We start from the raw sequence: 56328 nt of genomic DNA, 5'->3' as shown, positions 1-56328 counted from the left end.
CCAGGGGAGCGGGAGATCGTGATCGACGGCCTGCTGGTCGCCGACTGCTACCGCCAGCTGGGCATCGGCCGCCGGCTGGTGGAGGCGCTCGTCGAAGAGGTGCGGGGCACCGGCATCGCGGTTGTCCGGGCCCTGACCCAGGAGCCCGGCATCCACTTCCTGCTCGCGTGCGGGTTCGAGCTGGAGGCGAGCCGGCCTGCCGCGCTGCGGTTGGACCTCGCGGCCAGCGCCTCCCGCCGCCGCTGAAGCGCTAGGTCAGCGGCAGTGTGGCCGCGGCGGCGCTAGGTCAGCGCAGGGCGGCGGCCGCCGCGGTGAGGGCTGCGAACGCCTCCCGCATCCGCCAGGATCCCCGGTCCCGGGGCCCGATCGGGTTGGACACCGTGCGCAGCTCGGCGAAGGGCAGGCCGGCCTGCGCGGCGGCCACGGCCACGCCGTACCCCTCCATGGCCTCGGCCACCGCGTCCGGGTGCCGTTCGGCGAGGGCCGCGGTGCTCGCGGCGGTGCCGGTCACCGTGTTGACCGTGAGCACCGTGCCGACGGTGGCCTCCGGCAGAGCCGTACGCAGGGCGTGCAGCAGCCCCGGGTCGGCGGCTACGACGCTGCCGAGCCCCAGCAGCTCCGCCGGCATGCCCAGTTCCTCCACCGGAAGGAAGCCCTCCGGTGACTCGGCACCCAGGTCTGCCGCGACGCTGCGGGTCGCCAGCACCGTGCCGCCGACCTCCACCCGGCCGACGAAGCCGCCGGCGATGCCCGCGCTGACCACCCCCCGGTACGGCCGCCCGGCCGCCTCGGCGAGCGCCAGCAGCCGGGCGGTGGCGGCCCCGGCGACGGCGGGACCCACCCCGACCGGGGCGACGGCGACCGTGGGGTCGGCCAGACCGGCCCGGACCGCCTCCGCCTCGGCCGGTACGGCGGTCACCACGAGCAGTCCACTCACGCCGCCGGCCCTCGCCGGTTCTCCTCGTCGACCCCGCCCGGCCCGCCGACGGTTGAGGAGGAGGGGCGGTAGATGTGGTAGCCCGGCGGCGGGAACGTGTCGTCGTCGGGCTCGGCGGTGGGCGTACCGCCCGACGACGGCGCCGGCGAGGTGGGGGTCGGCTCGGCGAACTCCTCCGTCTGGTCGCCGGCCAGCTCGTCGTCGCCGAGGGGGCGGCCGATCAGGCGTTCGCCGCGCAGCCGGCTGGCCACCAGCAGGCCGCGTACGGCGACCAGCACCGTGACGCCGGCGGCGACAGCGACCCCGATCCGGCCGGTGAAGGGGACGAGCCCGAGCGCGCCGCCGGCCACGAAGGCGAGCATGAGCGCGGTCTCCGAGTGGGCGAAGGAGCTGGCTCGGAGCCGCTCCGGGATCCGCTCCTGAATCGACGCGTCGACCGCGAGCTTGGCGATCCCGCTGAACAGGGCCGCGACCAGGCAGAACAACGCCGCCATGGGCAGCGAGAACTTCCACGCGGCCAGCACCGCCACCCCAGCCAGGACGATCATGCCGCTGGACTGGATCGCGGCCGGCCGGTGGATACGCAGCCGGGTGCCGACCGCGGTGGCCAGGAAGCTGCCCACCGCCAGCGCGCCGCCGACCAGGCCCAGCGCGCCCTGGGCGCCCAGGTCCCGGCCGAAGACGTCGGTGGTCAGGCCGCCGGCCTTGATCGCGAAGGCCAGGAAGAGCAGCAGGAAGCCGTACACCCCGCGCAGCGCCGCCGCGCCGATCAGCGTGGCGATCACCAGCCGGCCGGCGGGACGGCCCCGGCCCAGCGGTCGTTCCCCCGCCCGGCGCCAGAGCGCCTGCAGCGGGCGTGGTACCCGCTCCGGCGGCTCGGAATCCGCCTTCGGCGGCAGACGCAGCGAGATCACCATGCCGATCAGGAAGATCAGCGATGCCACCCGGAGCGGCCACTGCGGCCCGAACCAGAACGCGGCCAGCCCGAGCGGGGCGACCAGCCCGCCGGCGACCGTGCCGTAGACGCTCGCCCGGGCGCCCACCTGCGACAGCCCCAGGCCCTCCGGCAGCAGCCGGGGCACCGCCGCCGAGCGGGCCACCCCGTAGGCGCGGGAGAGGGCGAGCACGCCGAACGCCGCCGGGTAGAGCCCGAAGCTGCCGATGTAGTCGGAGATCAGCCAGGCGAGGAAGGCCCGGCCGAGCATGGTGGTCGCCAGCGCGTACCGGCGGCCGTGCCGGAAGTGGTCCAGCAGCGGCCCGACCACCGGGGCGAGCATGGCGAACGGCACCATGGTCACCAGCAGGTAGAGCGCGACCTTGTTCCGGGCCTCGCCGAGCGGCACGTCGAAGAAGATCGTCCCGGCCAGGCCGATGGCGATGAGGGTGTCCCCGGCGCAGGAGAGGGCGTGCAGGTCGAAGAGGCGGACCATGCCCACCTCGTTGCCGGCGCTCTGCGCCCGGGCCGACCCGGCCCGTCGGGTCATCCATCGACCGCTGCGCAGCGTGCCGCGCAGCAGCAGGCGGGTGGCGCGGATGCCCGTGCCGACTGCCCGCCCGAGGGCGGACCGGCCGGAGCGGGTGGACGGCGGCATGGGGTCTATCCTCGCCCATCTGATCCAGAAGTGCCGCACCACTCGGGAGAACGACTCCGGGGAGTGCCTGACAGCCGAGGGTGGGCATGGGGAACAATGGGTATGTGACCAGGCCCGCCTCCGCCCGCGCTCCCCGGCTCGACCAGGTGTGTGCCGCCGCCGTCGAGGTGGCCCGCGCCGCCATCACCGAGGTGGACCCCGCCGATGTCGGCGAGCACCTCCAGGCTGTCGTCGAGGGTGATCGCCTCGTCACCCACTACTTCGAGTGCCAGTTGGCCGGCTACCGGGGCTGGCGCTGGGCCGTAACGGTGACCCGGGTGCCGCGCAGCCGGAAGGTCACGGTCTGCGAGACCGTCCTGCTGCCCGGCGCCGACGCGCTGCTCGCCCCCGGCTGGCTGCCCTGGCAGGAGCGGCTCAAGCCGGGTGACCTGGGCCCGGGTGATCTGCTGCCCACCCCGCCGGACGATGAGCGGCTCGCCCCGGGCTACCTGCTCTCCGACGACCCGGCGGTCGAGGAGACCGCGTGGGAGCTCGGCCTGGGTCGGCCCCGGGTGTTGTCCCGGGAGGGCCGCACGGAGGCCGCTCAGCGTTGGTACGACGGTGACCACGGCCCGGACGCCCCGATCTCGGTGGCCGCGCCGGCCGCTGCCCGCTGTGGCACCTGCGGCTTCTATCTGCCCCTCGCCGGAGCGATGCGGCAGGCCTTCGGCGCCTGCGGCAACTTCTACGCGCCCGACGACGGCCGGGTGGTGAGTGCCGACCACGGCTGCGGCGCGCACTCGGAGACCCTCGCCGAGACGGCCGAGACCCCGACCGACGAGATGCCCACGGTCTACGACGACAGCGCGGTCGAGACGGTGTCGGTCAGCCGTGCCCCGGGCTCCGTCGAGGCGGCGGAGCCGGCAGAGCCGTACGGCCACCCCTGACGGCTCAGCCCCGGCGGGCGGTTGCCTCTCGGCGGCGCCGCCGGTTGGCGTCGTGCCGCATCATCACCGCGAGACCGGGAAAGCCCCACAGGAAACCGGCCAGGCAGGTCCAGAGCCAGTCCTGGTGCCCGTGCTCGGTGAGCCAACCGCGGAAGAAGATCAGCAGCACCAGCCCGGCCGCCGCCCAGATGATCAGCCCGGCGACGGCGAACGGCACCATCGGCGGGTCGAGCGGCTCGGGCCGCGGCGGTTGTTCCTGATGCACGGGCACAGCGTACGTGATCGCTAGCGCCCGGCTTGCCGGTGATCGAGGACGGCATTCATCCTGTACTCCCGCGCGGACCCGTCGAGTCCGTGGTGTTCCGACGCGGGGAAGACGATCTTCTGGTGAGTCCGGTCATATCGCATGTCGTTAGCCAGGCTCATTAGTTAAGCTAACTAGTGTGACGGAGCGGACGGTGACGGCGAAACGCGTGCCACCGGCGCAGCTGGCTCCCCAGTTGCGTGATGCGATCACCCGGCTCAGCCGGCGAGTCCGGCAGGCCCGCCCGGTGGGCGACCTGACGGTCACCCAGGTCTCGGCGCTGACCAGCCTCAACCTGGCCGGGGCACTGACGCCCCGGGAGCTGGCCGACGCCGAACGGGTGCAGCCGCCGACGATGACCAAGATCGTCGCGAAGTTGGAGGAGCGTGGCCTCGTGCAGCGCACCCCCCATCCGACCGACGGTCGCCAGATCATCCTGGCGGCGACCGAGGGTGGGCGGGCCGTGCTCGAGCAGTTCGAGCGGGCCCGCAACGAGTGGCTGGCCAACCGGCTGGCCGCGCTCACCGAGGAGGAACGCGACACGCTGCAGCGGGCCGCCGACATCCTCCAGGGGATCGCCCGCGCCTGAGCCGCGACCACGTCGTGCGGTCCGCTTCGTCCGCTGTGGGTGAGGCGTACCGACACGAGGAGGCGCATAAAGAGTGCAGGCAAAGCTGAGCACGATGTTCCAGTCCCTACGAGTCCGTAACTACCGGCTCTTCGCCACCGGACAGTTGATCAAGTTGGTCGGCGTCTGGATGATGTTCATCGCCCAGGACTGGCTCGTCCTCCAGCTCAGCGGCAACTCCGCCACCGCGCTCGGCGTGGTCACCGCGTTGCAGTTCACCCCGGTGCTGCTGCTGACCCTGCTGTCGGGCCGCCTCGCCGACCGGTACGACAAGCGCATGCTGCTCTTCGTCGCCAACGCGTTCTGGACCGCGTTGGCGCTGGTGATGAGCATGCTGGTGATCACCGGGCTGGTGCAGCTCTGGCACGTCTTCGCGTTCGCCGCCCTGCTCGGCGTCGCCAACGCGGTGGAGACCCCGGTCCGGCAGGCGTTCGTCTCCGAACTGGTCGGCGTGCCGCTGCTGCCGAACGCGCTCTCGCTCAACGCGGCCACCTTCAACTCGGCCCGGATAGTCGGCCCCGCCGTCGCCGGCCTGGCCATCGCCGCCTTCGACGTCGGGCCGGTCTTCCTGTTCAGTGCGCTCAGCTCGATCGCCCCGCTGGTCAACGTGGTCCGCATGCGTACCTCGGAGCTGCACCGCAAGGACCTGCCGCCGGCCGGCGAGCGCGACCAGGCCCGGGTGGTGGACGGTCTGCGGTACGTCGCGCGCCGGCCCGACATCCTGCTGCCGATGGCGCTGATGTCGGTGATCGGGATGAGCCTTTTCAACTTCCAGCTCACCCTCGCCGCGCTGGCCAAGACCGTGTTCAACACCGGGGCCGCCTCGTTCGGCCTGTTCAGCACCGCCCTCGCGGTCGGCGCGCTGGTCGGCGCCCTGGCCGGCACCGGGCGGCGTAGCCGCCCGTCGGTCTGGCTGGTGCTCGGCGCGGCGGTCGGCTGCGCCAGCTTCGGCACCCTGGTCGGGCTCGCCCCGGCGTACTGGCTGGTGGTGACGTTGCTGATGCCGACCGGATTCTTCATGGTCTTCTTCGCCCAGGCCGCCAACCAGCGGGTCCAGCTCAGCGTGGACGCCGCGTTCCGGGGCCGGGTGATGGCGCTCTGGGTGCTCGTCTTCCTCGGCACCAACCCGGTCGGCGCGCCGATCATCGGCTGGGTGGCCGAAACCTTCGGTGCCGGGGCGAGCATCTGGATCGGCGGTTTGATCTCGCTGGCCGCCGCGATCCTCGCGCTCACCTGGCAGCTGCGCCGCTCGGGCGCCCGGCTGCGGATGCGGATGCTGCCCATGCCCCGCTTCTACGTGGTGTCGCCCCACGCCGAGTAGCTGCAAGGAAGGGCCTCCTGTTTACGCCTGGTGCATAGCAGGGGGCCCTTTTGACGCGTATTCATTCAAGCCGGATATCGGCATTCCGGTGGCGGGCCGTGACGGTGGGGCTTAGCGTCGATGCGTGGAGGTGGGGCGGGGGCTACTACTGGTGCTGGCGATTCTCGCTGTCTGCTGCCTGCCGGCCCTCTTCGCGCTGCTTTTCTGTGCCGACGAGATCCTCGACCGGGTGGTCTGCGGGTGGTCTGAGTGGCGCGAGCAACGCCGGGAACGCCGGACCATCGCCCGGCTGGACCGGGTCATCGAGGCCGACGCGCTCACCCGCGACATCGACCTCACCGAGCTGGACCGGGCCGATCGGCGCCCACTCGAACAGCTCGCCCTCGATCTGCGGCGGCTCGGCGGCCACCGGCTCGCCGCCGTCGACCGTTCAGTGGTGTGGCACGGCGCGGTCATCGACGCGTACGACGAGCGGCTGCGCGCCGCCTGCCGGGCGCTGGGGATCACCGAGCACCTGACCGAGCTGGACGGCGTGGACCGGGAGATCGAGCGGGTACGGGTCGAGGGGCTGGTGCACGCGGCCGGGCTCGCCCTGCCCGCGGCCCGCCCCGGTTACCACCAGCGGCACCGCTGACCGGGGGCACCGGTGCGGCTCTTCGTCGCGGTCTACCCACCCCGGCCGGCGGTCGACGACCTCACCGCCCAGGTGGCCCGGCTGCGGGTCGGCGCCGCCTCCGCCGCCGGCACCAACGTCCGGCTGGCCGACCCGGCCAACGCCCACCTCACCCTGGCCTTCCTCGGCGACGTGGAGGAGGCTCGGCTGGTCGACGTGGACAGCGCGCTCGGCCTGGCCGCCGAGACGTTCCGGGGCGGCCGGGACAGCTCGCTCCGCCTCCGGCTCGGGGGTGGGGGCAGCTTCGGACGCGGCCGGTTCACCGTGCTCTGGGTGGACGTCCAGGGCGACCTCCACGGGCTGGCCACGCTGGCCCGACTGATCCGGTTCGGGCTGCGTCGGGCCCGGCTGCCGCACGACGAGAAGCCGTTCCGGGCGCACCTGACCATCGCTCGCCCCGGCGACCGGGTCGACCGCACCGACGTGCTCGCCGACCGGGAGACGCTGCACGCCTACCTCGGCCCCGAGTGGCCGGCCGAGGAGTTGGTGCTGGTCCGCAGCCACCCCGGGCCCCGCCCCACGTACGACCGCCTCGCCGCCTGGCCGATCTGACCAGATCAGTACCAGTCTTCGATCAGCATCATCACCGGGAACCAGCCACAAGCGGCGAGCACCCAGCAGCCGAACAGCGTGGCCAGCCCGAGCGCCGGACCGAGTCGGTCCAGGCTCTGCCCGCCCCACCTGGCGAGCACCCCAAGCGACACGACGGTGCTGATGACCAGGATCGGCAGGACCAACCTCAGGCCGACCCCTACCGCGAGCATCAGGCACTTGAATGCTTCACAGGCGAGGTCCTCCCCCGCCTGGCTCGCGATGAACAGCAGGAACGCCATGGTGACGAAAAGCTGCGCGGCGACGACCGCGATCATGGCCGGCCTGGCGATCTGCCACCGGCTCGGCGCGGGACTGTTCACGTGGATCAGTCTCGGAGCCCGGAAGGTCTCTCGGCAATCGCCCGTCCGGTGCCCCGGGCTGGCGCCGAAGCGTCGCCGCCGTCCGGCCGGAGCACCGGCCGGACGGCGCCACCAGGGATGACCTGCCGGTCAGGCCACCAGGCCCAGGCTCGGGGCAGGGCACGCCATCACCATCGGGGGAAAGAGTTCATCGAGGCGTTACTCGACGGTGGATCAGGACGACTCGCGGACCGCCGGACCGCTGCCGAAGAGGACATCATCCCAGCTCGGCAGCCGCTTACGTGGCTTGCCGCCGGCCTCCGTGGACTCCGTGCCGGCTGCGGCCGCCGCCGCGCCGGTGCGGCGCGGCCGGAGCACGGCCAGCGAGGGTACGGCCGGGACCTCCTTCGGCGCGTCCGAGTCGTCGTCGAACGCCGAACCCGGGCCGCCACCGAGCAGCGCCGCCGCACCACCGGCGACCGGGCGCTGGCGGGGTGCCTCCGGCCCGGCCAGGGCGGCCGGGGAGCGCGTATCGAGCCCGCGGCCCGAGCCCGTCGAGCCGAGCGGCCGGTCCAGCGAGGCGAGCAGCGCGTCGCGGCCGGCGCGAATCGGGTCCCGCCCCGGGCGGGAGTGCTCGGCGGGCGTCGGCAGGCCGTGCCCGCCCCGGGCCGGCTCGCCGCGCGACGGGCCGGGCAGCGCGTGCCCGCCCCGCTCCGGCGCGGGCTCCTGGCCGAGGATGGGCGTGGGCCGCTCGGCGCAGAGATATTGCGCCATGTCGTCGTGCGGGGCGACGTGCTGCCGGGTCTTGTCGAGGTCCCACACCGCCTGCGCGGTGGCCTTGCCCGACGGCCAGGTGGCGATGATCCGCCAGGTGCCGTCATCCCGCCGGTAGGCGTCCCAGGAGATCTTTTCAGTGTCGATCCCGTGCTGGGCCAGCCGACCGTTGACCACCTCGGCCAGCGGTGTCGGCTTCTCCGCGCCCTTGAGCCGGGTCCGTCGGGCGTGCTGGGCGAGCATGGCCCGCTCCTGGAGCACCGGGCCCGCGTAGCGCAGGACGCGGTCGACCGGGACGCCGGCGATCCGGGCGACGTCCTCAGCGGACTCACCGGCCCGGATCCGGGCCTGGATGTCTCGGGGCGACAGGGACGGCACCATGTCGGCGGTGGTCGGCACCACCGTGAGGGGGGTCGCGCCGGGCTCGGGGTGCAGCGCCGTGGCGACGCGTTCGTCGAGCGGCAGCGCGAGCAGACGCCCGACCTCGTCGGCGAGCACCAGAGCCTGGCCGTCCTCGGAGAGGGCGACGAAGCGTACTGGGCGCATGGGCTTGCCTCCGTCCCGCTTCGCTGGCCGTCACGCCACGAGCCGGCCACCCGGGCGTCTCGCACCACCGTACGCCCATCTACCCGAAGGTGGGGGATGTGACACCCGGCATGTCGCGACTGAGCTGCGACGATGATCACGGTGGGTGGTTGCCGGGGCCCCGACGACCACCCACCGTAACCGACTGATCAGAGTCGTTCGACCACGTAGTCGATGGACGCGGTGAGCGCCTCCACATCGGCCGGCTCGACCGCCGGGAACAGCGCGATACGCAGCTGGTTGCGGCCCAGCTTCCGGTAGGGCTCGGTGTCCACGATGCCGTTGGCGCGCAGCGCCTTGGCGATCGCCGAGGCGTCCACCCCGTCGACGAAGTCGATCGTGGCGACCACGTTGGAGCGCAGCGCCGGGTCGGTCACGAACGGGGTGGCGAACTCGGCCCGCTCGGCCCAGCCGTACACGATGCCGGCGCTCTCGGCGGTGCGCTTGCCCGCCCAGGCCAGGCCGCCCTGGGCGTTCATCCAGTCGGTCTGCTCCGCGGCCAGGAAGATGGTGGCCAGCGACGGGGTGTTGTACGTCTGTTCCAGCCGGGAGTTGTCGATCGCGGTGACCAGGTCGAGGAAGGCCGGGATGTAGCGACCGGACTCCTTGATCTCGGTGGCCCGGGCGAGCGCGGCCGGCGACATCAGGGCCAGCCAGAGGCCGCCGTCGGAGCCGAAGCACTTCTGCGGGGCGAAGTAGTAGACGTCGGTCTCGCCGACGTTCACGTCCAGGCCGCCGGCGCCCGAGGTGGCGTCGACCAGCAGCAACGAGCCCTCGTCGGCGCCCGGCACCCGGCCGACCGGCACGGCCACGCCGGTGGAGGTCTCGTTGTGCGGGGTGGCGTAGACGTCCACGCCCGCCTCGGCGACCAGGGTCGGCGCGCTGCCCGGCTCGGACTTGCGGATGGTCGGCTCGCCGAGGAACGGCGCGTCCTTGACCGACTTGGCGAACTTCGCGCCGAACTCGCCGAAGCTGGCGAACTGGGCCCGGTCGCGGATCAGGCCGAAGGTGGCGACCTCCCAGAAGGCGGTGGTGCCGCCGTTGCCGAGGACCACCTCGTAGCCCTCGGGGAGGGAGTAGAACTCGGCGATGCCGCGGCGCAGCCGGGCCACCTGGTCGCGGACGGTCTTCTGCCGGTGCGAGGTGCCCAGGTAGCTGGTGGCGACGTCGGCGAGGGCGGAAACCGCCGCCGGACGGACCTTGGACGGCCCGCAGCCGAAGCGCCCGTCGGCGGGCCTGATGTCGTCGGGAATCCGGATTGTCGGTGCGTCAGCCACGGTTGTCTCGATCCTTCCGCATTTGCGAGGACGGGCCCTCTTGGCGGGCACGGACCGACGGCGGCCGCGCACGGGCGCGGAGAGGCCGGGATCCGGGCCCGGTCCGGCGGCACTGCCGGCCCTCATCCTCGCACCTACGAGGCCTCTCGGACGGGCGGGCTGCTGAGTTGTGGACCACAGTCGGCGCTGTCCCGGAAGGGGCGAGCCCCGCCCGGAACGGACCGGACGGGGCTCGGTGGGTGGTTCGGCGGATCAGACGCCGTGCGGGATGGCGTCCCAGCCGGCGACCTCCTGCGGCTTGCGCGGGCCATGGCCCAGGTAGAGAGCCGACGGGCGGACCAGGCGGTTCAGCTTCTTCTGCTCCAGGATGTGCGCGGACCAACCGCCCATCCGGGCGCAGGTGAACATCGAGGTGAACATGTGCGCCGGCACCTCGGCGAAGTCCAGCACCACGGCCGACCAGAACTCGACATTGGTGGCGAGCACCCGGTCCGGGCGGCGGGCCTGCAACTCGGCCAGGGCGGCCTTCTCCAGCGCCTCGGCGACCTCGAAGCGCGGCGCGCCCAACTCCTTGGCGGTGCGCCGGAGCACTCGGGCGCGCGGGTCCTCGGCCCGGTAGACCCGGTGGCCGAAGCCCATCAGCCGTTCGCCCCGGTCGAGCACGCCCTTGACGTACCCCTCGGCGTCGCCGCTGCGCTCGACGGCCTCAAGCATGGTGAGCACCCGCGACGGCGCGCCGCCGTGCAGCGGGCCGGAGAGCGCGCCGATGCCGGAGGAGATGCAGGCGGCGGCGTCGGCGCCGGTGGAGGCGACGATCCGGGCGGTGAAGGTGGAGGCGTTCAGACCGTGCTCGGCGGCCGAGATGAAGTAGGCGTCGACGGCCTTGACGTGCCGGGGGTCGGGCTCGCCCCGCCAGCGCTTCATGAACCGCTCGACGATCGTCTCCGCCTTGTCGATCTCCTTCTGCGGTACGGCCGGCAGGCCCAGGCCGCGGGCCGACTGGGCGACGAAGGAGAGCGCGGTGACCGACACCCGGGCGAGGTCCTCACGGGCCTGCTCGTCGGAGATGTCGAGGAGCTGGTTGAGCCCCCAGTACGGGGCGAGCATGGCGACCGCGGACTGCACGTCGACACGGATGTCGCCGGAGTGCACCGGCACCGGGAACGGCTCGGCCGGCGGCAGGCCGGGGCCGAAGCGGCCGTCGACCAGCAGCGCCCAGACGTTGCCGAAGGAGACCTGGCCGATCAGATCCTCGATGTCCACGCCGCGATAGCGCAGCGAGCCACCCTCGCGGTCCGGTTCGGCGATCTCGGTCTCGAAGGCTACGACGCCTTCCAGGCCCGGTTTGAAGTCGGCCATTTCGTCTCCTGGCTTCCGGCTCGGTGCGCCCGCGCGGGCTCATCCGGCCCCGCCTCCCAGGCGACCCTCAGGGATGTGTTCGTGCCATCTTGCCTGTTGAGTAACGGAGTGCGCGACCCACTGCGACTGTGCTACGCGCCTCATCCCCGCCGATGGACAAGTGCGCGGCCTCGGCCAGACTGGGGTGGTAGGGCCTGGCCAGCATCGGGGGGATGCGGTCGCGCGAGGAAAGGGACATGAAGAGTGACGGGCGACACACCAGCGCCGGCGGCGATGCGTAACGAGTACGCGGCCGACCAGGGTCTTTCCGAGTCGGAGTTCGCGCCGGACTGGCACACCCAGTTTGCCCGCTGGTTCGCCGACGCGGTGGCGTACCCGCTTCCGGAGCCGAACGCGATGGTGGTGGGCACGGCCGACGCCGAGGGCCGCCCGAGCGGCCGGACCGTGCTGCTCAAGGGGTACGACCCGGAGGGCTTCGTCTTCTATACCAACCACGACTCGCGCAAGGGCACCGAGCTGACCGCCAACCCGTGGGCCAGCCTGGTCTTCCCCTGGTTCCCGATGCAACGCCAGGTGGTGATCACCGGCCGGGTGGCGCAGGTCGGCCGGGCCGAGACCGAGGCGTACTTCGCCAGTCGGCCGCGGGGCTCCCAGCTCGGCGCCTGGGCCAGCACCCAGTCCCGGGTCGTCCCGGACCGGGCCGCGCTGGACGCGGCGTACCGGGCGGCGGCCGAGCGCTTCGCCACCGTCGAGCCGATCCCCGCGCCTCCGCACTGGGGCGGGTTCCGGGTGCTTCCCGAGACGGTGGAGTTCTGGCAGGGTCGGGCCAGCCGGCTGCACGACCGGCTGCGGTTCCGGCGCACCGACGGCGGCGTCTGGGTCACCGAGCGGCTGGCCCCGTGACCGGGGTACAGGAGGCCCGGCCGCGCGGATCGCGCCGCTGGGCGATCGACCTGCGCCCGCTGGCCGTGCCCGCCTATCGGCGGGTGTGGCTCGGCAACGGCGTGGCGATGTTCGGTTTCCAGTTCACCGCGGTCGCCGTACCGGTGGAGATGTTCGCCCTCACCGGCGGCTCGTTCTGGGTCGGGCTGCTCGGCGTGGCCGGGTTCCTGCCGCTGCTGCTCTTCGGGCTCTGGGGCGGCGCGGTGGCCGACGCCCGGGACCGCCGCCTGGTGCTGCTCGCCGGGGGTGGCCTGCTCTGGGCGTCGACCCTGGCGCTGCTGGTCCAGGCGTTGCTCAAGGTGGGCAGCCCGGTGCTGCTGCTCGTCCTGGTGGCGGTGCAGTCGACCGCGTTCGCGATCACCTCGCCGGCCCGCAGCGCGATCCTGCCGCGGCTGGTGCCGGACGAGCTGGTGCCGGCGGCCACCACGCTGAACTTCACCACGTTCACCGCGACCGCGGTCTTCGGACCCCTCACGGCCGGTCTGATCCTCGCCGGCTGGCGGCCCGAGGTCGGGCTGCCGGTCGCGTACGCCGTGGACGCGCTGCTGTTCACCGTTTCGCTCTGGGCCACACTGCGCCTGCCGGCGATGCCGCCCGAGCCGGATCCGGACAGCGACGGCACCGCGCCCAAGGCGGGGCTGGCCAGCATCGTGGACGGCTTCCGCTACCTGGCCACCACGCCGGTGCTGCTGCTGTCGTTCGCCATCGACCTGATCGCGATGATCCTGGCCATGCCCCGGGCGCTCTTCCCCGAGATGGCCCAGGGCCGGCTCGGCGGTGGCTCGGCGGTCGGCTGGCTCTACAGCGCCATCGCCATCGGCGCGATGGTGGGTGGCCTGACCTCCGGCTGGATCGGTCGCCTGCGGCGGCAGGGGTTGGCGCTGGTGCTGGCCGTGGTGGGCTGGGGTGTCGCGATCGCCCTGGCCGGGCTGGCGCGCCAGCTCTGGCTGGTGGTGCTGCTGCTCGGCCTGGCCGGCGCGGCCGACCTGGTCAGCTCGGTGCTGCGGCAGTCGATGCTGCTGGTCTACGCGCCGGATCGGATGCGTGGCCGGCTCCAGGGGGTCAACACGGTGGTGGTCGCCGGTGGCCCGCGCCTGGGTGACCTGCGGGCCGGCACGATGGCCGCCGGCTTCGGCGCCAGCTTCGCCTGGGTGACCGGTGGCCTCGTCTCGGCCGTCCTCGCCGTGCTGCTGGTGGTGGCCTTCCCGGCGCTGCTGCGCTATCGGGCTGCCACGCCGCCCGCCGACTCCGCCGGTTAACAGGCGGCCCCTCCGCTACCGAAGCCGCAGGCGTTGACAGGGTGCCCTTCCTTGCATCGACTAGGGTTCTTGGGCATGGGGAACGGGGTGGGGTCGGCGCCGTCGGGGGCACAGTGGAGCATCGCCGCCGACGGACACGAGGCGGTCGTCGTCGAGGTGGGCGGCGGGCTGCGGGCGTACCGGCACGACGAGGTGGACTACCTCGACGGGTACGAGGCGGACGAGCTCTGCCCCGGCTCGGCCGGGCAGGTGCTGGCCCCGTGGCCGAACCGGATTCGGGACGGCGCGTACGCCTTCGGCGACCGGTCGCTGCAGCTCGACCTGAGCGAGCCGGCGCGGCACAACGCCATCCATGGCCTGGTCGCCTGGGTGTCCTGGCACCTGATCGAGCGCTCGGCCGAGAGCGTCACGATCGGGTACGACCTGCCGCCGAGCCCGGGCTATCCGTGGGGGCTGCGGCTGCGTACCCGGTGGAGCGTGGGAGCGGACGGGCTGCGCGCCGAGCACGAGGTGACGAACCTGGCCGGTGAGGCGGCGCCGTTCGGCTTCTCGGTCCACCCCTATCTGCGGCTGCCGAAGGCCGGCGTGGACGAGCTGACGCTGCGCGTGCCGGGGCGGACCCGGATGCTGTTGGACGGCCGGCTGCTCCCGGTGGGCGTGACCGGGATCGCCGGCACCGAGTACGACTACACCGAGCCCCGCCCGATCGGGGACGCGGTGCTCGACCTGGCCTTCGGTGACGTCGAACGGGATGCCGACGGCCGGTCGACGGTGACCCTCGCCGCGCCGGACGGTTCGGCCGCAGTGCACGTCTGGGCGGACGGCGAGTTCGGCTGGTGGCAGGTCTTCACCGGGGACACCCTCACCGGCGAGCGGCACCGCCGCTCGGTCGCGGTGGAGCCGATGACCTGCCCGGCGGACGCGTTCCGCTCCCGCAAGGACCTGATCGTGCTGGCCCCCGGCGAGACCTGGCGGGGCGCCTGGGGCATCCGACCCGGAGGGTGAGCATGGAGTTCGCCGAGGTTGTCCGGCGCCGCCGGATGGTACGCAACTACGACCCGGACCGGCCGGTGCCGCCGGAGGTGGTGGACCGGCTGTTGGAGCACGCGATCCGGGCGCCATCGGCGGGTTTCGCCCAGGGTTGGGGTTTCCTGGTGTTGGAGGAGCCGGCGGACCGGGAGCGGTTCTGGGCCGCGGCCACCCCGGGTGAGGGCGGTCGGGACCGCTGGTTGGCCGGGATGCGCCAGGCCCCGCTGATCGTCGTGCCGCACGCCAACCGCTCCGCCTATCTCGACCGGTACGCGGAGCCGGACAAGGGCTGGGCGGACCGTTCCGAGGACCGCTGGCCGGTGCCCTACTGGTATGTGGACACCGGCTTCGCCGCGCTGCTGATGCTGCTCACCGCCGTGGACGAGGGGCTGGGCGCCTGCTTCTTCGGCATCCCGCCGCAGCGGATCGGGGCGTACCGGGAGGCGTTCAACGTGCCCGAGGAATACCACCCGATCGGCGCGGTGACCGTCGGCTACCGGGTGCCCGATCATCGGTCCCCGTCCCTGCGCCGTGGGCGGCGGCCGATCGACGAGGTGGTCCGGCGCGGTAGCTGGAGTTGAGGGCGGATTTGTCCGGGCGAGTGGAGCTATCGCCAGTGGCGAAAGCGACATGTGGGAGTAAAACGCAGTGTGCCACGTGCGGCTAGGCTGGCACGGTCACCATCAGCCGTTCCACATGGCGTCCCGCCGAGACCTGGCCGGGCGTCGAGGAGGACCGGGTCAGGGGGAGGGGAGCGTGCCGTGATCTTCAGAGCGGTCCGGGACGGGCGTCCCTACCCGGAGCACAACTTCACGCTCAAGCAGTGGGCCGAGATCCCGCCGCGCCCGCTGCGGCTGGACCAGCTCATCACCACCAAACGGGAGCTGGCGCTGGACAAGCTCCTCGCCGAGGACTCGACGTTCTACGGCGACCTGTTCCCGCACGTCGTGCAGTGGAACGGCGGTCTCTACCTGGAGGACGGCCTGCACCGGGCGCTGCGGGCGGCGCTCCAGCAGCGCAACCAGATCCATGCCCGGGTGCTGGTGCTCAGCGGCTCGGCCGAGTGACGTCCGGCCTGAGGCATCACTAAGGTTGGCCGCATGACCCCTCTCGACCTGCTGGACATCGACGCGTCGCTGAGCGATGAGGAGCGGCAGATCCGCGCCGTCGTGCGCCAGCTCGTCAACGACCGGGTACGCCCGCACGTCGCCGGCTGGTACGAGGACGGCCAGGTGCCGGCCCGCGAGCTGGCCCGCGAGTTCGGCAAGCTCGGCCTGCTCGGCATGCACCTGACCGGATACGGCTGCCCCGGCGCGTCGGCGGTCGCGTACGGGCTGGCCTGCCTGGAGCTGGAGGCCGGCGACTCCGGCATCCGCTCGCTGGTGTCGGTGCAGGGTTCGCTGGCCATGTACGCCATCTGGCGCTACGGCAGCGAGGAGCAGAAGCAGCGCTGGCTGCCCGCGATGGCGGCCGGCGAGGCGATCGGCTGCTTCGGGCTGACCGAGCCGGACCATGGCTCCGACCCGGCCTCGATGGCCACCCGGGCCCGCCGAGACGGCGACGACTGGGTGCTCAGCGGCGGCAAGATGTGGATCACCAACGCGCCGATCGCCGACGTCGGGGTGATCTGGGCCCGCACCGACGAGGGGGTACGGGGTTTCGCCGTACCCATGGACACGCCCGGGGTGACGGCGCGCGAGATCCGGCACAAGATGTCGCTGCGCGCGTCCGTCACCGGGGAGATCACCCTCGACGACGTCCGGTTGCCGGCGGACGCCCGGCTGCCCGAGGCGATCGGGCTGAAGGCGCCGCTGAGCTGCCTCACCGAGGCCCGCCACGGCATCGTCTGGGGTGCGCTCGGCGCCGCCCGGGACTGCCTCGAGACCGCCCTGTCCTACGCGACCACCCGGACCCAGTTCGGCCGGCCCCTCGCGGGCTTCCAGCTCACCCAGGCCAAGCTCGCCGACATGGCCGTCGAGTGGAACAAGGGCCTGCTGCTGGCGCTGCACCTGGGCCGGCTCGCCGACGCCGGAAAGCTGCGGCCCGAGCAGGTCAGCGTGGGCAAGCTGAACAACGTACGCGAGGCGCTGGCGATCGCCCGGCAGTGCCGGACGATCCTCGGCGCCAACGGCGTCTCCGGCGAATATCCGATCATGCGGCACGCCAACAACCTGGAGAGCGTGCTGACCTACGAGGGCACCTCGGAGATCCACCAGCTGGTCATCGGGCAGCGCCTCACCGGGCTCTCCGCCTTCGCCTGACCTGCGGCGTTCCACCCCCGCAGCCGCTCGCCGAGCGGCTGTCGTACGGGGGCCTTACCGTCATTTCCAGGCGCACATGTCTGACGAGGACGGTGAGGGCGATGGTCGACGACGGTCACATCAACGAGCCCACCGGGGAGCCGGCGGCCCCGGCGTCGGCGAACGGCCCGGTCCGCGGCCTGCTCTGGGTGCTCGGCGCGGCCGCGCTGGCCGTGGTGGTGCTGCTCGGGGTGCAGGCGACCGGGCTCCTGCCGAGCTTCAGCAACCCGTTCGCCAAGGAGCAGACCGACCGCAGCCAGCCGCCGCTGCTCAAGTCGATCCGTGACCTCAACCGCTACGTCGGGGCCGAGGGCGACTTCCAGGTGGTGGTCGACCTGCAGAACGACCGGCGGAACGTGCCGGACTTCCTGCTCAACGAGCGGACGCTCTTCGTCGGAGCCGGCCGGGTCGAGGCGTACGTCGACTTCTCGAAGATCGCCGACGGGGCGGTGGTGGCGTCGGCCGACAAGAAGTCGGCGGAGATCAAGCTGCCCGCCCCGCAGCTCGGCGAGACCGACCTCGACCTGGACAAGAGCTACGTCTTCGCCCAGCAGCGCGGCCTGCTCAACCGGATCAACGACCTGGTGGCCGGCGACCCCAACCGCCAGCAGCAGGTCTACCGGCTGGCCGAGGACCGGATCACCGCCGCCGCCCGGGACAGCGGGATCACCGCCCGGGCCGAGGAGAACACCCGCAAGATGCTGGAGGGTCTGCTGCGCTCCCTCGGCTACGAGAAGGTGACCGTCACCTACACCGCCCCCTGACCAGCGAGCGGGCGCGGGTCAGTAGGGGCGGTCCTCGTTGGGGATCAGGATCCAGAGGATCAGGTAGAAGATCACCTGGGTGCCGGGCAGCAGCAGGGACAGCAGGAACAGCAGCCGGACCAGATTGGCCGACATGCCGAACCGCTGTCCCAGGCCGGCGCAGACACCGGCGACCATGCGCCCATGGCGGGGCCGGACCAGCTTGCGATTCATCGTCGTACTCCCACTCTGCGGCGATCCGCCGCGCTGACTCCACGATAGGAACGGCTGCCTGCCCCGCCCTCAACCCAAAGGCGGAAAGGCACCCCCGCCTCTCCCGTAGGTGCATACCCCCGCCGGGCCCTGTGCGTGGGGCGTGGGGCGGGCTTGTGACGGTGAGGTGACGGGTGGGGTGGAGCGTGGGTGGTGGGGGGTGTGCGGGGTCGCATGCCGGCGCTGACCTGGGCGGGTAGGCTCGCCGGTCGGGCGTCGCACCCCGGGTGCCGCCCGCCGCCCCGGACCGGAGGCGGGACGTCCCGGGCGGGACCGCACGACGGGACCGACGGTGAGGAAAGTACAGCCATGATCAGTGTTTTCGACCTTTTCAGCGTCGGCATCGGGCCGTCCAGCTCGCACACGGTGGGGCCGATGCGGGCCGCCCGTACCTTCGTGACCGGGCTCAAGGCGGACGGGCTGCTCGCCGACACCGTTCGAGTGCAGGCCGAGCTGTTCGGCTCGCTCGGCGCGACCGGGCACGGCCACGGCAGCGACCGTGCGGTGCTGCTCGGGCTGGAGGGCGACGCACCGGAGACGGTCGACGCGGACTCGGTCGAGCCTCGGGTGGCGCGGATCCGGGCCGAGCGGCGGCTCAACCTGCTCGGCACCCAGGAGATCGACTTCGACCCGGACCGGGATCTGGTGCTGCACCGGCGCCGCTCGCTGCCGTACCACCCGAACGGCATGACCTTCGCGGCGCACGACGCCGCCGGGAACCAGGTCCGGGCCCGTACGTACTACTCCGTCGGTGGCGGGTTCGTGGTCGACGAGGCGGCGGCCGGGGCCGACCGGATCAAGCCGGACAGCACCCAGGTCCGGTACCCGTTCCTGACCGGGGCGGAGCTGCTGGCGGTCACCACCGGCAACGGCCTGTCGATCAGCGAGGTGATGCTCGCCAACGAGCGGTCCTGGCGCAGCGAGGCGGACATCCGAGCCGGGCTGCTGGAGATCTGGCGGGTGATGCGGGAGTGCGTCGAGCGCGGCTGCGAGCGCGACGGCGTCCTCCCCGGCGGGCTGAAGGTGCGCCGCCGGGCGGCCGAGCTGCGCCGCAGCCTGGAGGCGGAGGCCGACAGCACCGACCCGCTGCGCGCCATGGACTGGGTCACCCTGTTCGCCCTCGCGGTCAACGAGGAGAACGCGGCCGGTGGGCGGGTGGTCACCGCGCCGACCAACGGCGCCGCCGGGATCATCCCGGCCGTGCTGCACTACTACACCCGGTTCGTGCCGGGCGCGTCGGACGAGGGCGTGGTCCGTTTCCTGCTCGCGGCCGGCGCGATCGGGGTGCTGTTCAAGGAGAACGCCTCGATCTCCGGGGCCGAGGTCGGCTGCCAGGGCGAGGTCGGCTCGGCCTGCTCGATGGCCGCCGCCGGGCTCGCCGAGGCGCTGGGCGGCACTCCGGCCCAGGTGGAGAACGCGGCCGAGATCGGCATGGAGCACAACCTCGGCCTCACCTGCGACCCGGTGGGCGGCCTGGTGCAGATTCCGTGCATCGAGCGCAACGCGGTGGCCAGCATCAAGGCGATCACGGCCACCCGGCTGGCGCTGCGCGGTGACGGGGTGCACGCCGTGTCGCTGGACAAGGTCATCAAGACCATGCGGGAGACCGGCGCCGACATGAAGGTCAAGTACAAGGAGACGGCGCGGGGCGGCCTCGCGGTGAACGTGATCGAGTGCTGATCCCGATGGGGTGACCTGAGGCGTACCGGCGTCGAAGGTGGGGTGGCCCGGGCGAGGATGGGATGGTGACGACAGGCGTCGCCGCGCTCTGGTCGGCCCGCAACTCCCTGCGCATCCTGGTCAAGCGGGACCTCGCGGTGAAGTACCAGCAGTCAGTCCTGGGCTACCTCTGGTCGCTCATCGAGCCGCTCGGCATGGGCCTGATCTACTGGTTCGTCTTCGGGGTGCTCTATTCCGGGGCCACCCGCCGGCACCTGGGCGAGGCGGCCGGGTCGTACCCGCTGTTCCTGATCACCGGGATCTTCGCCTGGATGTGGGTCAGCTCCGCGCTCAACGAGGCGACGAACGCGCTGACCGGGCAGGCCCGGCTGATCACCACGATGAACGTGCCCCGGCAGGTCTTCCCGATCGGCCGGGTCACCGGCCGCTTCGCCGAGTACGCCGCAGGCCTGCCCGTCCTGGCCGGCGTCGCGGCGATCTACGCGGCGCACGGCAAGATCCACCTCGGCTGGACGTTGCTCGCCCTGCCGCTGGCCGTGGCGGTGCAGTTCGTCCTGCTGACCGGGGTCGCGCTGCTGCTGTCGGCGTGCAACGTGCTGATGCGGGACATCGAGCGCTTCATGCGGCTGATCATCCGAGTGCTCTTCTACGCCACCCCGATCATCTATCCGCTCAGTCTGGTGCGGGACTCCGGAATGCCGGCCTGGGTCAAGTTCGGCTACGAGTTCAATCCCCTGGTCGGCATCCTCCAGCTGCAACATTCGATCTGGTATCCGGACGAGTTCCCCGACGCCCGGCTGCTCACCATCACCGTCCTGGGCAGCCTGCTGGTGCTGGCGGTCGGCTGGTGGTCGTTCCGCCGGCTCGAACCGGCCGTGCTCAAGGAACTCTGAATGGCGATCGTCGAGGCGGATCGGCTTGGCATCCGGTTCGTCCGCAACCGGCGCCGCCAGCTCCGGCTGCGGGAGCTGCTGATCCACCGGGGCGGGCGGAACAACACCGCCGGGCAGTTTTGGCCACTGCGGGACGTGTCCTTCCGGATCGAGTCGGGGGAGACGGTCGGGGTGGTCGGGCGTAACGGCACCGGCAAGAGCACCCTGCTCCGGCTGATCGCCGGCGTGTTGATCCCCGACGAGGGCCGGATCCGGGTACGCGGTGCGGTGGCGCCGCTGCTGGAACTGTCCGCCGGCTTCTCCAACGAGCTGACCGGCCGGGAGAACCTCTACCTGGTGGGCGGGCTGCACGGGCTGTCGACGGCGTACCTGCGGCGGCACTTCGACGAGATTGTCTCCTTCGCCGGGGAGCAGGTCGAGCGCTCCATCGACACCTCGGTCCGGCACTACTCCTCTGGCATGAAGGTGCGGCTCGGCTTCGCGGTCATCGCCCACCTGCCGCACCCCATCCTCCTGATGGACGAGGTGACCGCCGTCGGGGACGCGGAGTTCCGCGCGAAGTGCTATGCGACCATCGAGCGACTTCTCGCGGAAGGGCGCACGCTCGTGCTGGTGTCACACAACGAAAAGGACCTCACCCGGTTCTGCCGTCGAGGGCTCTACCTCGACGCGGGGCGGCTCACCGTCGACGGGACGATCGACGAGGCGTTGCACGCGTACGACAGCGCCGCGCAGCGGTGACGCTCGCGATCGTGCTCGCCGCCGACGCGGCCGCGGGCCTGACCACCGGTGCCGGGGAGCGCCTGGCCGACCGGCTCGTCGGGCAGTGGCGGCGGGCCGGGGCGAGCGACGTGCTGGTGGCCGCCGACCTGACCGAACTGGCCGCGCTGGTGGCCGGCGCCACCGGCCCGGTGCTGGTCAGCGGGGCCGATCTGGTGGCGCACACCGCCGTACTCCGGCATCTGGCGACCAGCCCGGTGGGGCCGACGGTGGCCCTGGTGCTCACCGACCCGCCGGCGGCCGGCCAGGTGCCGGTCCGCGAGGAGCGCGGCCAGGTGGTGGCGGTCGGCGATCCCGAAGGCGCGACGGGGGTGTTCGGCGGCGCGTTGCGGGTCGGCGCGGCCGACCTGCCGACCCTCGCCGCCGCAGCCGAGGCGGCGGCGGCCGGGCAGGCCTCGGCGGCGGGCGCGGTGGACCGGCTCTTCGCCGAACTCGCGGCGTGCGGCACGCTGAGCTTCGCCCACCGGGTACGCCTGCTCGTGGCGCACCGGGTCAACACCCCCGCCGAGGCGGACCGGGCCGAGGCGGCCGTGGCCGCGGTCGACGAGGACCGGGCCGAGCTGCGGTTGTCGGTGAAGGAGCGGGACGACTTCTTCACCACGTTCTTCGTCAGCACCTGGTCGGTGTACGTGACGAAGGCCGCCGCCCGGCTGCGGCTCAGCCCGACCGCGGTCACCATGATCTCGGTGGCCTTCGCGGTGGCCGCCGCGCTGCTGTTCGGGGCCGGCGGGCGGCCCGCGCTGGTCGCCGGGGCGGTCCTGCTCTACCTGGGCTTCGTCCTCGACTGCGTGGACGGCCAGTTGGCTCGCTACACCCGGCAGTTCAGCGCCTGGGGCGGCTGGCTGGACACCATGGCCGACCGGGCCAAGGAATATCTCGTCTACGCCGGCCTCGGCTACGGCGCCACGCACGCCGGCTTCCGCTACGGCTGGGCCCTGGCCATCGCCGCGATGACCCTGCAGACCGTGCGGCACATGACCGACACCTGGTACGGCGTGCTGCACGACGAGGCGGCCCGCCGGCCCCGTCCGGCGACCGAACCGGCCGGGGGCATCGGCGGGAAGCTGAACGCCGCCTCGACGAAGGTGCAGGCGGACACCGGTTCGGTGTCGTACTGGCTGAAGCGGACGGTGGTCTTCCCGATCGGCGAGCGGTGGGCGCTGATCGCGGTGGCCGCCGCGTTCTTCGGCCCGCTGGTCGCGCTCTGCGCGGTGCTGGCCTGGGGCACGCTGGCGTTCGCGTACACCGGGGCGTTGCGGACCCTGCGGGCGCGCTGGATGCGGGTGCCGGTGATGGCCACCGTCGACGTGGCGGTGCACCGCGACGAGTGGTCGGTGATGCCGCGGATTGGCGGGCCGCGCCGACCGGGGCCGCTGGCGCTGGCGCTGCTCGGGGCAGTCGGTCCGGTTGTGCTGCTGGTGGCGGCGCTCTGGTCGGGGAGCGCGGGCCGGTTCGACGGGAGCTGGGCGCTGCTCGCGGTGCTGGTGCTGCTCGTTGCCACAGGCGGGGCGCGGGCCTCGCACACCGGGCCGCTGGACTGGCTGGTCCCGGCCGCGCTGCGGGCCGGCGAGTATCTTTTCGCGATCGCCGCCGGGGTGGCGGGCCGTGCACCCGCCTGGCTGATCTTCGGGTACGTCTTCGTGCTCACCCTGCACCACTACGACCTGACCGCCCGGCTGGAGAAGCGGCAAGCGGCCCCGCCGCTGCACAACTGGTCGCTGGGCTGGGACGGCCGCTCGGCGATCCTGGCCTTGGCAGCGATCGCGGGGATAACGAGTATTGCTCTGGTTACACTCGGTGCGTACCTTCTCGTGGTTTTTGTCGCGAGCGTGGTCCTCGCCTGGGTGGTCCTGCCGGCCCGCGCCCGACGGGCGCCGGTCCCGGTGGGTGGGGGTGGCCGCTCGCCGGGCTGACGGAGGGCCGGCCGGGATGACCCTGATCAGCTTCGTCGTACCGGCCTTTGGGGTGCAGGGCTACCTGCGGGAATGTCTCGACTCGATCCTCGGCCAGCCGTACGGCGACCTGGAGGTGATCGGGGTCGACGACGCCTCCCCGGACGGCAGCGGCGAGATCCTGGCCGAGTACGCCGACCGCGACCCCCGGGTCCGCCCGGTTCGGCTCGCCGAGAACGTCGGGCTCGGTCCGGCCCGCAACGTCGGGCTGGACCGGGCCGCCGGCGAGTACGTCTGGTTCGTCGACGGGGACGACTGGCTGGTCCCCGGCTGCCTGCCGCACGTGGCGGACCGGCTCCGGGCCACCCGGCCGGACGCGCTGATCGTCGACCACATCCGGGCGTACTGGGACAACGTGGGTGTGCGCAGCGCCATGGCCGAGGTGTTTCCGGAGCCGCCCGGTGCGGCGACGTTCCGGCTGCGGGACCGGCCACAGACCCTGCGACTGCTGCACACCGCCTGGAACCGGGTGGTCCGGCGGGAGTTCCTGGCCGAGCGGGGGCTGCGCTTCGCGCCCGGCTGGTACGAGGACGTCTCGTTCAGCTACCCGGTGCTGCTGGCCGCCGAGCGGATCGGCGTGCTGGACCGGATCTGCCTGAACTACCGGCAGCGCCGGACCGGAGCGATCACCCGTACCCGGGGGGATCGGCACTTCGAGGTGTTCGCCCAGTGGCACCGGGTGTTCCGGCTGATGGACCGGTGGGGGCCGGAGGTGGCCGGGCTGCGCCCCGCGATCTTCGAGCGGATGATCTGGCACTACCTGACCGTGCTCGGCAACGGCGCGCGGATCGTCCCCGGGCTGCGGCCCGCGTTCTTCGCCCAGATGCACGACGACTACGTCCGCTTCCTGCCGCCCGACGGCTACCCGGTGCCACCCGGGCTGGCCGGGGTGAAGCACCAACTGGTGGCCGCCGGGCGCTGGCGGACGTTCAGCGTGCTCCGCGCGGCTCACCGGGCCGAGGAGCACGCGCGGCGTTCGGTCCGCCGGGTCCGGCGGCGGGTGCTGCCGGTGGCCCGCCGGGCCGCGCGGGGGGCGCGCGACGGCGTGCTGAGCGAGTACTACCGGGCCGAGCTGCATCGGCCGCTCGACCCGAACCTCGCCGTCTACGCCGCGTACTGGTATCGGGGGTACGCCTGCAACCCGGCCGCGATCTACGCCGCCGCCCGGCGGCTGGCGCCTCAGGTACGCGGCGTGTGGATCGTCCGGCCGGACCGGGTCGCCAGCCTGCCGCCCGGCGTCGAGTACGTGATCGCCGGCACCCGGGACTACTACCGGGTGCTGGCCCGGGCCCGCTGGCTGATCAACAACGTCAACTTCCCGGACCACGTCCGCAAGCGCGCGGGCTCGGTGCACGTCCAGACCCACCACGGCACCCCGGTCAAGGTGATGGGGCTGGACCAGCAGCGATACCCGCTCGGCGCGGTGGGGATGGACTTCGCCGGGCTGCTGCGCCGGATGGACCGGTGGGACTACAGCGTCACCTCGAACAGCTTCTCGACCCAGATGTGGGACCGGGCGTACCCGGCCGGGTTCACCCATCTGGAGGTCGGCTACCCGCGCAACGACCGGCTGGCGCTGGCCACCCCGGCGCAGTGCCGCCAGGCGCGGGCGGAGCTGGGCATCGGCCCCGATGAGACGGTGGTGCTGTACGCGCCGACACACCGGGAGCATCTGCCCGGCTGGCGGCCGCCGTTCGACCCGGACCGGATGCGCGAGGTGCTCGGCCCGTCCGGGCGGGTGCTGGTACGCAGCCACTACTTCCACGACCGGGACCGGCGACCGCGCGGCCCGACCGGCGACGGGGTGCTGGACGTGAGCGCCCAGGAGCCGGTGGAGGAGCTCTACCTCGCCGCGGACGTGCTGGTCACCGACTATTCCTCGACCATGTTCGACTATGCCGTCCTGGACCGGCCGATCGTCGTCTACGCCCCGGACTGGGACGCTTACCGGGTCACTCGGGGTGTCTACTTCGACCTGTTGGCGGAGCCGCCGGGCGCGGTGGCCCTCGATTTCCCCGCCCTGCTCGACGTGTTCCGGTCCGGCGCGTTCCGGGCCGAGCCGGCCGATCGGGCCCGGCGGCGGTTCCGGGCCCGGTTCTGCGCGCTCGACGACGGCCACGCCGCCGAGCGGGTCGTTCGCCGGATCTTCCTCGATGAGCCGGCCTGACCGGCTCCGGCCGGGTGGCGGGCCGTCAAGTCCGCGTTAACAGGTCCGTCACGAGGCGAAGATGGCACGTTTACCCGATGTGCTAATTCGATGACACTCGTCACAGTCATCTGCGGGTTTCGGCCAAGCAGGGGAGGAGACGGTGACCACCGTCGCGCTCAAGGATGTCACCAAGGTGTTCCAGGACGGGACCATCGCGGTCGACACCATAAATCTGGACGTCAACGACGGCGAGTTCATGGTGCTGCTCGGCCCCTCCGGCTGTGGCAAGTCCACTGTGCTGCGGATGGTCGCCGGGCTGGAGGACCCGACCTCGGGAGCGGTCATGCTCGACGGCGAGGTCGCCAACGACCTGCCACCCCGGGATCGACGGATCGCCATGGTCTTCCAGGACTTCGCCCTCTACCCGCACATGACCGTCGGCGACAACATCGGTTTTCCGCTGCGGCTGGCCGGGATCGAGCCGGACGCGCGCGGGGAGCGGATCCAGGACGTGGCGGGCGCGCTCGGCATCGGCGACGTGCTCGGCCGTAAGCCCAGCCAGCTCTCCGGCGGCCAGCGGCAGCGGGTGGCGATGGGCCGGGCGATCGTACGCCGACCCGGGCTGTTCCTGATGGACGAGCCCCTCTCCAACCTGGACAGCGGCCTCCGCGCCGAGCTGCGGGCCGAGATCTCCGGGCTGACCCGCGAGCTGGGCGTCACCACCATCTACGTCACGCACGACCAGGCCGAGGCCCTGACCATGGCGGACCGGGTCGCCATCATGCGCAAGGGCGTCCTGCAGGACGTCGGCACCCCCACCCAGGTCTACGGTCGGCCGGCCACCCTCTACGTCGCCGCGTTCCTCGGCAGTCCCCGGATGAACCTGCTGGAGGCGTCGGTCTACGTCCACCTCGACCGGTACGTCGCGCTCAACCTCGGCGAGCAGACGCTCTACCTGCCCTGGAACGACATTCGCGCCCGAGCCGTCTCGCACTACCACGGCGAGCGGATCGTGGTCGGGATGCGGGCCGAGGCGCTCACCCCGGTCGCCCCGGAAAGCCCCGGTCACCTGCTCCACGGGCGGATCCGCTACCTGGAGCACCACGGCCACGAGTCGCTGGCCTTCCTCGACATCGGCGCCACCGCGATCGTGGTCGACGAGATGAGCGGCCCGGTGGAGAACGCCATGCCCGGCCAGCGCGGGCTGCGCCGGTTCGGCCAGGTCATGCAGCGGCTCGCCGGGCGGGCCGGGGAGGCCCCGGCGGCTGTGCCCAGCGGTAGCGGGAACCGGACCAGCGTGCTTCCCGACCCCGGCCGGCACCACCGCCGCCCGGCGGAGTTGGCCGTCCGGCTCGCCCCGTACCCGGCGGTCACGGCGGGGCACCCGCTGGCCGTCCAGGTACGCATGGAGGCCCTGCACTTCTTCGACGAGCGCGGTGACCGCATCGACGTCGGCTGGCGCTGACGCGGGCCGAGATCAAGGCCGCGTTGTTCACAGTGCGGCGATGCCGCACGGGCCGCCCTGGCGCGCTAGGAGGCACTCTGTTGAAGAGCGATATGCCTCTGAGGCATAAACATGACTCAGAGGCATATCAGTGTCGAGTGGTGTAGGGGTGGAGCGGTATGACGCTCCGCAGCGGGGGCGTCGACCCGCTGACCCGCAGAATCGGGTTTCCCCGGACGATCCGGTGGATAGATTCATACCGTGCTGGGTCTACCTGATCACGTGACCGCCTGTCTCTTCGATCTGGACGGTGTGCTGACGCAGACCGCCAAGGTGCACAACGCCGCCTGGACCGAGACGTTCAACGCGTTCCTGAAAAACCGTGCGACGGCCACCGGCGAGCCGTTCCGCCCGTTCGACCCCGGCCCGGACTACAACCGGTATGTGGACGGAAAACCGCGCGCCGACGGGGTGCGCTCCTTCCTGGCGTCCCGGGGGATCAGCCTTCCCGACGGCACGCCGGACGATCCGCCGGAGGCGGACACGATCAACGGGGTGGGCAACCGCAAGAACGTGGTCCTGCTCAAGCGGCTGCGCGAGAACGGGGTCGAGGTCTACGAGGGCTCGGTGCGCTACCTGGAGGCGACGGCCCGCGCCGGGCTCCGCCGCGCGGTCGTCTCGGCCAGCGCCAACTGCCAGGCCGTGGTCGAGGCAGCCGGGCTGGACCGGCTGCTGGAGGCCCGGGTGGACGGGCTGTTCGCCCGCGAGCGGGGGCTGCGCGGCAAGCCGCAGCCGGACACCTTCCTCGCCGGCGCGCAACTGCTCGGGGTGGCGCCGGAGCAGGCCGCCGTCTTCGAGGACGCGCTCTCCGGGGTGGCCGCCGGGAAGGCCGGCGGCTTCGGGTACGTGGTGGGCGTCGACCGGGTCGGCCAGGCCGACGACCTGCGCGAACACGGCGCCGACGTAGTGGTGACCGACCTGGCCGAGCTGATGAGGGAGCCGGTCCGATGATCCGCGAGCGGGCGTACCCCGTTGAACCCTGGCATGTCCGCGAGACCCGGCTCGACATGGATGTGCTGGCCCAGTCCGAGTCGGTCTTCGCCCTGTCGAACGGCCACGTCGGGCTGCGCGGCAACCTGGACGAGGGGGAGCCGCACGGCCTGCCCGGCACCTACCTCAACTCTTTCTACGAGCTGCGGCCCCTGCCGTACGCGGAGGCCGGCTTCGGCTTCCCCGAGTCCGGGCAGACCATCGTCAACGTCACCAACGGCAAGCTGATCCGGCTGCTCGTCGACGACGAACCGCTCGACGTCCGGTACGGCGAACTCCTCTCCCACGAGCGGATTCTCGACCTGCGGACTGGCACCCTGCACCGGGAGCTGCACTGGCGTTCGCCGGCCGGGCGGGAGGTCAAGGTCCGCAGCACCCGGCTGGTGTCGTTCACCCAGCGCACGGTCGCCGTGATCAACTACGAGGTCGAGCCGGTCGGCGGGCCGATGCGGCTGATCCTCCAGTCCGAGCTGGTGGCCAACGAGACCCTGCCGCCGCAGAGTCGCGACCCTCGGGTCGCCGCGGTGCTGGAGTCGCCCCTGCAGGCCGAGGAGGAGCTGACCACCGCCGACGGCGGCCTGCTGATCCACCGGACCAAGGTGAGCGGGCTGCGGGTCGTCGCCGCGATGGCGCACGAGGTGCACGGCCCGGAGCGCACGACGATCTCCTCCGAGGGGTACGAGGACTGGGTCCGGACCACGGTCGGCGGCGTGCTCAAGCCGGGCCAGACGCTGCGGGTGGTCAAGTACCTGACGTACGGCTGGTCCAGCCGGCGGTCGCTGCCGGCGATGCGCGACCAGGCCGGCGCGGCCCTCGCCGCCGCCCGCCTCGACGGCTGGGACGGCCTGCGCCGGGCGCAGCGGGAATACCTGGACGAGTTCTGGGACGCCTCCGACGTTCGGGTGGAGGGCGACCCGGAGGTGCAGCAGGCCGTCCGCTTCGGGCTGTTCCACGTGCTCCAGGCCGGTGCCCGGGCCGAACGCCGGCCGATCGCCGCCAAGGGGCTCACCGGCCCGGGGTACGACGGGCACGCGTTCTGGGACACCGAGATGTTCGTGCTGCCCGTGCTCACCTACACCAAGCCGAGCGCGGTACGTGATGCGTTGTACTGGCGCCACTCGACTTTGCCGCAGGCGCACGATCGGGCCCAAACCCTGAATCTCCGGGGCGCCGCCTTCCCGTGGCGGACCATCGAGGGCCCGGAGTCGTCGGCGTACTGGCCGGCGGGCACCGCCGCGTTCCACATCGCCGCCGGCATCGCCGACGCGCTGCGGCGGTATCTGCTCGCCACCGAGGACGAGACGCTGGAGCGGGAGATCGGCCTGGAGTTGCTGGTGGAGACCGCGCGGCTCTGGCGCTCGCTGGGCCACCACGACCGTGACGGGCGCTTCCACATCGACGGCGTGACCGGCCCCGACGAATACACCGCGGTCAAGAACGACAACATCTACACCAACCTGATGGCACAGCGGAACCTGCTGACCGCCGCCGAGTGCGCGATGCGCCTGCGGGACCAGGCGCTCGAACTCGGGGTGACCGAGGAAGAGGCGGCCGCCTGGCGGGACGCCGCGCGCTCCATGCACATTCCGTACGACGAGGACCTCGGCGTGCACCAGCAGGTGGAGGGGTTCACCCGGTTGCAGGAGTGGGACTTCGAGCAGACCCCGCCCGAGAAGTACCCACTGCTGCTGCACTACCCGTACTTCGACCTCTATCGGAAGCAGGTCGTCAAGCAGGCTGACCTGGTGCTGGCGATGCACTGGCGGGGTGACGCGTTCGCCGGCCCGCAGAAGATGCGGAACTTCCTCTACTACGAGCGGCGGACCGTCCGGGACTCCTCGCTCTCCGCGTGCACCCAGGCGGTGATGGCGGCCGAGGTCGGCCACCCCGAGCTGGCGCACCGCTATCTGCGCGAGGCCGCGCTGATGGACCTGCACGACCTGAACGAGAACACCCGCGACGGCGTGCACATGGCCTCACTGGCCGGGGCCTGGATCGCCCTGGTCGCCGGCTTCGGCGGCCTCCGCGACCACGAGGGCATTCTTTCCTTCTCGCCACGCCTGTCCAGCCGGCTGAGCCGCCTGGAGTTTTCGCTCCAGTGGCGTTCCATGCACCTGCGGGTGGACGTCCGGCCGCACCAGACCACGTACTCGTTGGTGCACGGCGGGCCGGACACCGTGCTGGAGCTGCGCCATCACGGCGAGCCGATCCGGGTCACCCGCGACCAGCCGGTCACCGTGCCGGTGCCGCCGGCCGAACCGTGCGGGCCGCAGCCGGAGCAGCCGCCGGGCCGGGAGCCCCTCGTGCGCCTGCCCGACAACGTCAGATGAACCCCGGCCGGTTACGCCCGGCCGAGGCCGGCCCGCGGCGTAGGCCGGCCCGGCCCTGGACATCCAGGGCCGGGCCGGTCGGTGCGTAGGTCAGAACTGGCGGCCGTTGGACGGTCGGCCCTCGGCGTCCCGGGGCGCCATCGCCCGCGGGTCGTCGGCGGTCCGCGCCTGCGCCGCTTCGTCGGCCCAGTCCCGGGAGCGCTCGGCGTCCGGTTCGCGGCGTTTTTGCTGGGCGTTCTGCTGGCGGGACCTGTTCTGCTGCTGGGCCATCACGATCCTCGCGATCCGTCGGGGCGCGGCTGCGCCGGTCCGTGGGTCACCCCGCGCCTTCCCGATCGCCCCGGTGGCAAACGGCGGCTCAGGCGTCGAGGTGTCGGGCGAAGCTCAGCCGGAGGTGGTTCTTCGGGCGGGAACCGACGATCGAGCCCACCAGCCGCCCGTCTCGGAACACCAGCAGGGTCGGCAGGGACAGCACCTGGTACGCCCGCGTGGTTTCCGGGTTCTCGTCGGAGTTGAGGGTCACGATGCGCAGCGCTTCGCCAAACTCCTCGGCCAGTTCCGCCAGGTGCCGCGACACCGCCCGGCACGGTGGGCACCACTCCGCCCAGAAGTCGACCACGACCGGGCGGTCGGCGGCCAGCACGGTGGCGGCGAACGTCGCGTCGGTGACCGTGGTCAGTCGGGTCTGGGCCGTGTCCTGAGGCATGTTTCCTCCCGGTGGGCGATCGCGCGAGCGAGCTGGTCGTGCAACTGTCGGCGTACCGTGCCGAGCCGGTCGAGGTAGTCGTCCACCTCGGCGAGCTTGCGCCGCAGCACGGCGACCGAGTCGGGGCAGACGTCGCCGGAGCTGTTGCCGGCGCGAAGGCAGGCCACGAACGGCCGGATGTCGTCCAGGTCGAAGCCCACCGCCAGCAGCGCCCGGATCTCGTGTACGACGCGCAGTTCCGCGTCGTCGTAGCGCCGATAGCCGTTGGCGGAGCGGTGTGGCCGCACCAGGCCGCGGGCCTCGTAGTAGCGCAGCGTCCGGGTACTCGTACCGGCCCGTTCCGCCAGCTCACCGATCCGCATGCCGACCTCCATGCGGGCAACGCTAAACCTTGTCGCCGACGTCAAGGCAAGACGCCGACCCTGGGGTGGGGAGGTGAGGTGGGGGGTGGTGGGGGTATGCGGGGGCGTGGAGACGCGCGAGGTGACGATTCCGGTGGCCGAGGGCGGGCTGGCCGCCGACGTGTTCATGCCGTCCGGGCCGACCGGCGTGGTGCTCTTCGCCCACGGCAGCGGCAGCTCGCGGCACAGCCCGCGCAACGTGGCCGTCGCGAGCCAGCTCAATGCCCGGTCGCTGGCGACCGTGCTGGTCGACCTGCTCACCCCCGACGAGGACGTGCTCGACGCCCAGACCGCCGAGCTGCGCTTCGACATCGGGATGCTCGCCGGGCGGCTGGCCGCGATCGTCGACTGGATGGGCGACGAGCCGACGCTGGGCCGGCTGCCGATCGGCCTCTTCGGTGCCAGCACCGGCGCCGCGGCGGCCCTGGTGGCGGCGGCCACCAGGGCGGACCGGGTGGCTGCGGTGGTTTCCCGGGGTGGCCGACCCGACCTGGCGGGCAATGCCCTGTCGAAGGTGCGCGCACCGACGTTGCTCATGGTCGGCGGCTTGGACGAGGAGGTGATCGTGCTCAACGAGCAGGCGCGGGACCAGCTGGGCGAGGTGGCCGAGCTGCGGATCGTCCCCGGCGCCACCCACCTCTTCGAGGAGCCCGGCATGCTCGACCAGGTGGCCGACCAGGCCGGCACCTGGTTCACCACCCACCTGCGTACGCCCCACCCGGCCTGACCGGTCACCAACCCGGGTAGCGGACCCCGTTGACGTTCACCCGCAGGCTGTAGAGCGAGCTGGAGGCGCAGATGCAGAGGTGGTTGCGCTTCGGGCCGCCGAAGGTGAAGTTGGCGACGATCTCGGGGAGGTGCAGCTTGCCCAGCAGGGTGCCGTCCGGGTCGAAGCAGTGCAGCCCGTCGTGGGCGGCGGCGGCCGCCCTGCCAGAGGTGGAGGAGGCGTACGTGATCGCCGGCCCCGCCTCGCTGCTGGTCAAGATCCGGGTCGGAACGCCCGAGCAGCTGCAGGCCAGCTTGCGCCGGCTGTTCGAGGTCGAGGGTGTCACGGGCACGCAGACCGTGGTGGTGCTGGAGAGCTTCTTCGAGCGCCCGCTCGATCCGCACCCGCCGGCCGCCTGATCCGCCGGCCGCCTGATCCGCCGGCCGCCTGATCCGCCGGCCGCCTGATCTGGCGGGCGGCTAGCCCTGGCCGAGTAGGGCGGGCAGCTCGCTGAGGGCGGCAAGCGCCGGCCCGGTCCAGTCGGGATCGCTGTCGTGGTGCTCGGTGGTCCGGATCACCGTCATGCCGGCCGCCCGCGCGCCGGCCAGCTCGCCGTCCGCGCCGTCGCCGACGAAGACGCAGTCGCCCGGAGCAACCCCCAGCCGCTCGGCCGCCGCCCGGTAGATCGCCGGGTCGGGCTTGGCCACGCCGACCTCGCAGGAGAACACCGTGACGTCGAAGCGGCGGGCCAGCGGGCCGGCCGGCCACGCCTCGGCGGTTTCGGCGGTGGCGTTGCTGATCAGGCCGAGCGGGTGGCCGTCGGCGCGCAACGCGTCCAGCACGGCGAGGGTCTCCGGCGCGACCCGGCCCAGCACCCGAATGGCCAGCTCCCGGCGGTGCGCCGCCGCCCGGGTCACCTGCTCCTCGGTCGGTGTCCCGCCGAGCCGTCCAGCGAGGACGCGTACGGTCTCCGCGACGTCCCAGCGCAGCATCCGGTCCCGCCAGGTGGCGTGGTACGCGTCGACCAGCGCCGCCGGCTCCACCCCCACCATCAGGGCCATCTCCCCGACCACCCGGTCCCGTTCGGAGTCCGCCCCGTCGACGAGCGTGTGGTAAAGGTCGAAGATCACCGGTCGCGGCACGGCGGCCATGTTACGCGTCGAACACGGCGAGGGCCGGCCTCCCGTTCGGGGAGACCGGCCCTCGTGTTCCGCTCGGTCAGGAGCTGTAACCGCGGCTGGCGATCCAGTTGGCCAGGTCGGTCACGTTCATCCAGTACGTCGGCTCGCCGGGGCTGGCCGGGTCGGCGATCAGCACGGTGTTGCCGTCGTCCTTGTACTTCACCACGGTCAGGTAGTGACCCGTGTAGCTGTGCGCGACGCCGTCCACGTCCAGGGCGGTGCCCAGGATGTTGGCCACGACCGGGCGGCCCTGATCGACCGCGGTCTTCACATCCGCGCGCAGCTGATCGATCTGAGCCTGGGTGGCCACGTTGTCCTGGATCTCGGTGGTCTTGTACTTGCCACCGGTGTGATCGTTGAGCACCCGGGTGATGTCGAAGGCGGAGTCGGTGCCGTTCAACGTGGTGCCCAGCTCGCTGGCCAGCTTGTCCTGGCTGACCTGCATGCCCTCGGCCGACAGCGCGATCCGGGTCGAGGCCGGGCCGCAGTAGTAGCCGTTGGGCTGGGCCTGGTACTGGTAATCGGCGATAGCACCGGCAGCGGTCGCTGTGGTGGCCGGCGTGGCGTCCGCCGAGGTGGCCGGCGTGCCCGCCGAGGCGGCCGGGGTGGCGTCCGCCGAGGCGGCGTGCGCGGCCAGGACGGGACCGGCGATGACACCACCGGACATGACGAGACCGGCGACGGACAGCATGCTCTTACGGAAAATCGAGTTCATGTCGAAGCTCCATTCGGGGGTTGACGTCTCCGGAGAGACGCAGCACCAGGAGTGGCGCGCTCGGCTGTTCTCAGGGATCCGGCGTTGCAGCCGTACCAGAAGTGCAACGAGCGGTGGTGGCCCCCGATTCCACCCCTCCTGGTGGCCCCGCTCACCACATAACGAACATTCCGCCTCGAATGGGACAAACCAGCACTAACCCCCCCCGGACCTTACGGCGTGCACGGCCGTGTCAGCCCGGGCCGGCCGGTCAGTAGGCCGGCACGGCCGCCCGGCCCCGGGCGGCCGGCGGGATCTCACGGGTGACCTCGGCGGGTCGGCCCGTGGTCGACAGCTCCCGGGTGGTCTCCGGCGCCGTGAGACCCACGATGGACAGCGACGACTGCGGCTCGGGCGTGGGACAGGTCGCCACGTACGCCTCGTCGCGCAGGCTCCGCGCGGCGGCGGCGGCCAGCTCGGCGGCCTGCCAGGCGGCCTGCTCCCGCTCCCGGGCGGCCCGCTGCCGGGTGCGCAGGTTGTCCCGGACCAGCCGACGCAGCAGCAACTCCTGCTCCACCGGGTGCCGGCGCGGGTCCCAGCCCCGATGGCCGAGGATGTCGTTGAGCTGTTCCACCGTGATCTCCTTGCGCCCCTGCGCGTCCAGCGCCGCCCGGTGCAGCCAGCGCTCCCGGTCCGCGTACTCGGCGGGGGTCTGGGCGGTACGCGGCAGGGGCAGCGCGGCGGCGACGGCCAGCCGGCGGACGTCCTCCTCGGCCGCCTCGTACGCCTGCCACGCCTCCTCGACCTGCTCCTGGACGGCCAGCCACTCGGCGCGTCGCCGGTCGGCCGTGGCTGCCGCGCGGGACGACGCCACCTCGACCTCCTGCGCGTACCGGGCCTGCTCGCGGGCCTCCTCGGCCAACTCCAGGCTGGTCGGCATGGCCGCCTCGCTGATCCGCTCGCCGAACACCGAGCGGAACAGGTCCGGGCGGACGATCAGGGCAGCGACGACGATCGCCGCCACGGCGAGCAGGGCCAGCCAGATTCCGGCGGCCTGGGGAACGTCGGGCAGGACGGTGGAGAGAACGGTCTGCATCACCAGCACCTCGTGGTGGAACGGTCGGAACTCATGCTCAGGGCCCGGTTGGACGGGCGGCGGATCGCCGTCGGCGCGACAGCGCCGTTTGGGCCGTACCCCGGAGGGGGCGGCGAGGAACGCAGCGGAGGCCGCATGGGCGGCCGGCACGTTCAGGCGCGCGGCGGGCCGCGGCGGGCGATCGACTCTCGACCGGGGTCGGCGGTCGGCACGACGACCGCGCCCGTGGGCGGCGGCGCGACGTCGTGGTCGACGTGGCGCGACGGTACGTCCGGAGCCGGCGAGGTGAACGACCGGCGTAGCGGCCCGGTGGCGGTGTCCACATCCGGCGCGGCCAGCCGGGCCTCGGCGGCCGATGCGCCGGTCGCCGCGCTCGCACTGAAGACGGTCGCCTCAGCGGTGGCCGGGGCGGCGGCCAGCCCGTTGAGCCCGACGACGAGCACCAGGGCGGCAACCGCCACCCGGGCCAGCTCCCGCAGCCTGCGCAGCGTCGCCGCCCAGAGGGGCGGGGTGAACGCTACGGGCAGCACCGCTCAAACCTATCCGGCAGATCCGCCTCGTGCATCTCGACCGGCGTGTCGGATACGTGAACCGCCCCACCCTGCGCTGTGGACAGACCACTACCGACGGCGGAGCCGACGGCCCACCCGGTGCCCCGCGCCACCGGGTGGGCCGTCGAGGGTCACTCGAATCGCAAACCGTCGGGACGGGTCAGCCGCCAGAGCACCGGCAGGCTCGCCAGCGTTACCAGCAGCACCACCGCGGCACCAAGCCCGACGCCGAGCGCCACCACCGGCCAGCTCACCACCACCGGCGCGCCCACCATCTTGAGCAGGGCCGCCCCCATCGCCACCCCGATGCCGGTGGCGAGCACCAGCCCGGCCAGCACCGGCACCCCGGTCTGCCCCAGCACCGACCAGCCGAGCGCGCTCCGGGGCGTCCCGACGGCGACCAGCGCGGCGAGCAGCCGGCGGCGTTCCCGGAGCTGCTCCAGGACGCCGACCAGCATGCTCACCCCGATCAGCAGCAGGGTGACCACCGCGCCGGCGAGCAGCCCGCGCCGGACGTTGGCGAACTGCGAACTCTCCCGCATCTCGGTCAGCGCGTTCACCGAGGCGAACAGGTCCAGCCCGGCGACGTAGGCGCGGACCCGTTCCACCGCGTCCGGGTCGTGGGGATCCACGCTGAGCAGTGCGTGGGCCGAGACGTGGGGTGGCAGCGACGGCATCGCCCCGGGGGTGACCAACAGCCCGCTGTGCCTTGCCCCCATCGGGTCGTTGCGTACCGGCACGGTCCGGGCGTTCGTGGGTACCCGCCAGGTCACGGAACCGTCGCCGAGGCTCAGCCGGGTGCCGGGACCGATACCGGGGACGGGGGCGTCCTCCCAGGTCAGGAAGGCATCACCGTCGGCGCAGGAGCCGAGGTCGGCGAATTCGGCCAGCGCCGTGCAGTCGCCGACCCGGATCAGGGTCTGATCCTCCGACCCGTCCTGGGCCGGGACCGCCGGCTCGGCGCTGAGGGACAGGGTTCCGACGCTTCGCGTCACGCCCGGCACGGCCGCCAGCTGCGCCAGGGCCTTCCCGGGATCCGGCAGATTGTCCAGCCATACGGCAACCTGGGCCCGGGTCGGGTCCTGGCCGGTGTTCTTCCGGAACTCGTCCTGCACGCCGGCCACCAGCATCTGCAGCCCGATCGTGCCGGCCACGGCGACGGCCACCCCGCTGACCAGCCGGGTCGAGGCGGTGCTGTCGAGCTGGAGTCGTCGGATCGCGAGCTGCCAGGGCGGTGGGCCGCCGCGTAGCCGGCGTACCAGCAGGTCGACCAGCCAGGGCAGCAGGGCGACCGTGCCGACGAGGAGCAGCACCGCGCCGGCCGCGACCTGGGCATGGAACGTGCCGGAGCGGGCGGCCCGGACGTCAACGAGCGGCAGCAGCAGCGCGAGCCCCGCCGCAGGCAGCAGCAACCGCCACCAGAGGCGGCGCCGGGCCGCGGTGGCCCGGCGGCTGACGCCCAACGGCGTGACGAGCACACCGCGCAGGGCCAGCAGCGCCACCCCGGCGGCGAGCAGCGGCACGGCCAGTGCCACCAGCGCCGCCAGCCACGGCACCGGGCGCAGGTCGCCGGGGAACACGCTGATGTCGTAGAGCGAGATCAGCGGCGCCAGTTGGCGACCGGCGAGGAAGAGCAGCGCACCGACGGCGAGCCCGAACAGGGCGGCGGTGCCCGCCTCGGCAGCGGCGATCCGGCGAACCATGCCGGCGTCCGCCCCGAGCAGCCGCAGCGCGGCGAGCCGGCGGTCGCGCTGCTCACCGCCGAAGCGGACGGCCGCCCCGAGGAACACCACGATCGGCAGCAGCAGCACCACGAAGACCACCACGATGAGCAGCCACAGCACCGGACTGAGTTGCTCACCCGGGCCAGAGTCGCCGAAGTGATCCAGGCGCATTCCGCGGTCGGGCCTAATGGTGTCGCGGCCGAGGTAGAAGGCCAGCTCGTGGGGGCCGGACAGGCCCTCGGGACCGATCGTGCCGGTGACCCGGGCCCCGCCCAGGCGGGGTGCGAACAGCGGGCCGTCCGGCGAATCGAGCAGCGCGCGCAGCGCCGGGGAGACCACCGCCTCGCCGTCGTGGGGGAAGGTGGACAGGCCGGGCGGCACCGGCGCGTCGGGGCCCTCCGGGTGGAGGATCCGCCCCCGGACGAAGGTCCCTCGGAAGTCGGTGTCGACCGGTACGACCAGGAACGTGTTCGCCGCCGCCGGCAGATCCGCCCGGTCAACCCAGTCGGCCCGGGCCGCAGTCCGGTCGGCGCGGGCGTCGATCGCGCCGGGCGCCGCCGCGGCGAGCAGCAGCATCGCGACGCCGACGCCCACGCCGAGCGCGGTCAGCACCGTCCGGGTCCAGCCCTCCCGCCCGCCGGTGAAGGCCATCCGCGCGCCCATCAGCAGGTCGCCCAGCGCGGCCCGCAGCCGGCCGCCGGGCCGTCGGAAGTCCACCGCGGTCACGCCGCCTGCTCCAGGCTGCGGGCCCGGCCGTCGCGGACCACGACCTCCCGATCGGAGTACGCCGCCACCCGTGGCTCGTGGGTCACCAGCAGGACGGCAGCTCGGCTCTCCCGGGCCGCGTCGGCGAGCAGGCGCATCACTCGCTCGCCATTCAGCGAGTCCAGGGCCCCGGTGGGCTCGTCGGCGAACACCACCTTCGGGGTGGTGACCAGCGCACGGGCCACCGCGACCCGCTGGCCCTGGCCGCCGGAGATCTCGCCCGGCCGTTTGCCGGCGACGTCGGTCACCTCCAGCCGGTCCAGCCACTCGGTGGCCCGCCGTTCCGCCTCGCGGCGGGGTACGCGCTCCAGCCGCAGCGGTAGCGCGACGTTCTCCAGACAGGTCAGCTCCGGTACGAGCTGCCCGAACTGGAACACGAAGCCGAACTCCCGGCGGCGCAGCGCGCTGCGGGCCTGGTCGGAGAGCGAGGTCAGCTCGGCGCCCCGGTAGAGCACCCGGCCCTGGTCGGGGCGGAGGATGCCGGCCAGGCAGTGCAGCAGCGTGGACTTGCCCGACCCGGACGGGCCCATCAGCGCCACCACCTCACCGGCGCGTACGGAGACCGAGGCGCCGGCGAGGGCCGGGGTCGGGCCGAAGGACTTGTGCAGGTCCTCCGCGATCAGCAGGGCGTCGCCGGTCATCCCCGGACCTCCTTCGCCAGCTCGTCGAGACGTGCCGTGGTCAGCTCCAGCCAGCGCAGGTCCGCCTCCAGATGGAAGAGCGCGTGGTCGCAGATGAGCTGCTCGGCGAGGTCGCCGTGGGTCTTGCGCCGGGTCAGCTCGCGCATCAGCCGCAGGTGCTCGGCCCGCTGGGTGTCCAGCAGGTCGGCGGCGGGGCGGTCGGTGAGCAGCGCGAGCACCACCTTGGTGTAGAGGATGCTCTGCAGGTAGGGCTCGGGCTTCTCGGGCTGGGACAGCCAGTGCTGGACGTCGGTCACCCCCGCCTCGGTGATCGCGTACCGCTTGCGCTCGGGGCCCTCCCCGGGCTCGACCGAGTCGACCTCGACCAGGCCGTTGCGGAGCAGCCGGGACAGGGTGGAGTAGACCTGGCCGAAGTGCAGTGGCCGGGAGTGCCCGAAGCGTTCGTCGTACGCCCGCTTGAGGTCGTATCCGTGTCGGGGGCTGGACTCCAGCAGCCCGAGGAAGGTGTGACCGATCGACATGGAGGAGACTATACACATCAGGTATACGCACTAGGTATACCCGGCCGTGCGAATGCGGACGGCGCGGTGCCCCTTCGCTCAGGGGTCGCCGCGCCGTCCGTCAGCGTGCGGTCAGTCGGTGCCGAGCACCGGTGGCGGCGCCGGCCGGCCGTCGCCCCAGACCATCTCGTCCTCGGTCAGCCAGGTGAGCCGCTCCTCCGACTCATCCTCGTCGTGCTCGCGGCGCCCGCCCAGCACGCCGTTGCGCCCGGCCATCGCGGAGCGCCCGTTCGTGCCGCGGCTGCCGGTGGACCGGCCTTCCGACTCCACCACCGCGCCCCGCCCGCCGGCGAGCCGCCCGGTGCCGGCCGCCGAACGGTTGTCCAGCCCGGCCACGCTGCCCGCCCGGCCGCCGGCCGGCGTGCCCGCACCGGCCAGCGACCCGGTGCCGACCACACCCGGCGCCCCGTAGAGGCCCCCGCTGCCGGTCAGCACGGTCGAGGTGGTGCCGCCGGTGCCGGCAAGGCCGGTGGGCGTCGGGCCGCCGACCGTCACCGGACCGGCGCCGGCGAGCGAGGTGCCGGCGGGGTCGACCACGCCGACGGAACCGACGGAACCGACGGTGCCGGGGCTGCCGATGGTGCCGGGGTTGCCCGTGCCCGGGCTCCCGGGAACGCTGCCGTCCACCGTGTCGCTGGTCGGGGCGGTGTGCTGCACGCCCGACGGGGTCGCGGTCGGCCCCTGGGGGTGCACGAAGGTGCCGGAGGTCGGCCCGGACGAGGGCGTAGCCACCGACGGGCCGCGGTCCAGCGTCGGGCCGGACGGGTCGATGTGGCCCGGCAGGCGGTGGTCGGGCGGCTCGGGGATGACGACCCGCCCGTACGCGGACAGGTCGTAACCCTCGGCCAGGTTGGCGACGACCTGCACCATCCGCTGGTGCGCCTTCTCCTGCTCGGCCTTGTCCTGCTCGTGGCCGACGATGCCGCCGATGACCGCGCCCGTAACCCCGCCGATCAGGAAGCCCTTGGTGGCACCGGAGACCAGCTTGTCGTTGTCGTCGGTCTCCTCCGGGCTCTCCGCCTTCGACTGGGCGGTGCGCAGCGCGGTGGCCATCAGGTCCAACGCCTGCCGCAGGCCGGCCATGTCGTGGGCGAGGTTGCCGGAGTAGTCGACCACCAGATTCACCCGCTGGTGGAACTCTCGCGCGGCGTCGCCCGACCAGGTCTTGGCCAGCGCGTCCAGGTCACCGGCCAGGTCCCGGCCGAGGCTCTCCAGGGTGTCCTTCAGCGAGCTCCACTGCGCGGCGAGCCCGTCGACCTGCGTCGGGTCGCCCGCGGTGACACCCTGGTACAGCTCCCGGTGGCTGACATGTTCGTAGCGCCGGGTGTATTCAGACACGCGGATCATCTCCCTTCGCCGGCTTCATCGCCTCGGTCAGCCCGGAGAGCGCGGCGATGATGTCGGCCGCGGCGGCGGCGTTGCGCGCCTCGGCGGTCCGGTAGTTGGTCGAGATCTTGTGGGTGGCCTCTTGGACGGCCTCGATCGCCCGGCGTAGCCGCTCGGCGTGGTTGACGTAGCTCGTGTACGTCTCGGAGTAGCGACGCATGTTGCCGGTCGCGTCGGTGAAGGTGCCCAGCGCGGGCGGACGGCACTGCATCTCGGTGTTGAGCTTCTTCAACACCGACTCGGCCTCGCTGAGCCGGAGCTTGAGCCGCTGGTGGAAATCCTCCAGGGAAAGTACGTCTACTGTTGTGCGCCCGGTCATGGCAGATCCCCGTGGTCAATGTCGGCAACCGTTGGCCACGCTCAGGTTAGTCGACCCGAACAGCTCGGGGCGACCCGCGGCCAGCCAGGCTCCACACTGGACTCGGCCCGGTCAGCCGCCCTGGGCCGGCGTCGCCGCCGGGTCGCCCGACCCGGGCGCCGCACCGGCCGACAGAGCACCCGGATCGAACTGGGTCATCGCGTCCCGCCGTTCCAGCGTCGGTCCGGTCGGCACCAGCGCCAGCAACGAGGCGGGCACCCCCAACGGCTGCACGTCGCCGTACCCGAGCGCGATCTGCGCGTCACCGGTGGCGGTGCCGAGCGGGAAGCGGACCCCCTGCGTGGTGATCAGGTAGACCGTGGCACCCGCCGCCGCCGTGCCGCTCTCACCGGCCGTCGCCTGCACCAGCACGCCCTTGCCGCCGGGCAGCAGCACGCTCTCGGCGGTACGTACGGCGTCCCGGGGGCCCTGCCGAGCGGCCACGCCGGCCGACGCGGTCAGCTCAGCCGGCGGCTGGTCGAAGACCTCCAGCGTGGTGACCGGCGGCTGGCCCGACCCGCCCGACCGGTACGTGGCGCAGAGCACCGTCCGGCCCGGCCGCACCTCGTGCAGGGCGGGCGGCTGGTCCGGCAGCCCCTCGGCGTCCAGCCGCTCGTCGACGTAGAGCTGGCCGGCCTGGTCCGGCGTGATGTCGGTGACCTGACCGCCGCTGCCGAGCAGCAGCAACGCGGTCATCTCCTTGACCGGCACCAGCCCCTTCCGGGTCAGCACGTAGTAGGTGCCGGCGGCCCGGTAGACCTGGCCGACCCGTGCGGGGCGGCCACCGACCGCCACGCCGCTGGATTCGCCGTCGCCGTCGATGGCCGGCTTACGCAGCGCCGGCCCGACCGGCACCGCGTTGAGCAGCTGCTGCCCCACGGTCAGGGTGGTCGCGCCGGCCATCTTCAACGCCACCAGTGCCTGCTCGTCGCCGACCACCCGCAGCCGGGCACCGCCCGTGAGCAGGTATCGCGCGTCGTTCGTCCGGACCAGGACCGCCCGGTCGGTGAGGGGGACACCGCCCGGCAACGGCCGGTCGATCACCAGCCGGGTGGTGGATCGCCGCGGGTCGGCCGGGTCGGGCACGTCGCAGACCGACCAGGGCAACCCGACCAGCGACTTGCCGTCCGGCAGGTCGTCGGGGGCGCCGACGATGCCCACCGCACGGCCCCGCGGCCGGTCCCTGATGGAGGCCTGGGACACGGTACGGACGGGCGGCGCGGCCTCGTCGAGGATCAGCCGGGCGGAGGCGTAGTTGAGCGTCGGGTGCAGCACCCCGTCGCTGAAGACGTACGTGGCACCGGTCTCCCGCTCGATCACCAACGTGTTCGCCTCCAACGGCGCGGCGTTGCCGGTGAGCTGCCCGTACGCGCCGGCGCCCCCGAGCACCACGGCGGCGGCGATCACGCTGCCCAACACCGCCATGCCGAGCCGTTGCATCGGCAGGTCGTTGGTCTCCGGGTCGCCGGAGAGCAGCGCCGAGACGATGCGGCGGGTGACGAAGCGGTACGCCTGCACCTGATCGCGGCGGGTCCGCATGAAAACCTCCGGCAGGGGTGGGTCCGCGACGATCAGGTCCGTACTCCGTCGCGGGCTTCCCTACGATAAGGGGCCGTCGACGGTTCACCGGGACCCCGCCCGGGCCTCGGCGACGCACCGAACCGGCGGATGCCCAGGATATCCAGAAGGGACGCTCACCGATGACCCAGGTCCAGGCGCCAACCGGTCGTACGGCCACCGCCTCCGCCGTGCCCGAGGACCGGCCGGTCACCCCGGCCGACCGGCGTAGGCGCGGTCGGCTCGGCCCGGTCGTCGTCGGTCAGCTCGTGGTGCTGGAGTGCGCCGCGCTGGCCGTCTGGCTCGCCACCGCCGGCCCGGCCTGGGTGCTCGCCGCCGTCGCGTCACTGGCCGGGGCGGCGGTCGTCGCCGCCTTCGCCCGCAGAGGCGGCCGCTGGTGGTACGAGGACCTGGTGCTCCGCCGCCGGCTGCGTCGGCGGCGGGACCGCGCGCGGGGCGCGGTGCCCTCCGGCGACCCGCGGCTGGCCGCGCTCGCCCCGGACCTGACCGTCGTCGAGCTGACCGAGCGGGGCACCCGGCTCGGCATCGGCCAGGACGACCGGGGCTGGTTCGCCGCGGTCGCGCTGACCGGCCGGCCCGGCGCACCCGCCGGATCCGTCGAGACGGCGGTGGTGGACCGGGCCCTCGCGGTGCTCGCCGACTTCACCGGGCCGGTCACTCAGACCCAGGTCGTGTCGCACACCCTGGTCTGGTACCCGGCGCCGGGTGCGGCGCCGGCCGCCCACCGCACGGTCTGGGTGGCGCTACGACTCTCGGTCTCCGACGCCCGCGCCGAGACGGTGAGCCGGGGCGGTGGGCTGCGCGGGGTGCACCGTACCGTCGCGACCGGGATCGGCCGGCTCGGCAAGGCGTTGAACGCTGCCGGCCTCGGCCACCGCGTCCTGGGCCGCGACGAGCTGCACGCGGCGGTGGTCTCCGGTGCCGGTCTCGACCTGGCGCCCGAGTCACCGGTCGAGAGCTGGACGAGCCTGCGCGGCGGCGGCTGGACCCAGCGCTGCCTGGCGCTGCGGGTACGCCCCAACGGGTCGCTGGGCGCGCTGGTGGACGCGGTGACGGCCACCTCGGCGCCGTCGCACACCGTCGCGGCGATGGTGCTCTCCGGCGGGCGGCAGGTGCCCCCGCTGCTGCGGGTGGCGGCGATGGACGGTCACGCCGAGGCACTGGTGAAGGTCGTCCGGGACGTGGCCAAGCGCAGCGGCGTGCCGGCCCGCCCGCTGGACGGGCAGCACGGGCCGGGCGTCTACGCCACCGCGCCGGTCGCCACCGCCATGGGCACCGTCACGGTCGAAGACTGACGATCCAGCCGTAGAGGCCGCAGACCCAGGCGGCCATCGGCACCAGGGCGACGATCAGCAGGATCTCGACGATGTCGAGGAGCCGGCCCCAGACCGGCGAGATGCGCTTGCCCGCCACGGTGAGGCCGTAGATCAGGCTGATCACGGCCGCCAGCAGCAGGCCGCCGAGCACCAGCCCGAGCCGGACCGGCAGCTGCCCGGCACCGAAGGTGGCCGCGGCGGCCAGCCCCAGCCCGACGGCGCCGGCGAGGAGCACCGGGGTGCGCTGGGCGCGGCCGGTGAACGGCCGGGCCCGCAGCAACGACAGCAGGGCCAGCAGCAGGCAGAGCAGCACCGCCGGCAGCCGCCCGTTGCCGGCGAGCACCACCTGGCCGCCGAGCACCAGCAGCGACACCGTCCACAGCAGACCGGTGAGGAACGCGTCGGCCCGCTCGCTGTTGCGCAGTACCTGCGGGCCGTCGACCGATTCCGTGTCGGTCTTCAGGTCGTCCGGCCCGGTCGGAATCGACGGCACCGGCAGTCGGGCCAGCCGGTAGGCGACCATCGGCAGCGCCGGCAGGGCACCGAACGCGACGGTCGCGACCACTCCCGCGGCGGCCGCCGCGCCGATACCGAAGGCCAGGCAGAGCACCGCGCCGAGGCCGACGGCCGTGCCCACCGCCACCGCCCCGAGGAACAGCGGCAGCCGGTCGCCGACGGCGAGCGCGGCCACGGCGCCGAAGAGCACCACCGCGGTCGCGGCCAACAGCAGGTGCGGGCTGGCCAGGTCGGTCAGCTTCCGGTCCCCGGCGAGGACCAGCAGGCCGCCGATCGCCGCGTAGCCGAGGCCACCCATGGCCAGCACCGCGCCGGTCCGGCTGTCGCCGGCCGCCCGGGACAGCACCGCCGCGCTCACCACCAGGGCGACCGCGACCACGAGCGCGGCCAGCGCGCCGGGCAGCTGCGGCGGACCGGCGAAGAGTGCCGCCGCCGTGCCGGCCGTCAGAGCCGCCCCGGCGAAGAGCACCGCGAAGCCGCGGGTGGTGCCGACCTGCCAGGTGCCGGGGCGCTGGTTGGTGGCGGTGGCGACGGCGTCCACCACGTCGTCGAAGACGATCTCCGGGGCCGCGGCGGCCCGGGGGTTGAAGTAGAGCACCTCGCCGTCGCGCACGCCGAGCTGAGCCGGGGTACGGCCACCGTCAAGCGGCTGCCCGCCGAGCCGGGAGAGGCTCCATCCGCCGTGCCGGACGCCCTCGTCGGCGAGGTCCTCACCGGCGTACCGCAGCAGCGTGGGCAGCAGGTCGGCCAGCGGCACGTCCGACGGCACCGCCAGGTCCATCCTGGTCCGCGGCGCCACGATGGTGATCCGGCTCAGCCCGCCGGTCGCGGTCTTCGTCGCCACTGGGGCCTCCTCGTGCTCGCCTACGATCCACCTCGGCCGGCGGCGCCGTCGCGACACGGGTCCACGACGCCTCCGGGAGATTACCTACGATGGCGGACGCACGGGTTGCCCACCCGACGTCCGGATGGGTGGCTGGACCGCGATCAGGGCCGTTTCTGGGGAGGAGACACCGTGAGCACGGTGGTGTTCCGCCGGCTTCCGCGTCAACCGGGGCCCGCGCTGCCACGCGGCGAGGTGCTGCTGGAGTCCCCGCCCGAGCTGCCCGAGCAGCAGCCGCGCGGCATGGGCCAGGTGTTGATGATCCTGCCGATGCTCTGCGGCGTCGGCGCGATGGCCTTCCTCTACGCCGGCCGCCAGGGCGGCATGATGACGTACATCGCCGGCGGTCTCTTCGGCGTCTCCATGCTGGGCATGGCGATCGGCACGCTCAACAACGGCGGCAACGACAAGGCCGAGTTGAACGCCGAGCGGCGCGACTACATGCGTTACCTGGCTCAGATGCGCAAGCGCACCCGCCGGGCCGCCGAGCAGCAGCGGGCGGCAATGACCTGGCGTCATCCGGAGCCGGACGCGCTCTGGTCGATCGCCTCGTCGCGGCGGCTGTGGGAGCGGCGGATCACCGAGGACGACTTCGGCGAGGCCCGGATCGCGCTCGGCCCGCAGCGGCTGGCGGTGGAGATCGTGCCGCCGGAGACCAAGCCGGTGGAGGATCTGGAGCCGATGAGCGCGATCGCGCTGCGCCGGTTCGTCCGGGCCCACTCCAGCGTGCCGGACCTGCCCACCGCGCTTTCGCTGCGCGCGTTCAGCCGGATCGCGCTGCGCGGCGACCGGGAGCCGGTGCTCGACCTGATCCGGGCCGCGCTGGGCCAGTTGGTCACCTTCCACGCCCCGGACGACCTGATGGTGGCGGTGGTGGCCGCGCACGACCGGCAGCCGGCGTGGGACTGGGTGAAGTGGCTGCCGCACGGCCAGCACCCGGGGGTCACCGACGCGGCGGGTGCCCGCCGGATGGTCTTCGCCAGCCTCGCCGAGGCGGAGGCGGCGCTCGCCAACGAGCTGGCCGGTCGCCCCCGGTTCGCCCCGGAGGCGAAGCCGCTCACCACCGCCGCGCACCTGGTGGTGGTCCTCGACGGTGGCGAGGTCGCGCCGACCTGCGCGCTGATGGGCTCGGGCCTGCTCGGCACCACGGTGATCGACCTCTCCGGCACCGTGCCCCGCGACGCCGGTCGCTGGCTGCTCTGCCTCGACGCCGGCGACGGCAGCGGGCTGGACCTGGTCCGGGGCTCGACGTCGTCCCGGCTCGGCAGGCCGGATCGGCTCAGCGCGGCGGCGGCCGAGGGGCTGGCCCGGCAGATCGCCCCCTACCGGCTCTCCCAGCAGCAGGGCGCCAGCACGGAGGAGCCGCTGGCCCGCAGCATGGAGCTGCCGGACCTGCTGGGCATCGGCGACGCGGCCAGCGTGGACGTGCAGCAGACCTGGCGGCCGCGCAGCCACCGGGACCGGCTGCGCATCCCGCTCGGTGTCGGGCCGGACGGTCACGTGGTCGAGCTGGACTTCAAGGAGTCCGCGCACGAGGGCATGGGACCGCACGGCCTGGTGATCGGCGCGACCGGTTCCGGCAAGAGCGAGTTGCTGCGTACGGTCGTCGGGGCGCTGGCCGTGACGCACTCCTCCGAGGAGCTCAACTTCGTCCTGGTCGACTTCAAGGGTGGCGCCACCTTCGCCTCGCTGGACGCGTTGCCGCACACCAGCGCGGTGATCACCAACCTCTCCGACGAGCTGCCGCTGGTCGACCGCATGCGCGACGCGCTCGCCGGCGAGATGAACCGCCGCCAGGAGGTGCTCCGGGCGGCCGGCAACTACGTGTCCCGCTACGACTACGAGAAGGCCCGGGCGGCCGGCGAGCGGCTGGAGCCGATGCCCAGCCTGCTCATCATCTGCGACGAGTTCAGCGAGCTGCTCGCCGCCAAGCCGGACTTCATCGACCTGTTCGTGATGATCGGCCGGCTCGGCCGGTCACTCGGCGTGCACCTGCTGCTGGCGAGTCAGCGGCTGGAAGAGGGCAAGCTTCGGGGACTCGACACCCACCTGTCGTACCGGATCGGTCTGCGGACCTTCTCCGCCGTCGAGAGTCGGATCGTGCTCGGTGTGCCGGACGCGTACGAGCTGCCGAACGCGCCGGGGCACGGTTACCTCAAGACCGACACCACCACCATGCTCCGGTTCCGGGCCGCGTACGTCTCCGGGCCGTACCGGGCACCCGGCCAGGTGCAGCGGTCCACCCGGGCGCAGGTGCAGCGGCGGCTCGTCCCGTACAGCATCGACTACGTGCCGGTGCCGGCCCTGCCGAGTCCGGCGGAGACCGCGCCGGAGCCGGAGCAGTCGGCCGACGGCAAGGCCGTGGCCATGCTGGACGTGCTGATCGACCGGCTCAAGGGGCGGGGCCGCCCGGCGCACCAGGTCTGGCTGCCGCCGCTGGCCGAGCCGTCGGGCCTGGGCGAGCTGCTGCCGCCGCTGAGCGTGCACCCGACGTTCGGCCTGTGCACGGCCGACTGGCCGGGGCGTGGCCGGCTCGCCGTGCCGGTCGGCATCGTCGACCGCCCGTACGAGCAGCGGCGCGACCCGATGATGATCGACCTGTCCGGCGCGGGCGGCAACGTGGTGATCGTCGGGGCCTCGTTGAGCGGCAAGAGCACCATGCTGCGCTCGATGCTCGCCTCGCTGGCGCTCACCCACACCCCACGCGAGGCGCAGTTCTTCTGCCTCGACTTCGGCGGCGGCGCGCTGCGCAGCCTGGAGGGCCTGCCGCACACGTCCGGTGTGGCCGGCCGGCGGGACACCGAGGCGGTCCGGCGGACCGTGGCCGAGGTGGTCGCGCTCATCGACGAGCGGGAGTTGCGCTTCACCCAGCACGGCATCGACTCGGTGGCCAGCTACCGCCGTCGGCGTGCGGCCGGTGAGTTCGCCGACGACCCGTTCGGCGACGTCTTCCTGGTGATCGACGGCTGGAACACCCTGCGCCAGGAGTACGAGGAGCTCGAGCAGACCATCACCAACCTGGCCAACCGGGGGCTGGGTTTCGGCGTACACGTGGTCATCACCGCCGTGCGGTGGGCGGAGATCCGGATCAACATGCGGGACCTGCTCGGCACGAAGCTGGAGCTGCGGCTCGGCGACGCCGCCGAGTCGGAGATCGACCGGCGGGCCGCGCAGAACGTGCCGGTCGGCACGCCCGGCCGCGGTCTGACCCACGACAAGCTGCACTTCCTCGCCGCGATCTCGCGGATCGACGGCAAGCGTGACATCGAGGATCTGACCGAGGCGTCGATCGCCCTGGCCGGGCACGTGGCGACGAACTGGCCGGGCCGTCCGGCGCCGAAGGTACGGCTGCTGCCGCGCAAGCTGCCGGTCGGCGAGCTGGCGAAGGTGATCGACCGGTCGGTCCCGGGCATCCCGATCGGCGTCAACGAGTCGGCGCTCGCCCCGGTCTACCTGGACCTGGCCAACGAGCCGCACCTGACCGTGTTCGGCGACGCCGAGTGCGGCAAGACCAACCTGTTGCGGCTGATCGCCCGGGGCATCACCGAGCGGTACACCCCGGCCCAGGCCCGGCTGGTCATCGCCGACTACCGGCGCGGCCTGCTGGGTGCGGTGGAGGGCGACCACCTGCTTGACTACGCACCGTCCAACCAGGTGTTCAGCCAGGGGTTGGGCTCGATCCGCAGCGCCCTGCAGAACCGGTTGCCCGGCCCGGACGTGACCACCGCCCAGCTGCGCGACCGGAGTTGGTGGAAGGGCCCGGACCTCTACATCCTGGTCGACGACTACGACCTGGTCGCCTCCGGCGGCAACAACCCGCTCAGCGCGCTGCACGAACTGCTGCCGCAGGCCCGGGACATCGGCCTGCACGTGATCATCACGAGGCGGGCGGGTGGCCTGGCCCGCGCCCTCTACGAGCCGGTGCTGCAACGCCTGCGCGAGCTGGACTCGCCGGGCCTGCTGATGTCCGGCAACCGCGAGGAGGGTGCGATCTTCGGCAACCTGCGGCCGAGCCCGCAGCCGCCGGGCCGGGGCACCCTGGTCCGCCGCCGTGACGGCCAGCAGCTGATCCAGACCGCCTGGACGGAGCCGGCGTGACGGGGCGGACACCGAGCGAGCCGTCCTGAGGGGGTTGTGGACCGCCCGGGTGGCGCCCGTCCACGTCGTACCGTCGAGGTCGTGGCTTTTTTCGTTTCTGACTGAGCCATCAGTCCGATACGGATCCAGGGCTGCATGGCTTGGGCCTCGTCCGCTACGGTTCGGAGTGAAGTGTCCGTCGGTGGGGTGTGCCTGCCTTGCCGCGGGGGAGGGCGCGGCGGATTCGCCGCCACAGATGACGGAAGGGTGTGAAGCATGGCGTTCGAGGTCAGTTCAGCGACTCTGCACACCGCCGCGAGTGACGTGCGGTCCACGCGCAGCGACGTCGACGGCGAGCTCAAGAAACTGTGGAACGTGGTCGACGACCTGGCCATGGCCTGGAAGGGTCAGGCGTCCACGGGCTTCCAGAACCTCATGCAGCGCTGGAACGAGGACACGGTCAAGCTGCTCACGGCGATGGACAACATCGCCGACCTGCTCGACAAGTCGGGCACGACGCACCAGGTCAACGACGAAGAGCAGCAGCAGATGCTGGACAAGTTCCACGCTGCTTTGAACCCGTGACCAGCCGAGACGAGCAGGGGAGGAACTCATGACCATCAAGGTTGACTACGCGGTCCTCGAGAGCGCCAACCAGCAGATGCAGTCGATCTCGCGCACGATCGACGAGAAGCTCGACACGCTCCGCTCGATGCTGACCAGGCTCGAGTGGGACGGCCAGGACCGGGCCGCGTACGAGCAGCACCAGGCCCAGTGGGACGCTGCCGTGCGGGACATCAACCGGGTGCTCAACGAGATCGGTGGCGCGGTCGGCATTGCGCGGGAGAACTACGTCTCTACCGAGATGAGCAACGCCAAGGTGTGGGGCTGAGATAATTCGGCCGATTCGGCTCCGGTCCGGCTCGGCCGGGCCGGAGCCGCGCTGTAGTTGAGATCCTGGGAGTGCCATGGGTACGGGGAAGCACCGCCGATCACTGCTGCGTTCCGCTGCCGCGGCGCTGGCGCTGGTCGTCACCGCCAGCACCGGTGTGCTGCTCGCCCCGGCCCCGGCCCGTGCGGACACCGTACGCGGTCTCCAGTGGTATCTCGACACGCTGAAGATCTCACAGGCGCACAAGCTCACCCGCGGCAAGGGTGTCGTGGTGGCGGTGGTCGACACCGGGGTGTACGCCGCTCATCCCGATCTGAAGGGTCAGGTGCTGCCCGGCAAGGGGCTGGGCGCGGGCGTCCCCGCTGACGGCCGCGACGACCCCGACCGGGAGGCGGGTCACGGCACCCTGATGACCGGCATCATCGTCGGCCGCGGCGGTGACAGCATGCATTTGCTGGGCATCGCTCCCGAAGCCAAGGTCCTGCCGGTCGGCCTCGGCTCGGACAGCCGTGACCGGGACCTCGCCGGGGGTATCCGCTGGGCGGCTGATCACGGCGCCGACGTGATCAACGTGTCGATCGTGGAGGGCACGACCGCCGACCCCGACACGGTGGAGGCGGTGCGCTACGCGCTCGGCAAGGACGTGGTGGTGGTCGCCGGCGCCGGCAACCTCTTGCAGGGCATGCACGGCGTGCAGTCGCCGGCCAACATTCCGGGCGTCATCGCGGTCGGCGGCAGCGATCGTCGCGGGGGCGTCTGGTCCGGGTCGACCTTCGGCCCGGAGATGGTGCTCAGCGCTCCCGCCGAGCGGATCATCAGCACCACGCCCCCGGGCGTTACCGCAAACAACTACGGGATCGGTGACGGCACCAGTGCGGCCACCGCAATCGTCTCCGCGGCCGCGGCGCTGGTGCGGGCGCGTTATCCCGATCTCGACGCGGCCAACGTGGTGAACCGTCTGATTCGCACCGCACGGGACGCCGGAGCGCCCGGACGGGACCCCGAGTTCGGCTTCGGTGTGGTCGACCCGGTCGCGGCGCTGACCCGGTCGGTGCCGGCGGTGACCAAAAATCCGCTCCTCGCCGATGCGGGGCCGGAGCCGTCCTCGACCGCCGACAAGGGCGGTGCCAAGAAGGACGACGAGCCGATGGTCACCTTCGGCCTCGCCAAGGGCGCCGGCCCGATCATCCAGACCGTGCTCTGCCTGCTGGTGGTCGTGGGGCTCGTGGTGGCGCTGGTCCTGGTCAGCCGGCGTCGTCGTCGGACGGCGCGGACCCCAGCCGGTCCGCAGTTCGGCCCTGGCCAGGCACCACCCGGCTACGGTCCGCCGCCCGGCTATGGCCCGCCGCCGGGATACCCTCCGCCGCCCGGCTACGGCCCGCCGGCCCCTACCGTCCAGCCGCCGAACGCCGGAGCGCCAAGCTTCGGGCCACCGCCGGGCTACCCGCCCGCCCAACCGCATTCGTACCCGCCTCGGCCGCCGGGCCAGCCGATCGCACCGCAGCAGGCCGCGCCGCCGACCGGGCCTGACCAGCGCTGACGCCGGCGCCACGAAGCACCACCAGGGGAGGAGGACGGAGATGGGCTGGGAACTCAGCCACAACGTCAGCAAGGACCCGGACCGGATCGAGCAACGGTACACCGTGCCGATGCCGGTGAATCCGCTCGTGCCGTTCGGCGACGTGCGGGGGGTCAGCCTCGACCGGGTCGGGGTAGCGCAGGCCCACACCCCCTCCGCGCTGGTCGCCGGCGAGGGCGAGCAGGGAGTGCAGACGGAGTGGGACGCAGACAGCCTCGACTCGGCGGTCGACTGGCTTGAGGCGCACGCCTTCTACCTGAACAAGCTCTCCTACGACATGGCCGCCATCAAGACGGAACTCGGTGGAGATCAGGCCCTGGCCGGTGACGGTTCGCTCGGCGGTTTCGGGAACGCCAAACTGCTGGCTCAGGAGCACAACAAGCTCTACGGCAGCACCGAGCAAGGGCTGCGCTCCCTCTCCGAGAGCCTCTACGCGGCAGCCGACGCGCTGCGCGAGGTCAAGCGGAAGTACGAGGATGCCGAGCACGCCAACACCATGTCGGCGCAGGAGATGCAGCAGGCATTCGCCAACGCCGCTCGCGGTGACAGCGGGAAAGACTGAGCGGGGAGAACGGGGAGATGGCGGATTGGGAGCAGATGGCCCGCGAGGTGCTGGTGGCGGGCCGCCCGGACAAGGTGGAGAACGCCGCGCTGGGCTGGAAGGAAATGCTCAAGAACATCGGGTCGGTCGAGGAGAGCCTCCAGCAGAACGTCAAGGACCTCGGCGCGGTCTGGAAGGGGCCGGCGTACGGGGCTTTCAAGACGCACATTGAAGGGCTGGCCAAGCAGGCCGGCGGGCTCGTGGACGCGGCAGAGAAGCCCGGCCACGGTCGGGTCAGCATCGTGACGACCCTGGAGACGGCGGCCACGCAGCTCCAGGAGGCGCAGAGCAAGATGCCCGTCCCGGCCGCTTGCGTCGGGGACATTCTGGCCGCGCGGAACGGCCAGATCATCCTTGGCGCCGGGATCTTCGAGGCCCGGGTGAAGGCCGATCTGATGGCGAGCTGGCCGGTGGAGAAGGTCGGCCAGCTCACCGACTGGGTGAGCGGCTGGTTCTCCGACCAGGAGGGCGAGGCGCGGAAGGTCTACAACGAGGTCGACAACCACTTCCAGGATCGGGCCAGGGAGACCCCGGGAGGCCGCGACCGATCCGCCGTCATGCCGACCCCCGACACCCCGGATCTCGACCAGCCGAAGCCCGGCCGGCCCAGTGTCCCCGACCTGGGCCGGGACCCGGGCGGCGGCAAGCCGAGCATCAGCCCGGGCAAGGTGCCCACCACCGACCTGGGCCGCCCGGACATCGGGCAGAGCACCCACCCCGACCTCTCCTCCGGCACCGGTTACAACCCGTCCACCGGCACCGGATACACCCCCGGCACCGGTTACAACCCGTCCCCCGGCACCGGGTACACCCCTTCCCCGGGCACGGTGGGTGGCGGCAACTACGGCACCGGGCTGGCCGGTGCCGGCGGCACCCCCACCACGCCCGGGCTTGGTTCCGGCTTCGGTTCGGGCGGTGGCCTGTCCGGTGGCCTGGGCGGCGGCAGCGGCCTGGGCGGCGGTGGGGCAGCGGGCCTGGGCGGCGGTGCCGGCATCGGCAAGCCGGTGAGCCCCGGCATGCCGCCGATGATGGGCGGCGGTATGGCGGGTGCGGGCGGTCGCGGCGCGGGTGGCCGGATGGGTGCCGGAAAGGGCGGCGCGCCTGGGATGGGTGGCATGGCGGGCGGCGGCGGTCGCCGCGGCGCCGGCGATGCCCGGGGCGGTGCGGGCACTCGGGGCGCGGGTCCGCGCGGCGGCATGGCCGGTGCGGGCCACGGCGGTGGCGCTGGATACGGCGAAGAGGACACGCCGCGCAACAACTGGCTGGAAGAGGACGAGGACGTCTGGGGTTCGGACTCCGGCGGAGCGCCGGGCATCCTGCGCTGAAGCGGCGACCTGGCATCGTCCACATCGTCGCGGACGGCGCCCGGTCCGGGCCGGCGGAGGGCCGGGTGCCTCAGGCGTCGGCCGGTTCGGAGCGCCGTCCCGGTCGCCAGCCACGGCGACGGCCCAGGGCGAGGACGGGCCGGGCGACGAGCAGGGTCGCGGCCAGCAGCCCGCCAACGGCAGCCGCCCAGATCGCTACGGTGCGCTGCCAGCCCAGCGGGTCGGCCGGGGCGCTCGGCGTCGGCATCGCTGCGAGCGGCGGGTCGGTGCGCGTGCCCAGCAGGCTGGTCACCGCCCGGTACGGGTTGACCATCCCGTAGCCAACTTCCGCGTTGTGCCCGTCCGGCGGGTTGTCGGCGGTCCGCGTCAGCCGGTAGGCGACCTCCTTCGGCGTGAGGCCCGGGTGGGCGGCGCGGACCAGGGCGGCCACCCCGGAGACGTACGCGGTGGCGAAGCTGGTGCCGCCCTCGGCCTCGTAGAGGTATCCGGACCCGCCGGGCGCCGGTCCGACGATGTTCAGACCGGGCGCGGCGACGTCCACGTAGCTGCCGGTGACCGAGCTGCCGACATGCTCGCCCTTGTCGTCGATCCCGGCGACGGCGATGACCCCCGGGTACGCGGCCGGGTACGCCGGCTGGTCCTGCTGGTTCTCCTGCCGGTTGCCGGCGGCGGCCACCACGATCACCCCCTTGTCGAGGGCGTGGTCGACGGCCTCCTTCAGCGCCGGGTCGTCCAAGGTGACCAGGGACAGGTTGATCACGTCGGCCCCGTGGTCGGCCGCCCAGCTGATGGCCGCGCCGATCTGGGCCGGGATCGACTCGTCGAAGGTGCGCTGGTTGTCGGCCAGCACGCGTACCGGCAGGATCTTCGCCTCCGGGGCGATCCCGCTGTACGGCGTGTCGGTGCCCTCCCGGCCGGCGATGATGCCCGCGATCAGGGTGCCGTGACCGACCAGGTCGCACTGTCCGTTGAACTGCACCAGGTGGTTGAAGTCCGCGCCGTCGAGCACCCGGCCGCGCAGCAGCGGGTGGCTGGGCGAGACGCCGGAGTCGATGACCGCCACGGTGACCCCTGCGCCCCGGGTGACCCGCCAGGCGGCGGCCGGGTCGAGCCGGTCCAGCGCCCACGGCCGCTCGGTCGGCGCGGGGTTGCCGGCCGGGCCGCACCTCGGCGCGGCGACGGCGGGGGTAGGCGCGGCCAGGCCGACGCCGAGCAGCGCCGCAGCCGTCGCCCCACAGAGGACGGACCGGATCTGGTGTCCGGTACGGACGCTCACCGACGTCCCGTCCGGCTGCAAGCTGTCGCGCACCCGCTGAGATTACCGTCGCCGCCCCCGCCGTGGATGGCGGGAGCGTGGCCCGCGGGTGTGGGCGTCAGGCTTCGGCGGCGGAATCGGTGGCGGGCTCGGTGGTGAAGAGGGCGAGCAGGGCGCCGACCTGCTGGTCGGCCTCGGCCGGGTGACGGAAGTGGCCGCTCGGGTTGATCGTGTATTCGTTGCGCCGCCCCACCCGGGTGCGGCGCAGGTAACCACCGGCTTCCAGGTCGGCGACGATCGCCTGGGCGGCCCGCTCGGTCACCCCCACCTCGTCGGCCACGTCCCGCAGCCGCGCGGTCGGGTTGCGCGCGATGGCCAGCAGCACGTGACCGTGGTTGGTGAGGAAGGTCCAGTTTCGGCCGCTCCCGTTCTCGCCCGTTGTCGTCGCCATGGTGGCCATGGTAGGGCCCCGGCCGGGGTCGCCCGCTCCTGCGATGGCCAACACATGAAATCTGTATCACGCAAATCTTGACGTATCTCGGGCCTGGGTGTGACCGTGGGTTTTGCGGCCCTCTCCGCCGCCGACCGGGCCCGACCCGGTCGTATCGCGTGAGGACGAGGTGACTGTTGTGACGCCGACCACTCCCGATCAGGCGCTCGGCGAGCTGTACGCCGGCAACCGTCGTTTCGTCACCGGCGTACCCCGTCACCCGAACCAGGATGCCGATCACCGGGCCGCGGTCGCCGACGGTCAGCACCCCTTCGCGGTGATCGTCGGCTGCTCCGACTCCCGGCTCGCCGCCGAGATCATCTTCGACCGCGGCCTCGGGGACCTCTTCGTGGTGCGGACCGCCGGCCACACCGTCGGCCCCGAGGTGCTCGGCAGCGTCGAGTACGCGATCACCGTGCTCGGCACCCCGCTGGTCGTGGTGCTCGGCCACGACTCCTGCGGAGCGGTGCAGGCCGCCCGCGAGGCGGTCGCCACCGGCACCTCTCCCGCGGGGCACCTCGGTGCGCTGGTGGAGGCCGTCGTGCCCAGCGTGCGCCGGGCGGCCCGACAGGGAATCGAGGACGTGGACGGGATCGTCGACATCCACATCGCGCAGACCGTGGAGACGCTGCTGGCCGGGTCCGCCGTGCTCGCGGAGCGGGTGGCCGGCGGCCACTGCGCGGTGGCCGGCATGTCGTACCGGCTCAGCGCGGGCGAGGTGCGGACGGTGGCCGAGATGCCCGCCGGCACGCCCTAGAGCAGCGACATGTGTACGTGGTCGGTGTGGTTGGACGGCCCGCTGTAGGACTTCCAGCCGGTCGCCGGGAACCAGATCTGCCGGTTCCAGATCACGTAGTAGATGCCCAGCCGGTCGGCGTTGCGAATGAGGAAGGCGGCGACGTTGTTGCCGTACATCCGCATGTCGTCGTTGTGCCAGGGCGAGAAACCGCTGTT

Annotated in this window: 55 protein-coding genes and 2 pseudogenes (2 of these 57 running past the window's edge); 31 read left to right on the top strand and 26 right to left on the bottom strand. The window is 72.7% G+C overall.

Annotated elements, in window-relative coordinates; translation table 11 throughout:
* On the top strand, positions 1-246 hold the final stretch of the coding sequence (locus AB0C02_RS01390) for a GNAT family N-acetyltransferase (protein WP_357539909.1). It extends 615 nt beyond the left edge of the window; only the last 246 of its 861 coding nucleotides appear in the window; its start codon lies off the left edge, out of view; its stop codon occupies positions 244-246.
* A gap of 40 nt (positions 247-286) precedes the next feature.
* Here the strand turns inward: AB0C02_RS01390 and AB0C02_RS01385 are convergent, their stop codons facing one another.
* Both AB0C02_RS01385 and AB0C02_RS01380 read right to left on the bottom strand, forming a co-directional pair.
* The gene (locus AB0C02_RS01385) at positions 287-937 is read right to left on the bottom strand and encodes a futalosine hydrolase (RefSeq protein ID WP_357539907.1); all 651 of its coding nucleotides are present in this window, start codon (positions 935-937) and stop codon (positions 287-289) included.
* Entirely contained in the window at positions 934-2529 is a 1596-nt protein-coding gene (locus tag AB0C02_RS01380; protein WP_357539905.1) for an MFS transporter, read from the bottom strand. Before AB0C02_RS01380 ends, AB0C02_RS01385 begins: the two co-directional genes overlap by 4 nt.
* An 86-nt stretch (positions 2530-2615) precedes the next feature.
* On the opposite strand from AB0C02_RS01380, the gene AB0C02_RS01375 reads away from it, so the two are divergent.
* On the top strand, positions 2616-3455 hold the full coding sequence (locus AB0C02_RS01375) for a DUF3027 domain-containing protein (protein ID WP_357539903.1): 840 nt from the start codon (positions 2616-2618) through the stop codon (positions 3453-3455).
* Between the two features lie 4 nt (positions 3456-3459).
* On the opposite strand, the gene AB0C02_RS01370 is transcribed toward AB0C02_RS01375, so the two are convergent.
* Positions 3460-3720: a DUF2530 domain-containing protein gene (locus tag AB0C02_RS01370; RefSeq protein ID WP_357539901.1), complete on the bottom strand. Its 261-nt coding sequence runs from the start codon at positions 3718-3720 to the stop codon at positions 3460-3462.
* Positions 3721-3898: 178 nt separating this feature from the next.
* Between AB0C02_RS01370 and AB0C02_RS01365 the strand changes: the two genes are divergently transcribed.
* From AB0C02_RS01365 to thpR, 4 genes are all read left to right on the top strand, one after another.
* Positions 3899-4348 carry a MarR family transcriptional regulator gene (locus tag AB0C02_RS01365; RefSeq protein WP_357539899.1) on the top strand — a complete coding sequence of 150 codons (450 nt, stop codon included), beginning with the start codon at positions 3899-3901 and terminating at the stop codon, positions 4346-4348.
* Between the two features lie 73 nt (positions 4349-4421).
* A complete protein-coding gene (locus AB0C02_RS01360) occupies positions 4422-5708 on the top strand; it encodes an MFS transporter (protein ID WP_357539897.1) in 1287 nt (428 codons plus the stop codon).
* 124 nt (positions 5709-5832) lie between these two features.
* Positions 5833-6342, top strand: coding sequence for a hypothetical protein (locus AB0C02_RS01355; RefSeq protein ID WP_357539895.1), 510 nt, complete (start codon positions 5833-5835; stop codon positions 6340-6342).
* Positions 6343-6354: 12 nt separating this feature from the next.
* Entirely contained in the window at positions 6355-6933 is a 579-nt protein-coding gene (thpR, locus tag AB0C02_RS01350) for an RNA 2',3'-cyclic phosphodiesterase (RefSeq protein WP_357539893.1), read from the top strand.
* A gap of 5 nt (positions 6934-6938) precedes the next feature.
* Here thpR and AB0C02_RS01345 read toward each other — a convergent pair whose 3' ends face one another.
* The 4 genes from AB0C02_RS01345 to AB0C02_RS01330 form a co-directional block, all read right to left on the bottom strand.
* On the bottom strand, positions 6939-7250 hold the full coding sequence (locus AB0C02_RS01345; protein ID WP_357539891.1) for a hypothetical protein: 312 nt from the start codon (positions 7248-7250) through the stop codon (positions 6939-6941).
* 258 nt (positions 7251-7508) lie between these two features.
* A complete protein-coding gene (sepH, locus tag AB0C02_RS01340) occupies positions 7509-8594 on the bottom strand; it encodes a septation protein SepH (RefSeq protein ID WP_357539889.1) in 1086 nt (361 codons plus the stop codon).
* Positions 8595-8782: 188 nt separating this feature from the next.
* Entirely contained in the window at positions 8783-9910 is a 1128-nt protein-coding gene (gene serC / locus AB0C02_RS01335) for a phosphoserine transaminase (RefSeq protein WP_357539887.1), read from the bottom strand.
* A 252-nt stretch (positions 9911-10162) separates the two neighbouring features.
* Positions 10163-11269 carry a citrate synthase 2 gene (locus AB0C02_RS01330; protein WP_357539885.1) on the bottom strand — a complete coding sequence of 369 codons (1107 nt, stop codon included), beginning with the start codon at positions 11267-11269 and terminating at the stop codon, positions 10163-10165.
* A 273-nt stretch (positions 11270-11542) separates the two neighbouring features.
* Here AB0C02_RS01330 and pdxH point away from each other — a divergent pair, with 273 nt between their 5' ends.
* From pdxH to AB0C02_RS01295, 7 genes are all read left to right on the top strand, one after another.
* Entirely contained in the window at positions 11543-12172 is a 630-nt protein-coding gene (pdxH, locus tag AB0C02_RS01325; protein ID WP_357540966.1) for a pyridoxamine 5'-phosphate oxidase, read from the top strand.
* A complete protein-coding gene (locus AB0C02_RS01320) occupies positions 12169-13470 on the top strand; it encodes an MFS transporter (RefSeq protein ID WP_357539883.1) in 1302 nt (433 codons plus the stop codon). Before pdxH ends, AB0C02_RS01320 begins: the two co-directional genes overlap by 4 nt.
* Before the next feature lie 75 nt (positions 13471-13545).
* Positions 13546-14475 carry an aldose 1-epimerase family protein gene (locus tag AB0C02_RS01315; protein WP_357539881.1) on the top strand — a complete coding sequence of 310 codons (930 nt, stop codon included), beginning with the start codon at positions 13546-13548 and terminating at the stop codon, positions 14473-14475.
* Between the two features lie 2 nt (positions 14476-14477).
* Entirely contained in the window at positions 14478-15080 is a 603-nt protein-coding gene (locus tag AB0C02_RS01310) for a nitroreductase family protein (RefSeq protein WP_357539879.1), read from the top strand.
* A gap of 180 nt (positions 15081-15260) precedes the next feature.
* Positions 15261-15566 carry a type II toxin-antitoxin system VapB family antitoxin gene (locus AB0C02_RS01305; RefSeq protein ID WP_357539877.1) on the top strand — a complete coding sequence of 102 codons (306 nt, stop codon included), beginning with the start codon at positions 15261-15263 and terminating at the stop codon, positions 15564-15566.
* Between the two features lie 33 nt (positions 15567-15599).
* Positions 15600-16760: an acyl-CoA dehydrogenase family protein gene (locus AB0C02_RS01300; RefSeq protein ID WP_357539875.1), complete on the top strand. Its 1161-nt coding sequence runs from the start codon at positions 15600-15602 to the stop codon at positions 16758-16760.
* Positions 16761-16861: 101 nt separating this feature from the next.
* Complete coding sequence (locus AB0C02_RS01295; protein WP_357539873.1) at positions 16862-17563, top strand: DUF4230 domain-containing protein; 702 nt, start codon at positions 16862-16864, stop codon at positions 17561-17563.
* A gap of 18 nt (positions 17564-17581) precedes the next feature.
* Here the strand turns inward: AB0C02_RS01295 and AB0C02_RS01290 are convergent, their stop codons facing one another.
* On the bottom strand, positions 17582-17776 hold the full coding sequence (locus tag AB0C02_RS01290) for a PspC domain-containing protein (RefSeq protein WP_357539871.1): 195 nt from the start codon (positions 17774-17776) through the stop codon (positions 17582-17584).
* A 348-nt stretch (positions 17777-18124) separates the two neighbouring features.
* On the opposite strand from AB0C02_RS01290, the gene AB0C02_RS01285 reads away from it, so the two are divergent.
* The 8 genes from AB0C02_RS01285 to AB0C02_RS01250 all read left to right on the top strand — a co-directional run bounded on the left by AB0C02_RS01285 (position 18125) and on the right by AB0C02_RS01250 (position 30093).
* Positions 18125-19495 (top strand): L-serine ammonia-lyase, encoded by a 1371-nt coding sequence (locus AB0C02_RS01285; RefSeq protein ID WP_357539869.1) that lies wholly within the window; start codon positions 18125-18127, stop codon positions 19493-19495.
* Between the two features lie 65 nt (positions 19496-19560).
* Positions 19561-20388, top strand: a complete 828-nt coding sequence (locus AB0C02_RS01280) for an ABC transporter permease (protein WP_357539867.1) — start codon at positions 19561-19563, stop codon at positions 20386-20388.
* Entirely contained in the window at positions 20389-21129 is a 741-nt protein-coding gene (locus AB0C02_RS01275; protein WP_357539865.1) for an ABC transporter ATP-binding protein, read from the top strand.
* A complete protein-coding gene (locus AB0C02_RS01270) occupies positions 21126-23081 on the top strand; it encodes a DUF5941 domain-containing protein (protein ID WP_357539863.1) in 1956 nt (651 codons plus the stop codon). Before AB0C02_RS01275 ends, AB0C02_RS01270 begins: the two co-directional genes overlap by 4 nt.
* Positions 23082-23097: 16 nt before the next feature.
* Positions 23098-25287 carry a bifunctional glycosyltransferase family 2 protein/CDP-glycerol:glycerophosphate glycerophosphotransferase gene (locus AB0C02_RS01265; protein WP_357539861.1) on the top strand — a complete coding sequence of 730 codons (2190 nt, stop codon included), beginning with the start codon at positions 23098-23100 and terminating at the stop codon, positions 25285-25287.
* A gap of 142 nt (positions 25288-25429) precedes the next feature.
* Positions 25430-26734, top strand: coding sequence for an ABC transporter ATP-binding protein (locus AB0C02_RS01260; RefSeq protein WP_357539859.1), 1305 nt, complete (start codon positions 25430-25432; stop codon positions 26732-26734).
* Between the two features lie 240 nt (positions 26735-26974).
* Entirely contained in the window at positions 26975-27724 is a 750-nt protein-coding gene (locus AB0C02_RS01255; RefSeq protein ID WP_357539857.1) for a beta-phosphoglucomutase family hydrolase, read from the top strand.
* Positions 27721-30093 (top strand): glycoside hydrolase family 65 protein, encoded by a 2373-nt coding sequence (locus AB0C02_RS01250; protein WP_357539855.1) that lies wholly within the window; start codon positions 27721-27723, stop codon positions 30091-30093. The genes AB0C02_RS01255 and AB0C02_RS01250 overlap by 4 nt, the downstream gene beginning before the upstream one ends.
* 90 nt (positions 30094-30183) lie before the next feature.
* Here AB0C02_RS01250 and AB0C02_RS01245 read toward each other — a convergent pair whose 3' ends face one another.
* From AB0C02_RS01245 to AB0C02_RS01235, 3 genes are all read right to left on the bottom strand, one after another.
* Positions 30184-30363: a hypothetical protein gene (locus AB0C02_RS01245; RefSeq protein ID WP_357539854.1), complete on the bottom strand. Its 180-nt coding sequence runs from the start codon at positions 30361-30363 to the stop codon at positions 30184-30186.
* Positions 30364-30451: 88 nt separating this feature from the next.
* The gene (locus tag AB0C02_RS01240) at positions 30452-30799 is read right to left on the bottom strand and encodes a thioredoxin domain-containing protein (protein WP_357539852.1); all 348 of its coding nucleotides are present in this window, start codon (positions 30797-30799) and stop codon (positions 30452-30454) included.
* Positions 30769-31161, bottom strand: coding sequence for a MerR family transcriptional regulator (locus AB0C02_RS01235; RefSeq protein ID WP_357540964.1), 393 nt, complete (start codon positions 31159-31161; stop codon positions 30769-30771). The genes AB0C02_RS01240 and AB0C02_RS01235 overlap by 31 nt, the downstream gene beginning before the upstream one ends.
* A 106-nt stretch (positions 31162-31267) precedes the next feature.
* On the opposite strand from AB0C02_RS01235, the gene AB0C02_RS01230 reads away from it, so the two are divergent.
* Complete coding sequence (locus AB0C02_RS01230) at positions 31268-31927, top strand: dienelactone hydrolase family protein (RefSeq protein WP_357539850.1); 660 nt, start codon at positions 31268-31270, stop codon at positions 31925-31927.
* A 4-nt stretch (positions 31928-31931) separates the two neighbouring features.
* Here the strand turns inward: AB0C02_RS01230 and AB0C02_RS01225 are convergent.
* Positions 31932-32135 (bottom strand): annotated as a pseudogene (locus AB0C02_RS01225) (SMP-30/gluconolactonase/LRE family protein); the annotation flags it as partial.
* Between AB0C02_RS01225 and AB0C02_RS01220 the strand changes: the two are divergent.
* Positions 32125-32325, top strand: a pseudogene (locus AB0C02_RS01220) (Lrp/AsnC ligand binding domain-containing protein); the annotation flags it as partial. The pseudogenes AB0C02_RS01225 and AB0C02_RS01220 overlap by 11 nt on opposite strands.
* Before the next feature lie 60 nt (positions 32326-32385).
* On the opposite strand, the gene AB0C02_RS01215 reads toward AB0C02_RS01220, so the two are convergent.
* The 10 genes from AB0C02_RS01215 to eccB all read right to left on the bottom strand — a co-directional run bounded on the left by AB0C02_RS01215 (position 32386) and on the right by eccB (position 42401).
* The gene (locus AB0C02_RS01215) at positions 32386-33048 is read right to left on the bottom strand and encodes an HAD-IA family hydrolase (protein ID WP_357539848.1); all 663 of its coding nucleotides are present in this window, start codon (positions 33046-33048) and stop codon (positions 32386-32388) included.
* A gap of 76 nt (positions 33049-33124) precedes the next feature.
* The gene (locus AB0C02_RS01210) at positions 33125-33802 is read right to left on the bottom strand and encodes a C39 family peptidase (RefSeq protein WP_357539846.1); all 678 of its coding nucleotides are present in this window, start codon (positions 33800-33802) and stop codon (positions 33125-33127) included.
* A gap of 250 nt (positions 33803-34052) precedes the next feature.
* Positions 34053-34877 carry a hypothetical protein gene (locus AB0C02_RS01205; protein ID WP_357539844.1) on the bottom strand — a complete coding sequence of 275 codons (825 nt, stop codon included), beginning with the start codon at positions 34875-34877 and terminating at the stop codon, positions 34053-34055.
* A gap of 152 nt (positions 34878-35029) precedes the next feature.
* Positions 35030-35407 carry a hypothetical protein gene (locus AB0C02_RS01200; RefSeq protein WP_357539842.1) on the bottom strand — a complete coding sequence of 126 codons (378 nt, stop codon included), beginning with the start codon at positions 35405-35407 and terminating at the stop codon, positions 35030-35032.
* Positions 35408-35559: 152 nt separating this feature from the next.
* On the bottom strand, positions 35560-37878 hold the full coding sequence (locus AB0C02_RS01195; protein ID WP_357539840.1) for an FtsX-like permease family protein: 2319 nt from the start codon (positions 37876-37878) through the stop codon (positions 35560-35562).
* Positions 37875-38558, bottom strand: coding sequence for an ABC transporter ATP-binding protein (locus AB0C02_RS01190; RefSeq protein ID WP_357539838.1), 684 nt, complete (start codon positions 38556-38558; stop codon positions 37875-37877). The genes AB0C02_RS01195 and AB0C02_RS01190 overlap by 4 nt, the downstream gene beginning before the upstream one ends.
* A complete protein-coding gene (locus AB0C02_RS01185; protein WP_357539836.1) occupies positions 38555-39079 on the bottom strand; it encodes a PadR family transcriptional regulator in 525 nt (174 codons plus the stop codon). The genes AB0C02_RS01190 and AB0C02_RS01185 overlap by 4 nt, the downstream gene beginning before the upstream one ends.
* A gap of 111 nt (positions 39080-39190) precedes the next feature.
* Positions 39191-40465, bottom strand: coding sequence for a WXG100 family type VII secretion target (locus AB0C02_RS01180; RefSeq protein WP_357539834.1), 1275 nt, complete (start codon positions 40463-40465; stop codon positions 39191-39193).
* The gene (locus tag AB0C02_RS01175; RefSeq protein WP_357539832.1) at positions 40449-40823 is read right to left on the bottom strand and encodes a hypothetical protein; all 375 of its coding nucleotides are present in this window, start codon (positions 40821-40823) and stop codon (positions 40449-40451) included. Before AB0C02_RS01175 ends, AB0C02_RS01180 begins: the two co-directional genes overlap by 17 nt.
* 111 nt (positions 40824-40934) lie before the next feature.
* Positions 40935-42401 carry a type VII secretion protein EccB gene (gene eccB, locus AB0C02_RS01170; protein ID WP_357539830.1) on the bottom strand — a complete coding sequence of 489 codons (1467 nt, stop codon included), beginning with the start codon at positions 42399-42401 and terminating at the stop codon, positions 40935-40937.
* Between the two features lie 161 nt (positions 42402-42562).
* On the opposite strand from eccB, the gene AB0C02_RS01165 reads away from it, so the two are divergent.
* A complete protein-coding gene (locus tag AB0C02_RS01165) occupies positions 42563-43735 on the top strand; it encodes a type VII secretion protein EccE (protein WP_357539828.1) in 1173 nt (390 codons plus the stop codon).
* Here AB0C02_RS01165 and eccD read toward each other — a convergent pair.
* Positions 43719-45116, bottom strand: coding sequence for a type VII secretion integral membrane protein EccD (gene eccD / locus AB0C02_RS01160; RefSeq protein WP_357539826.1), 1398 nt, complete (start codon positions 45114-45116; stop codon positions 43719-43721). The two genes, AB0C02_RS01165 and eccD, sit on opposite strands and share 17 nt — an antisense overlap.
* A 171-nt stretch (positions 45117-45287) precedes the next feature.
* Between eccD and eccCa the strand changes: the two genes are divergently transcribed.
* The 6 genes from eccCa (at position 45288) to AB0C02_RS01130 (ending at position 53629) form a co-directional block, all read left to right on the top strand.
* The gene (gene eccCa, locus AB0C02_RS01155; protein WP_357539824.1) at positions 45288-49253 is read left to right on the top strand and encodes a type VII secretion protein EccCa; all 3966 of its coding nucleotides are present in this window, start codon (positions 45288-45290) and stop codon (positions 49251-49253) included.
* Positions 49254-49508: 255 nt separating this feature from the next.
* Positions 49509-49817 carry a WXG100 family type VII secretion target gene (locus AB0C02_RS01150; protein ID WP_357539822.1) on the top strand — a complete coding sequence of 103 codons (309 nt, stop codon included), beginning with the start codon at positions 49509-49511 and terminating at the stop codon, positions 49815-49817.
* Positions 49818-49845: 28 nt separating this feature from the next.
* Positions 49846-50124, top strand: a complete 279-nt coding sequence (locus AB0C02_RS01145; protein WP_357539820.1) for a WXG100 family type VII secretion target — start codon at positions 49846-49848, stop codon at positions 50122-50124.
* A 76-nt stretch (positions 50125-50200) separates the two neighbouring features.
* Entirely contained in the window at positions 50201-51664 is a 1464-nt protein-coding gene (gene mycP / locus AB0C02_RS01140) for a type VII secretion-associated serine protease mycosin (protein ID WP_357539818.1), read from the top strand.
* A gap of 40 nt (positions 51665-51704) precedes the next feature.
* Positions 51705-52265 (top strand): hypothetical protein, encoded by a 561-nt coding sequence (locus tag AB0C02_RS01135; RefSeq protein WP_357539816.1) that lies wholly within the window; start codon positions 51705-51707, stop codon positions 52263-52265.
* Positions 52266-52282: 17 nt separating this feature from the next.
* A complete protein-coding gene (locus tag AB0C02_RS01130) occupies positions 52283-53629 on the top strand; it encodes a hypothetical protein (RefSeq protein ID WP_357539814.1) in 1347 nt (448 codons plus the stop codon).
* Positions 53630-53699: 70 nt separating this feature from the next.
* Here the strand turns inward: AB0C02_RS01130 and mycP (AB0C02_RS01125) are convergent, their stop codons facing one another.
* Both mycP (AB0C02_RS01125) and AB0C02_RS01120 read right to left on the bottom strand, forming a co-directional pair.
* Positions 53700-54938: a type VII secretion-associated serine protease mycosin gene (gene mycP, locus AB0C02_RS01125; protein ID WP_357539812.1), complete on the bottom strand. Its 1239-nt coding sequence runs from the start codon at positions 54936-54938 to the stop codon at positions 53700-53702.
* Between the two features lie 64 nt (positions 54939-55002).
* Complete coding sequence (locus AB0C02_RS01120) at positions 55003-55344, bottom strand: helix-turn-helix domain-containing protein (protein WP_357539810.1); 342 nt, start codon at positions 55342-55344, stop codon at positions 55003-55005.
* Between the two features lie 169 nt (positions 55345-55513).
* Here AB0C02_RS01120 and AB0C02_RS01115 point away from each other — a divergent pair, with 169 nt between their 5' ends.
* On the top strand, positions 55514-56131 hold the full coding sequence (locus tag AB0C02_RS01115; RefSeq protein WP_357539808.1) for a carbonic anhydrase: 618 nt from the start codon (positions 55514-55516) through the stop codon (positions 56129-56131).
* On the opposite strand, the gene AB0C02_RS01110 is transcribed toward AB0C02_RS01115, so the two are convergent.
* Positions 56128-56328 carry the 3' end of a hypothetical protein gene (locus tag AB0C02_RS01110; RefSeq protein WP_357539806.1) on the bottom strand. 819 nt of this gene lie beyond the right edge of the window, so 201 of the gene's 1020 nt are visible here — the last part of the coding sequence; its start codon lies beyond the right edge, outside the window; it ends in the stop codon at positions 56128-56130. The two genes, AB0C02_RS01115 and AB0C02_RS01110, sit on opposite strands and share 4 nt — an antisense overlap.

Origin of the sequence: Micromonospora sp. NPDC048999, from assembly GCF_040649295.1 — a bacterium.
Taxonomy (GTDB): domain Bacteria; phylum Actinomycetota; class Actinomycetes; order Mycobacteriales; family Micromonosporaceae; genus Micromonospora.
Note: the sequence above shows the minus strand (reverse complement) of the source record. Positions and strands in the feature narration are given on the sequence as shown.

Bases quoted from the DNA above. Each gene is read 5' to 3' on its own strand.
- AB0C02_RS01380 (WP_357539905.1), bottom strand. From the start codon at position 2,529: ATGCCGCCGTCCACCCGCTCCGGCCGGTCCGCCCTCGGGCGGGCAGTC.
- AB0C02_RS01375 (WP_357539903.1), top strand. From the start codon at position 2,616: ATGGGGAACAATGGGTATGTGACCAGGCCCGCCTCCGCCCGCGCTCCC.
- AB0C02_RS01345 (WP_357539891.1), bottom strand. From the start codon at position 7,250: ATGATCGCGGTCGTCGCCGCGCAGCTTTTCGTCACCATGGCGTTCCTG.
- sepH (WP_357539889.1), bottom strand. From the start codon at position 8,594: ATGCGCCCAGTACGCTTCGTCGCCCTCTCCGAGGACGGCCAGGCTCTG.
- AB0C02_RS01330 (WP_357539885.1), bottom strand. From the start codon at position 11,269: ATGGCCGACTTCAAACCGGGCCTGGAAGGCGTCGTAGCCTTCGAGACC.
- pdxH (WP_357540966.1), top strand. From the start codon at position 11,543: ATGCGTAACGAGTACGCGGCCGACCAGGGTCTTTCCGAGTCGGAGTTC.
- AB0C02_RS01315 (WP_357539881.1), top strand. From the start codon at position 13,546: ATGGGGAACGGGGTGGGGTCGGCGCCGTCGGGGGCACAGTGGAGCATC.
- AB0C02_RS01310 (WP_357539879.1), top strand. From the start codon at position 14,478: ATGGAGTTCGCCGAGGTTGTCCGGCGCCGCCGGATGGTACGCAACTAC.
- AB0C02_RS01300 (WP_357539875.1), top strand. From the start codon at position 15,600: ATGACCCCTCTCGACCTGCTGGACATCGACGCGTCGCTGAGCGATGAG.
- AB0C02_RS01295 (WP_357539873.1), top strand. From the start codon at position 16,862: ATGGTCGACGACGGTCACATCAACGAGCCCACCGGGGAGCCGGCGGCC.
- AB0C02_RS01290 (WP_357539871.1), bottom strand. From the start codon at position 17,776: ATGAATCGCAAGCTGGTCCGGCCCCGCCATGGGCGCATGGTCGCCGGT.
- AB0C02_RS01285 (WP_357539869.1), top strand. From the start codon at position 18,125: ATGATCAGTGTTTTCGACCTTTTCAGCGTCGGCATCGGGCCGTCCAGC.
- AB0C02_RS01275 (WP_357539865.1), top strand. From the start codon at position 20,389: ATGGCGATCGTCGAGGCGGATCGGCTTGGCATCCGGTTCGTCCGCAAC.
- AB0C02_RS01265 (WP_357539861.1), top strand. From the start codon at position 23,098: ATGACCCTGATCAGCTTCGTCGTACCGGCCTTTGGGGTGCAGGGCTAC.
- AB0C02_RS01250 (WP_357539855.1), top strand. From the start codon at position 27,721: ATGATCCGCGAGCGGGCGTACCCCGTTGAACCCTGGCATGTCCGCGAG.
- AB0C02_RS01245 (WP_357539854.1), bottom strand. From the start codon at position 30,363: ATGGCCCAGCAGCAGAACAGGTCCCGCCAGCAGAACGCCCAGCAAAAA.
- AB0C02_RS01240 (WP_357539852.1), bottom strand. From the start codon at position 30,799: ATGCCTCAGGACACGGCCCAGACCCGACTGACCACGGTCACCGACGCG.
- AB0C02_RS01235 (WP_357540964.1), bottom strand. From the start codon at position 31,161: ATGCGGATCGGTGAGCTGGCGGAACGGGCCGGTACGAGTACCCGGACG.
- AB0C02_RS01210 (WP_357539846.1), bottom strand. From the start codon at position 33,802: ATGAACTCGATTTTCCGTAAGAGCATGCTGTCCGTCGCCGGTCTCGTC.
- AB0C02_RS01205 (WP_357539844.1), bottom strand. From the start codon at position 34,877: ATGCAGACCGTTCTCTCCACCGTCCTGCCCGACGTTCCCCAGGCCGCC.
- AB0C02_RS01190 (WP_357539838.1), bottom strand. From the start codon at position 38,558: ATGACCGGCGACGCCCTGCTGATCGCGGAGGACCTGCACAAGTCCTTC.
- AB0C02_RS01185 (WP_357539836.1), bottom strand. From the start codon at position 39,079: ATGTCGATCGGTCACACCTTCCTCGGGCTGCTGGAGTCCAGCCCCCGA.
- AB0C02_RS01180 (WP_357539834.1), bottom strand. From the start codon at position 40,465: ATGATCCGCGTGTCTGAATACACCCGGCGCTACGAACATGTCAGCCAC.
- AB0C02_RS01175 (WP_357539832.1), bottom strand. From the start codon at position 40,823: ATGACCGGGCGCACAACAGTAGACGTACTTTCCCTGGAGGATTTCCAC.
- eccB (WP_357539830.1), bottom strand. From the start codon at position 42,401: ATGCGGACCCGCCGCGATCAGGTGCAGGCGTACCGCTTCGTCACCCGC.
- AB0C02_RS01165 (WP_357539828.1), top strand. From the start codon at position 42,563: ATGACCCAGGTCCAGGCGCCAACCGGTCGTACGGCCACCGCCTCCGCC.
- AB0C02_RS01150 (WP_357539822.1), top strand. From the start codon at position 49,509: ATGGCGTTCGAGGTCAGTTCAGCGACTCTGCACACCGCCGCGAGTGAC.
- AB0C02_RS01145 (WP_357539820.1), top strand. From the start codon at position 49,846: ATGACCATCAAGGTTGACTACGCGGTCCTCGAGAGCGCCAACCAGCAG.
- mycP (WP_357539818.1), top strand. From the start codon at position 50,201: ATGGGTACGGGGAAGCACCGCCGATCACTGCTGCGTTCCGCTGCCGCG.
- AB0C02_RS01135 (WP_357539816.1), top strand. From the start codon at position 51,705: ATGGGCTGGGAACTCAGCCACAACGTCAGCAAGGACCCGGACCGGATC.
- AB0C02_RS01130 (WP_357539814.1), top strand. From the start codon at position 52,283: ATGGCGGATTGGGAGCAGATGGCCCGCGAGGTGCTGGTGGCGGGCCGC.
- AB0C02_RS01120 (WP_357539810.1), bottom strand. From the start codon at position 55,344: ATGGCCACCATGGCGACGACAACGGGCGAGAACGGGAGCGGCCGAAAC.